This window comes from Hufsiella arboris (genome assembly GCF_009834875.1).
GTDB lineage: Bacteria > Bacteroidota > Bacteroidia > Sphingobacteriales > Sphingobacteriaceae > Hufsiella_A > Hufsiella_A arboris.
In genome coordinates this window covers 288,357-346,027 of the sequence record NZ_WVHT01000004.1, presented here as the reverse complement: position 1 = coordinate 346,027, position 57,671 = coordinate 288,357, and the positions used below count along the sequence as shown (strand labels likewise).

Genomic DNA, 57,671 nt, shown 5'->3' with positions numbered 1-57,671 from the left:
ACCAATACCAGTTTCAGAAAATCAACCGACAGCAGGTTGACGATTCCGGAAACCGACGCACCCATAACTTTACGTATTCCGATTTCGCGCGTACGCTGCATGGTGCTGTAAGAGGCAAGTCCAAGCAATCCAAGGCATGAAATAAATATGGCAAGCACCGCAAAATTGAGAAACAGGTTTCCGAACCTTTGCTGGGCGCGGTATTGACTGTCAAAAAACTCATCCAGGAATTCGTAGCTAAATGGCCTGTTAGGAATAAGTTCCTTCCATTTGCTTTCTATAGACCTTATTGTGCCGGGTAAATTTGAGCCTGCAATTTTAACAGTTATCAGGTTGCATCCGTCGGGCTCGATGCGCATACTCAGGGGTTTAATGTTTTCCTGCAATGAGCGGAAATGAAAATCTTTAACAACGCCTACGATTTTTCCTTCGCGTCCCCATTGTTTAAAACGTTTGCCAAGAGCCTGGTCGGGAGAACTATAGCCAAACATTTTTACGGCTGCTTCATTCAAGACCATTGCCTGTGTCGTATCAGTAGCGAATTCTTTCTGAAAAGGTCTTCCTGCCACCATTTTCATGTTAAACTGCGTGATATAGTCGAAATCAACGAAATACAAATCAAGGTTAGCAACCTGCAGATCACCTTTTTTATTTTCTATTTCTGAATAAGCGCCCGGATTTCCACCGCCCGGCACGCTGGACGACATCGCAATCGATTTAATATTTGGCAGTCGCGAAATTTCTTCTTTTAATGATTTTTTCGCTTTGTCGCCATTCGTATCTAATATCAGAACCTGGTCTTTGTTAAATCCAAGATCCTGGCTTCGCATGTAGCTCATTTGTTTGTAAACTATGATGGTACCGATGATCAGCGATATGGATATGGTAAATTGGGTTACCACCAGTACCTTTCGAAGGAGGATACCGCGGCTGCCGGATGAAAACCTTCCCTTTAAAATTAATACCGGTTTGAACGATGCCAGGATAAGTGCCGGGTACAATCCCGCAAGGAAACCGATTATAATAGATCCAATAAATAATATGCCGACAAATGTAAGATTACTGAAAATTCCGCTGCTGACAGTTTTGCCGGCCAGTTGGTTAAACAGGGGTAGAAGCAGGGCCGATACTATCAGGGTAAAGATGAATGCGGTTAAGCAAAGTATAATCGATTCGCCGATGAATTGCCCGGCTAACTGACTTTTTACAGCTCCGACAACCTTCCGTATCCCAACTTCTTTGGCACGTTCTGTCGAGCGCGCGGTTGTAAGATTGATAAAGTTGATGCATGCAATTGCCAATATAAATACAGCGATCATTGAGAAAATATAGACGTTGGTGATATTTCCTGTCTTTGATCCGTCGCGTGTTGAGTAAAGGTAAACATCGCGCAAAGGCTCGAGGAACAAGGTGGCATACATCTTCGAGTCTTTCATCTGTTTGCCATTCATTTTTTCAAGGAACGCCGGCAATTTTTTCTCGAGTGCTTTTGCATTAGTACCGGGTTTTAACAGCACATAAGCCGAAGAACCGTAGTTGCCCCACTGATCATCGAGCCCTTTATTGAGATTCCTGGTAAGGGTGGACATGGAAATTAACAGATCTGCCCTTATCTGCGAGTTTTCAGGAATGTCTTTCATTACCCCTGTAACCTTGGCAGGAATCGCGTCGCCGGTGAACAGCAGCGTTTGTCCGACTGGGTTGCTGCTACCGAAATATTTTTTAGCAGTACTTTCTGATAGTACAACGCTAAATGGATTGTTTAATGCTGTCCTGCGATCACCTTTTACAAGTTCAAAATCAAATACATGAAAGAATGCTGAATCAACAAATGCGGATTTGTCTTCCTGGAATTTAACATCGCCGCGGCGGACCAGAAAGCTTTCTCGGCTGACCCGCACAGCCGACTCAATTTCGGGAAACGCTCCATCGATATGAGGCGCTACCGCCCAGGACGGGCCGGATGCATTAATTACTTCTGTCGGAGTTTTGATGTCGCATATAATCCGGTAAATACGATCGGACTTTTTGTGCATTGAATCATAACTCAGTTCAAACGTTACATAAAGTACAATCAGGGCGCATGCAGTCATTCCAACCGCAAGGCCCAGTACATTTAAAAAGGAAAAGCCTTTGTGTCTCCAAAGGTTCCGTAATGCGGTTTTAAAGTAGTTCTTTATCATGGTTTTTGGGTGTCGGAAATCCGGTATCGGGTTTTAGGTATCAGGTTTAAGGTGTCAGGTATCAGTCCTCAAGTGAACGGCCAGGAGCCACCAACTATGAACTATTAGCTACTAACCAATGAACCGTCAACCAATAACCATCACCAACCATCCCGTTACAGATTAAATGCCATAGTTAAAAACGCTTATTTTGGCGCGCTGAACCGTATAATTGAGAATTCGGTGTTCGTTATCGCACAGTTTGCGTTCGTAAGCGAACGAATTTTGTAGGATAAGAGCCATCAGCGTTTACAGGCATTGCTATAACAGGACAGCTCTTTGGATTTGGTCTTCGGCTGCTTATTCCGTTCGTAAACTCTTTACAGGGTTGGCAACGGCTGCCTTTATGGATTGAAAGCTGATAGTAAATAACGTGATTATAATGACAGCAATTCCCGCAATTACAAATGTCGCTGGTGTTAAATGTATGCGATAAGCAAAGCCCTGCAGCCAATTATACATCAACCACCACGACACAGGAAAAGCTATCAACAGCGAAATGACTATCAGTTTCAAAAAGTCTTTTGATAACATAGCAGTAATATTGCTTACAGAAGCTCCAACCACCTTTCTTATACCAATCTCCTTTCTCCTTTTTTGTGCAGTGAAAGCAGCTAAACCAAACAAACCAAGGCATGAAATGATAATGGCTAAGCCTGCAAAATATTTTGATAAGGCAGATACCCTTGTTTCACTTTCATATTGTTGTTGATAAGATTCATTCAGAAAATTAAACGTAAATGGAAAGCCTGGATTAAAGCGTTTATATAGCTGTTCAATTGCGCTGATTGTTACTTGCTGATTATTACTGCTGATACTTGCAACGATAGTGCCGCGTTGTGGTACAAGAACTAGGTAAGAGGGTTTTATTTCTGCATGCATCGATTCAAAATGAAAATCTTTGACAATGCCGATTACCTGCATATTCCTCCCGTCAAGCTTTACAATTTTGCCAAGCGGATCGGCTAAATGCATAGCTTTTACAGCAGCCTCATTTAAAATTATTGTTGTTGAATCAGCGCCAAAGGTTTTTAAAAATGCCCTGCCTTCCTTTATGTGCATGCCCATTGTCTCGACAAAGTTGTAATCCGTTTCAAAACCCTCAAAAAATGTGTTGTCATTTAACGGTTTACCGGCCCATTCCAAACCGTTTGTAGCGAAATTGTGCCCAACCATACGGTGGTTTGTAGCGCTCGCGTTTTTAACGCCGTTTATCTTTTTCAATTCGGCAATAAATGCATCTTGTTTTATACTGAGGCCACCTTCTGCAGCCAAGCGTATTACATTATTTTTATTATAACCGGGGTCGGCGTTTTGAATGAATTGTATTTGTTGATATATAACGAATACTGTAACAATTAAAACAGTTGATAATGTAAATTGAAAAACAACCAAACCTTTTCGTGACAACAATTCTGCTGCTGATGTATTCAACTGGCCCTTTAGAACAGATAGCGGATTGAATTTAGAAATGTATAAAGCCGGATAACCGCCGGAAAGAAATCCGGTTACTAAAGCAATACCAATAATACCGGTAATCATCTGCCAGGTGAAGTGTAATGAGATATTTTTCCCTGTTATTTGGTTGAACGCGGGCAACAAGAACACTGCAATGGCTATTGCAAGGCCCATCGCGATAAGAGTAAGTAAAAATGACTCGGTAAGAAACTGAATTATTAACTGTTTCCGTGCTGCGCCAACCACTTTTTTAATGCCAACTTCTTTAAACCTGCGTGCAGCTTTAGCCGTGGATAGATTCATGAAATTGATGCACGCGATTGCCATTACAAATACCGCCAGCAATGAAAATAATTTTACATATTCTATCCTTCCGCCGCTTTGCGCATTGCCGTTATAATTATTGTGAAGGTACATGTCAGAAAATTTCATGGCTACTACGTTTGTCGTGGTATCTTCAGAATTTTTTTTGATAGTATTTTTTACGTTCTTATTAAACTGTTCCAGGCTGACGCCTTTCTTTAACAATACATAATTCAATGGGCCGGTGCTGCGCCAATTCGTTACCCAGTTTTTTATTGTTTTGAAATAGTCGAATGACAACACAAAATCAAATTGCTGCGAAGAATTGACAGGCATTTTTTTGAATATACCAGACACGAAAAATGTGGTATCATGATCGAAGTTTACAGGCTTGCCGATAATATTATCGGTGGTGCCGAACAACTTCACCGCAAGTTCGTCACTCAATACAATTGAATTATTGTTTGCCAGCACGTTATTCCTGTTACCAGCGATCAACGGAAATGAAAAAATATTAAAATAATCCTTCTCAGCATACTGCCCGTTTGCCTTAAGGTTTTTATCTTTTACTGAAAGCGTATTTTGCGGAAACCATCCTGGCGGCGCTACTGCTGCGGCATATTCAACCCCGGAAACTGATTGCTTCACGGCCTCACTTAATCTGCCTGAAGATTCTTCTGAATAACTAATTGCTCCATCAGTATTGGTCCGCTGCTCGATCAGCTTAAATAAACGGTCATCATTCGCGAAGAACTTATCATAGCCTATTTCATCACTTACCCAAAGAAAAATGAGCAATGCGCAGGCAAGGCCGGCAGATAAACCCAGTACATTTAGAATGGTGAACTGTTTGTCTTTTAACAGATTGCGCCATGCAATTTTGAGGTTTGTTTTGAACATGGTTTCACACTTTAAGTGAGTTGTAAATAGTTACTGATTTTCCTTATTCCGTTCTCAAACTCTTAACTGGATTGGCAGTTGCCGCTCTCATGGTATTCAGGCTTACAACAACTAATGTCAGAAGCAGTATCAGCACGCCTACAATTGCAAATAACCAAATGCTGATATCAACGTGATAGGTATATTTTTGCAGCCAGATATGCATCATCCACCACGTTAAAGGCACAGCAATAAGAAATGCAATCAAAACCAGCTTTAAAAATTCGGTTGATATAAGCATTAGCAATTGTTGAACGGATGCACCGATCACTTTACGAATGCCAATTTCCCTAAAGCGTTTTTCAATAGTGAAGGATGCCAACCCGGCTAAACCAATGCAGCAAATAAATATGGCAAGTCCCGCAAAAATATTTGTAATGCGGCTGATCAGTTCTTCAGTTACAAATTTCTTCCCAAACTCCTGGTCGGCAAACTTGTATTCAAAAAGATTTTTCGGATTGTATTTTTTGAAAATTTTCTCGAGTGTTTTGAGAGCTGTTTGTGGTTGTACCCCTTCTTTTAACCTGATACTAACCACGCTTGAATTATCGGGGCTGTAATAAATCATCAGCGGGCCGACGGGGTCATAAGGCGACTCCATCACAATGTTGTCGATGACACCAGCCACGGTATATTTTTTGCCATAGCGCATTTCCATTCCGATCGGATTTTTGATATTCATGGCCTCAACGGCGGCTTTATTTAACAGCATAACCGACGAATCTCCGGGCATACCATTAAAGTCACGGCCTTCCAGTATTTTTACGCCCATCGTTTTGGTGAAATCAACATCGGTGCTTAATCCAGAAAATATCAGGCTTGCGTCCGCCGGTTTACCGTTATAATCGGGTGATCCTGATTTCCACCAGATTTCAGTTATTGGCGACGAAGTTCGGGTAACGGCGTTTATCAACCCGGTGTTATATAAATCCTGTTTAACAGCAGCAAAATTTTTATCAATATCACCTGAGGACGGCACCATGATCAGGTTATCAGGATTATAGCCAATTTTCCGGTCTTTGATATGTTGTATTTGTCTGTAGATAATAATTGTCGCCGAGATCAGTACAATCGACATTACAAACTGTCCGATCACTAAAATACGCCGTGGTAAAACAGCCCCTTTGCCTGCAACAAAAGTTCCCTTTAAAACTTTAACCGGACTGAAAGATGAGAGGTAAAGTGCAGGGTAGCTTCCGGCGACAATACCCGTAAATAGAATTATAAAGATCCCACCGGCTAAGAAAAGTGGATCAACGATGTTTAAATGAAGATTTTTATTTACCAGCGTATTGAATAACGGCATGAGCAGAAGAACTGCAGCCGCCGACAGTATAAATGCGATAAGTGAAAGTGTAATAGATTCAAAAAAGAATTGCGTAATGAGTTTTCGTTTATCTGATCCAAGTGTTTTACGAATGCCTACTTCTTTCGCTCGTTTTTCAGAGCGAGCGGTAGACAAGTTCATGAAATTCACACAGGCTATCAACAGAATAATTACGGCGATGACGGTAAACAGCTTTACATATTCAATCAATCCTCCGACGTTTTTCCCATCTTTAAATTCGCTGTATAAGTGCCATTTATTCATTGGGAAAGTGAAATAGGTACTTATTTTATCGTTGGCGTCATGGTCATGCTTAACCTTGTCGATAAACTTGTCGACGGCAGCCATATTGGCGCCCGGCGTTGTTTGAATAAATACGCTATGTGATGAGTTAACCCATTCATGCATCCGGTTTTTGATGAAATCTGACGAATAATCAAACGGTGCGATAAAATCAAACTTAAAGGTCGAATTGTCCGGAGGATCGGCGACAACGGCGCTTATCTTATAATTTTGTTCGTTATCAATTTTAATTACTTTATTGATAGGGTCGCTATCGCCGAAAAATGATTTAGCGGCCGATTGGGTGATAACAATTGATTTCGGATCACTAATCGCGTTAGTCGGACTACCTTTAATAAACCTCCAGGAAAAAATATTGAAAAACTGGTCGCTTACCTGGTATAAGTCCTTTTTTAGTTTGGTATCGCCATATTCGATCAAATGCGATTCCTGGTGTGTTGTAACCACGGTTCTTTTAATCATCGGATTTCCGCCTTCCAATGCTTTGGCCAGCGGAAGAACCATATTTGGATCGGTGAAAATATTGTTCTTGAAATCGCGGGTTGCCATCACCTGGTAAATATTGTCGTGATTGGCATGAAACTTATCATAAGCAAGCTCATCCTTCACCCACAAAAGGATAAAGATGGTACATGTCATCCCGATAGTCAGCCCCAGGATATTTGTAAGCGAGAAACCTTTATTCCTTACCAGGTTCCGCCAAGCTATTTTGATGAAGTTTCTGATCATGATATTTGTTTTTAGGTATCGGGTAACGGGTGTCAGTTGAATCCTGCCTGACACCCGATACCTGGTTATTCCGTCCTTAAACTCTTTATCGGGTTAGAAAGCGCTGCTTTGATAGATTGGAAGCTCACAGTTATAATCGTTACAACCATCGCCCCGGCGCATGCGAGAAGGAAAACCCACCAGGAAATTTCTGTGCGGTAATTATATCGCTGCAACCAGCCATTTAAATAATACCACGCAACAGGGACCGCGATACAGCATGAGATAATTACCAGTATTGCAAAGTCCTTCGACAGCATTTGCCATAAGTTGAACACCGACGCTCCTAATACTTTGCGCACGCCGATCTCCTTGGTGCGCTGTTCTGCAACGAAAGAAGCAAGGCCGAGCAAGCCAAGGCATGATATAAAAATGGCGAGCACGGCGAATAATGTCGCTAGGTTGCCTATTCGTTTTTCGTCGTTGAATTTTTTCGCATATTCATCGTCAACAAATTTGTAGTCGAAAGGAGCGCCCGGATTGTATTTCTTAAATACGCCTTCAATTTTCGACAAAGCGTTTTGTAAGGGCACTCCCGATTTCATATGCACGAGTATCAGGTTCGCCCAGCCGGGATTGTAAGCAAAAATAGTGGGCTGCACTGGCTCGTATGGCGATTGCATAACCATATCCTTAATTACTCCGACAACGGAATAATTTTTATCATTCCATTTGATCGTTTTGCCAACAATATTCTTTAATCCGGTTAGTTTAACAGCCGACTCGTTCAAAATCAGCGACAAGCTGTCGGAAAAGCTTTTTGAGAAATCGCGGCCTTCTTTAATTTGCCAGTTAATAGTTTTTCCATAGTCACCCGTAACGCCAATCGTCCCAAATAATGGCAGTGAATTAGGATCCTTTCCTTCCCAGCTAAATCCAATCTGATTGGAATAGACATCGGTTGTCGGGCTAGATGATTCAGCCATGTTATCGACTACTCCGGTGGATATAAGGTCATTTCTGATCGCGTCATAATGACCGTAAAGATCCGGCGTGGTCATGTCGATTCTGATAAGGCCTTCCCGGCTGTAATTTACCGGGCGGTTCCGGGCAAATTCAATTTGTTTGAAGACGATAATAGTTCCTATGATTAACGTAATTGAAACAGTGAACTGAACGACTACCAGTACTTTACGGGGCAATGAGGCAAACCGTCCTACGCGATAAGTGCCTTTTAAAACTTGTATCGGATCGAAACTTGAAAGGTAAAACGCCGGATAGCTTCCCGAAACAAAACCTGTGAAAATTGTAAACGCCAGGCAAGTAAGCCAAAACCAAGGATTTGCCCAAGGCAGAGACATATCTTTATTGGATATTGAGTTGAATACAGGGAGCAGCAGAAGTGCAAAAATGATCGAAACCAAAAAAGCTATGAAGGAGATAACCAGTGATTCACTTAAGAACTGGCCGATCAGTTGTTGTTTTAATGAGCCAACTGTTTTGCGGATACCTACTTCTTTGGCGCGTTTCTCGCTTCTGGCGGTAGAAAGATTCATGAAGTTGATACAGGCTAACAGTAGTACGAACGCGCCGATTATTGCAAAAAGCCATACAAATTGAATCGCGCCGCCGACAACTTTCCCGTTTTTAAATTCGCTGTACAAGCGCCAGTTATCCATGGGCTGAAGTATAAGTTCTTCCTTGCCATCCTGCGCCGCGTTTAAATGCTTCATGGAAGCATCCTTGATTTTTTTGGTGACCTTTCCGAAATCGCCGTTACTGTTTATCTGGACGAAACATTGAAACGAGTGGTTTCCCCAGTGTGTCATCGATTCCTTCAACCATTTTTCAGTCGTTTTGTATTTCTCCCAGTTTAAAAAGATCTTCGCTTCTTTTAATGTAGTGTTTTCTGGAAGATCCTCAAACACACCTGTTACTTTATAAGTTTCTTTGTTGTCGAGCTTCAGCATCTTGTTGATAGGATCCGAATCGCCAAACATTGATTTCGCAATGGATTCGCTGATCAGAATCGACGAAAGATCGGTAAGCCCTTTGATGCTTCCTTTAACCATACGCAACGAAATCATCGCCGGAAAATTTGGCTCGACCCACATTCCCTGTGCCGATATTTTATTATCGCCCCTGGCAACGATGTGCCCGAAATTCCAGGACGCCATGGACACGTTTTTAAAGTCGCTGCCATATTTCGCCCGTAACTCAGTGGACAAAGGCATTGCGACAGCAGCTCCTGTACCTGTTTCTCCGTTAAAAGTTTGAGTGGTCATCACCTGCGCCAGCTCTTTATGATTGGTGTGGTACTCATTGTAAGTTAACTCATCCCATATCCATAAGCCAATCAGTAGGGCAACAGCCATTCCTGTGGCAAGCCCGAGAATGTTGATAGCTGAATACACTTTGTTTTTTAAAAGATTCCGCCAGGCGATTTTGATGAAGTTCTTGATCATTGTTTTTGTTTTTAGATGACAGGTGTCAGTAAGAGGTATTGGCTGATTCCTGCCTGATACCCGATACTATTTTATTCCGTTCTCAAACTTTTAACAGGATTATCTAAAGCAGCTTTAACAGCCTTTAAACCGATTGTTATAAGAGCAATTAAAAATGTGATCACAATAGCTAGCAGAAATACCCAGGCTGGGAGTGATGTCCGATAAGCAAAATTTTGCAGCCATTTATCCATCGCATAATAGCCAAAGGGCAGTGCGATGCAAGTCGCGATTAATACCGGTTTCAGGAGATCTTTTGATAATAAAACAACAATACCTTGTACCGATGAACCGAGCACTTTCCGTACACCGATTTCTTTAATACGTTTCGTTGCCGTGAATGAGGCTAAGCCAAATAAACCAAGGCAGGCAACAAATATTGCCAGTCCCGCAAATACCGATATGATGGTTTGCTGGCGAACGTCTTTCTGGTACATTCTATCGAATTGCTGATCTAAAAATTTACATTCAAAAGGATAGCCAGACACTACCTGAGTGTATTCATGTTTTATGGCAGCAACACCAGCGTCGATATTGCCGGGTTTTAATTTTATCAAAGCAACTCTTCTGTCCATGTTTGGTGCAATAACTAAAGCATCCATATCTTCTTTCAACGACAGGAAATTAAAATCATTTACAACTCCGATTATTCTGCGCTTTGTTGAATCCCTAACCGTATTCTGAATCCATTTACCGATAGCCTTTTCTGGTGTCCATCCTAATTTTGTTGCCGCGGTTTTATTTATTAAAACGGATTCGGTGGTATCTGTAGGAAACTGTGCCGAAAAATCTCTTCCGGCAATGATTTTTAAACCTAAAGTTTTTACGTATTCAAAGTCGGCAAATTCAGTTCTTGAATTCCATTTTTCAGGATGACCTTCTACATCAAAAGTATGTCCGTCGAAAAAACCACCAGGTTCGCCGGACATTAAGGATACTGACTGAACAATGCTTTGATTTTGCAGTCCGGTTTTAAACGCATCCATCTTGTTGTATATGTCATTATTGTCGATCGGCACTATTACTGTTTGCTCTTTGTTATAACCGAGCTGTTTGTTTTTAATGTAGCTCATCTGTTTGGTGATAATGATAGTACCAACTATAAGGAATACAGATATGCTGAATTGAACAACCACAAAAATCTCCCTGAATAATGAGCCACCTTTGCCCAAGCGCAGCTTGCCTTTCAGAGCTTGCACCGGAGAGAATGCTGATAAGAAAAATGCAGGATAACTACCTGTTAAAATTCCCACGACTACAATAACGCCAACAAGGAATAAATAAATAGGCAAAGCATTTCCCGAAACAGTTAATGAATACCCAAGTAATTGGTTATACCATGGCATTGCCAGTAAGAATAAACAAACAGACAGAACACATGAGATAGCGGTTAACAATACGGATTCGCCTAAAAATTGAAATATCAAATTGTTGCGTAATGCGCCAAGCACTTTGCGTAACCCCACTTCCTTCGAACGTTCTGCAGCACGAATGGTGGAAAGATTCATGAAGTTGATGCAGGCAATTAAGAGAATCAACACCGCGATGGAAAGGAAAATATATACGACAGTTTTATTACCGTGTTTAACCGAATCAAAAGCAGCATTTTCAAAATACACATCCTTTAACGGTGTCAGCGAAAGCGAAAACTTAAACCCGTATTTTTTTATATCTCCGCCCATGTATTTTTGGATAAATGCCGGTAACTGCTTTTCAACCTGTGCCTGTGTTGTGTTTGGCGAAAGCAGGATATATGTGTACATGCCGTTGTTGATCCACGTTGTCATCGTGCTTCTGTCTTTGTAATTAGAAAGCGGAACGATAAGATCGAATTCAAGGTGGGAGTTGGACGGAACGTCTTTGGCGATACCGGTTACTTTTAATTGCAGGTTTTTATCAACCGTTATTGTTTTGCCCATTGCGTTGTCAATACGTCCGAAATATCGTTTTGCTGTAGTTTCGGTGAGTACAACGCTGTTTGGATTTTGCAGTGCGTTCGAGGCGCTACCTGTTATAAGTGGAAAAGTAAACAGATCGAAAAAATCCGGATCTACAGAAAGCACCTTTTTTTCATGAAAAGAATTATTGCCAATCGTAACCAGGTTATCATCCTGGCTTACACGAACCGCTTTTTTTACCTGACCTTTAAAATCATTCAATAAAGCGGGAGCATACGGGCCCGACAAATACGCAACACTGCTTTGCTTTCCATCACGATCAAAAGCGCGCATTACGCGATAGATGTTTTTTCCTTGGGTATGAAAATTATCCACGCTGAATTCGTTCCTGATGAAGAGAAAAATCATCATACAAACGGTTATGCCAATGGTTAGTCCCAAGACATTAATAACAGAAAAGACTTTATCCTTTACCAGATTTCGCCAGGCGATTTTAAAATAGTTTTTTATCATAGTCGTAGCTTTTAGCTGTAAACGGCGGCTTTCCGCCGTTGTATAATACATTTATATGTGTCGTTAGCTGATTTCTGACAGCTCGTTTACTCTGTTCTTAAGTTCTTTACAGGATTAGCTCTTGCTGCACGCAGCGCCTGGAAGCTAACCGTTGCCACCGCGATCGCCATCGATATGATTCCCGTTATGGCAAATATCCACCAGCTTATACTAACCCGGTATGTGTAATCCTGAAGCCATTTATGCATTGCCCACCAGGCTATCGGTGAAGCAATTGCGAATGAAATCAGAACCAGCTTAAGGAAATCTTTAGAAAGTAAAACCGCCAGCCCGGAAACTGATGCACCCAGAACTTTCCGTACTCCAATTTCCTTGATCCGATTTTCTGCCATGTACGCCGCTAAAGCAAATAATCCAAGGCATGAAATCACGATCGTAAGCCCTGCGAAAAGCGCGGCGAGTGTTCCAATGCGCTGCTCGTCGCGGAATTTTTTGGAATATGCCTCATCAATGAAATTATATTCAAACGGGTAATCAGGATTATATTTCTTGAATACAGCTTCGATTTTTTTCAGGTTATTTTCTGTTGAGGCATTGTCGTTTAATTTGAAATGGATCACGTTAAACCAACCGGATGGGCCTTGGATAACCATTTGTTTAACCGGCTCGTAAGGTGACGAAAGGATAAAATCTTTGATTACACCAACAACATGCCAGTCGCGGCCCTGGCCTTTCACTATCTGGCCGATCGCGTTCTTAAAGCCCATTGTTTTTACCGCGGCTTCGTTTAAGATCATCGCGGTCGAATCGCTGGGGAAGGCTTTAAGGTCAATATCCCTGCCTGTAACCAGTTTTAGACCCATCGTCTTGACAAAATCTCCATCTGTATTGTAGATGTCGAAATCAAGCTTTTCTGTTGTGTTTTTGCCCTTCCAGCTGTAATCCCAGCTATCACTCCAGCCTTCGGTCATCGGTGCGCTGGTTTTTGTGACAGCCGTAACAGCGTTGCTTGCCAGCATCTCATTCTTTATAGCGGTATAATGTTTTTCGACTTCACCAGTCATAAATACATAAGCCAGGTTATTCTTGTTATATCCAAGGTCACGCTGTTGGGCGTGGTTGATTTGTCGCTGAATAATGATGGTGCAAATGATCAGCGCAATGGCGAATGTGAATTGCAGGATTACCAACACCTTTCTTGGAGTAACCAGCGCATGAGCTGCTTTAAAGGTTCCCTTTAATACCTTTACCGGCCTGTATGATGATAAGTAAAAAGCAGGATAGCTCCCTGCTACAATACCGGTAAATAATACAAAGCCCAGGCTTATCAGCCAAAAAAATAAGCTGGAATATGGGATAAATAGTTCTTTATCAGTTAAGGCGTTAAAACCTTTTAAGCTCAGCTGAACAACAACTAACGCAATAATTCCGGAGATTAATGAAATGATAATAGACTCGCCTAAAAACTGGCCCACCAGTGAACCTTTTTGAGCGCCTACAACTTTACGGATGCCAACTTCACGAGCCCGTTTTTCACTCCGGGCTGTACTCAAATTCATGAAATTTATACAGGCTATCAATAAAATGAATATTGCAATAACCGAGAACAACCGGACGATTTCTATTCGCCCACCTGTTATTTTGCCGTTTTCAAACTTGGAATACAGTCTCCATTTACTGATCGGGTGAACGAATTGATCGATATCTTTTATGTCTGAGTGGGTACGAGTGATATTTAAAAATGCTTTGTTTGCCGCGGTTTCGGTTACTCCGGGTTTTAACAATACATAAGTTTGAACTGAATTATTTCCCCAGTTATTTTCATCCCAGCCAATTTTCTTCATGTAACTCCATGGCATGAAATACTCGAAGTCCTGGAAACGGGTATTGTTAGGTTGATCCTTCATGACACCTGTTACGGTGAAATAAGCGTTGCTGTCGATCTTCACAGTTTTGCCCATCGCGTTGTCATTTCCGAAAAGCTTTTTTGACAATTTTTCTGTGATTACTACGGTTTGAGTGTTTTTTAAGGCCGTTTTTGAATCTCCGTTAATCAACGGAAAGCTGAACATGGTTAAAAATCCGGGATCGGTAAAAGCACCGCGGACCGTCAGATGTTTTTCTCCGACTGTAAACAGGAATGTAGCCTGGTTAATCCTTGATGTTTCTTCAACTTGCGAATAGCTCATTTTCATGGTTGGACCCATGATTTTTGGTGTGGATTGCCAGCACCAGAGCTTGCCATCAAAAACTGAGCGGTTGTACATTACATACAAGCGGTCTTTCTTGGTGTGAAACTGATCGTAACTTATCTCATTTTGTATCCACAGTAAAATCAGGATGGCGCTTGCCATGCCGATAGCTAAGCCGGCTATGTTGATTAATGAAAAGCCTTTGTTTCTAAGAAGGTTACGCCACGCGATTTTTAAATAGTTTCTGATCATTGGTTTTTTAGATTTCAGGTAACGGGTTTCAGGCTGCAGGTACTGGCTGATACCTGAAATCTGTAACCGATACCTATTTTACTCCGTTCTTAAACTTTTTACCGGGTTATTTAATGCCGCCTTTACCGTATGAAATATTACAGTAAAAAGTGTTATAAACAGGACCGTAATTGCTGATAAAATAAAAGGCGTGACATTTAAACCAGTATTGTATGGAAATATCTTAAGCCATTTATCCATGAAGACGTATGCTACCGGGAATGCAATAAAGCAGGAAATACCCACGAGCAAAATAAAGTTGGTTGTTATCAGCGGTACAATTTCGCTGACACCTGCGCCCATTACTTTTCTGATGCTGATTTCTTTTTGACGCTGTTCAGTTGTAAACGCGACCAATCCTAATAATCCAAGACAAGTTATGATGATGGTAAGTATGGAAAACGCGGTAAATATTTTACCTCTTTTCTGGTCGGCTATATATTGCGAGTCAAAATCTTCGTCGAGGAAACTGTACGAAAATGGCAGGCCAGGGAAACTGGATTTCCAGATCTTTTCTATGTTTTTTAATGTCGAAGGGAGATCCTGCGATGACAACTTTAACTGAATTCTCGGACTGTTCGGCCGATAAAACATTAGCAACGGTGCAATTGGATTGTACAGAGATTTTTGGTTGAAGTCCTTTACTACGCCGACAACCTCGAGGTAGAAACTCGATGTATCGCCGGGATATTTTACTTTTTTTCCAATAGCATTCTTCCAGCCAAAAAACTTTACCATGTTTTCGTTAACGATCACGCTTCTGAGCGTGTCAGCCAGGCCAGAAAAGTTTCGGCCTTCCTTAAGCTTCATTCCCAATGTTGGGAAGAATCGTTCATCAATTCCATAACAGTCAATTCCCTGGTTTTTAAAACCTGTTTCCGTTTGTACGGAGAGCAAGTTGAAGTTAATGTATTTCCCTCCCGGCATACTCTCAGAGGTGCTTACTGAAAGGATTTTTGGATTCTTCTTTAGTTCATTGGTAAAGGCGTGGATTTGGCCCCGATTGTCGCGATCCGAATTAACCGACAGTTTCAAAACCTGCTGATTATTAAAACCGAGATCTTTGTTTCGGAGATACTTCAATTGACCGTAAACGATCCATGTGCAAATCAACATGATCATCGATACGGAAAACTGAACAACAACAAGCGACCGGCGAAGCGTGGCATTGCTGGAGCTTTTCGAAAGGCTGCCTTTTAAAATGTTTACCGGGTTAAATTTGGAAAGATAGAATGCAGGATAACATCCGCCCGCCAGACCGACAAACAATACAACAGCTAACAAAATTAAAAAAGTTCCCGGCTCAAAAAGTGATTGAAACGTGATGAATTTACCTGCTACGGAATTAAATGTGTGGAGCAGAATTGCAATTAATCCAAGACTTAAAATGAGCGCAAAAACAGCTGTTAGTAACGACTCAACGAGAAATTGTGTTACCAGCTGAAGTTTCGATGAGCCTGTTACTTTCCTGATTCCGATTTCCTTGGCACGACGGGCCGAACGCGCGGTTGTGAGGTTCATGTAGTTGATGCATGCGATCAATAACATAAAAAAAGCAACTGCCGCGAAAATGTAGATGTATGACATACTTCCCAGTTCGCTGGGCTCAAACTCAAGGTCTGAGTGCAAATGAATGGAAGTAAGCGGCTGAGAAACAAAACGAATTTTGATATTGGAAGGAGCAAAAATCGCTTCCAGGTATTTTTTATAAAGAGGGGCAAGTTTTTGCTGAAACAAGGCCGGACTAACATTGGGCTTGAGTAGAACGTAGGTATAAATACCAAAATTTCCCCAGTTCTGGTCAAAGTCTTTTGGTAAGGTACTTATTGAAATAAGCGCGTTAAAAACAAGATGTGAGTTTTTCGGGACGTCTTTTATAACGCCGGTGATCTTGAAAATTTCGCCTCGGTTATTCTGCAAGGTCTTTCCTATAATACCGGTCGACCTGCCGAAGAATTTCTCTGCACTGGATTGTGTCAAAACCATCGAATGAGGTTCGATAAGCGCCGAATTTGGATTTCCCTCAATGAAATTATAACTGAATACTTTAAAGATATTGCTGTCACATAAAAAAATAGCGTCTTCATAAAACCGGAGGTCGCCATTTTTAAACATTGTTTTTCCTGTTCCCAACATGCGAAGCGATTGGTCAACTTCCGGATAATCTCTTTTTAAAGCTGGAGCCATGGAGGCTGGCGTAACAGCCCATTTCATTTCAGGTTTGTCAGGCTCTTTATTGTAAGACGCTATCCGGTAAATGCGGTCTGCATTTTTATGATAACGATCGTAACTCAGTTCATCTTTAATATAAAAAATCAGGAACAGGCTAAATGTAATGCCAATGGTTAATCCCAGAATATTAAGCAACCCATACCATTTATCTCGTTTGAGATTTCGAAGAGCTACGAGGAAAAGGTTTTTAATCATGACGATTTTGAATTATCCAAGCTTTCGCTTTTAGGTTGCAATTAATTGTATGCCTGACTGGTACTTGGCTTCCGGCAGCACCGTTACTCCGTTCTTAAACTTTTTATCGGATTTGCTATTGCCGCTTTAATTGCCTGGAAGCTAACTGTAAACAGGGCAATAAATAGAGCTGTAATTCCAGCTGCGGCGAATATCCACCAGCTTATCGTGATGCGATATTGAAAATCCTGCAACCAGCTATTCATTGCCAGCCAGGCAAATGGAAAGGCGATGACTGCGGCGATAATTACCAGTGTTAAAAAATCCTTTGAAAGCATTTCTGTAATATTTACAACGGTGGCACCTAACACCTTTCTGATCCCAATTTCTTTAACCCGTTGTTCGGCAGCATAAGAAGCAAGTCCGAATAAGCCAAGACAGGCGATCAAAATAGCAAGCACCGAGAAAGTGACGGATATTTTTCCAATACGTTGCTCATTATTGTAAATATTATTGAAATCATCGTCCATAAATGAGTAAGTAAAAGACTGCGAAGGAGCAATCTCTTTAAACTTTCGTTCGATCTGTGCGATAAGGCCGGAAATATTCGACGTTTTGATTTGAATAGCGACGCTGTTGCGTTGTTCCTCAAGAAGAAAAGCCAGCGGTGTAACCTGCTCGCGGAGCGAGTTGAAATTAAAATCCTTCACCACGCCGATGATTTTATACTGCATCAGCTTTTTGGTTTTGATATCCTCAAGGGTATACAAAGTTTGATTAATAGGATCTTTGAAATTCAAAAGTTTTGCCGCTGATTCATTTATTATAATGCCTGAAGAATCCGTTAAATATTTTTTAGAGAAATTTCGGCCTTTCACCATTTTCATTCCCAATGTTGGAATATAATCTTCGTCAACTCTCCAGGTTTGAGTTGAAACAGCCCGTTTCTGATCAAGGGATGCGTCTGGGAACAGTGGATTATCACTTCGCCAGCCGCCGGTTGGCAGGTAGCCCGTCATGGTTGCATGTTCGACACCTGCCAACTTTAATAAATCATTTTTAAAAGATCCTGCGGCAGAACCGAGTGCATCGGTATTTTGAATGATTAAAATCTGTTTTCTGTTAAAACCGAGATCTTTGTTGCGCATATAGCTTAGCTGGCTATAAATCACCACCGTTCCAACGATGAGGAAGATCGAGATGGCAAACTGGAAAACTACCAGGCCGCTGCGAAGCCAGCTTTTTTTGAAGCCACCAGATAGCTTACCTTTTAAAACCTGGATCGGGTTAAATGCGGATAAATAGAAGGCCGGATAACTTCCCGCAAGCAACCCGATGATTACGATGATTACCATAATCAAAGGAAGCATCCAGGGCTGCGCAAATAAGTTAAAACTGATCTCCTTGAACGCGAGCTGATTGAAAAATGGCAAAAACAGCCATGCGATAATCAGAGCCAGAACAAGTGCAAAAAAGCTAAGTAAAACAGATTCAGTTAAAAATTGGGTAATCAGATTACTTTTCAAAGAACCTAATACTTTACGTACCCCAACTTCCCGTGCCCGGTTAGCCGATCTTGCGGTTGAAAGATTCATGAAGTTAACGCAGGCGATCAGAAGAATGAAGAGCGCTATCGCAGAAAAGATGTATACGTATTGGATATTGCCATTAGCATCGAGCTCGGCGGTTTTATTTGAGTGTAAATGGATCGTGGAGAGTGGTGTAAGGCTGTAGCTGATATAGTTGCCGCTTTTCTTAAACTCATCCATATTAATGTTCATAAGATCCTTAACCTGGGGCCCGATGTATTTGTCGATCACTTTGCCGAACTGGGCTTCCAGCAACTTCGGATCGGAGCCAGGCTTGAGCACAATATATGTGTTGAAATTGTGGCTCACCCAGTTGTTGGCCCGCGCCTCACTGGATTCGGCAAGCGATACAAAAAAGTCGAAATTAAAATGCGAACGGGACGGAATATTTTGAATCACTCCCGTTACTTTGTAATTACTCGTGTCGTTAACCGTTAACGTCTTACCAACAACGCCTGATGCACTGTTGAAATATTTGCGGGCAGTTTTTTCAGTAATAACTACCGTATGCGGTTCAACCAGAGCGGTTTTAGGATTGCCTTCGATAAATGGAAGCGTAAAGACGTCAAAAATTGTTGGATCGGTGTAGATAACGCGATCTTCACGTAGGTTTTCATTCGCCTTTTTAACCTGGAAGCCGCCGTAACCGCGAAATCGCACAAATTGTTCGACCTGCGGAAAATCTCTTTTTAATGTCGACCCCATCGGATCGGAAGAAACAGCAAGCTTCATGTTGTTGCCTCCGAACCGGATGTCGGCGTCTATACGGTAAATACTGTCTGTTTTTTCATTGTAGCGATCGTAACTAAGTTCGTCGATCACGTACAAGGTAATAATCAGGCAGGTAGCAAGGCCAACAGCCAAACCAACTATGTTAATTGCAGAAAACCCCTTGTTCTTCCAAAGATTTCGCAGGGCAACCAAAATGTAATTCTTTATCATGGCTAAGCGATTAAATTTTAGTTGTAAGACTGCCGGCAACACCAAAAGGTGACATGTGACAGGAACTTAAACGAGAATATTTTCAGTTACGGTTTGTCCGTCGAGCATTCTTATTATACGGTGTGTGTAACGTGAATCATGCTCCGAGTGAGTAACCATCACGATGGTTGTTCCCGCCTCGTTTAATTCTGTTAATAGCTGCATTACTTCATTACCATTTGACGAGTCCAGATTTCCTGTAGGCTCATCCGCCAGTATCAGTTTTGGGTTATTAACCACGGCGCGTGCTACGGCTACACGCTGCTGCTGACCGCCCGATAGCTGCTGTGGAAAGTGGTTTCGGCGATGCATGATTTGCATTTTCTCCAATACCTCTTCTACGCGTTTTTTACGTTCTGTAGCGCTTACTTTAGTGTAGATAAGCGGAAGCTCCACGTTTTCATAAACTGTCAGCTCGTCAATCAGGTTAAAACTTTGAAATACGAAACCAATATTGTGTTTCCTTAAATCAGAGCGCTTGCGTTCGTTGAACTTCGCAACTTCGATGTCATTGAAAAGGTAGCTTCCTTCATCCGGATCATCCAGCAAGCCTAAAATGTTAAGCAAAGTTGATTTGCCACATCCGGATGGCCCCATAATGGCAACGAATTCGCCTTCCTTAACTTCCAGTGAAACATTGTTTAAGGCTACTGTTTCTACCTCTTCCGTACGGTAGTACTTTTGTAAATCAGTTATTTTAATCATTTTTTTGAGCTTTGAGCTTTCAGCTATGAGCTAACAGCCTAGGTTTATCTTTATTTAATTTATTGCGTTTATTATTTCAGAACCAATTCCTGCATATCTCCATAGTTCTCGTAACTGGAAGTCACAACCTTGTCGCCTGGCTTTAATCCTTGTAATACTTCATAATAGTCGGGATTTTGGCGGCCAAGTTGCATGTCTACTTTAAATGCTGTTTTTCCGTCTGACGATAATTTAAATATCCAGTTACCGCCGGTCTGCTGATAAAATCCTCCTTTAGGCAGTAAAAGTGCGCGGGTTTCATCGCCAAGCGCTAATCTTACCTGAAGAGTTTGGCCGCGGCGAATTTTCTTTGGAACTTCACCTGTAAACTCCATGTCTACCTGGAAGCGGCCATTATTCACCTGGGTGAACACTTTTTTAATCTTTAACTTATAGGTTTTATCATCGAGGTCAAAATCAGCCATTAAGCCATTAAAAACACGGGTAATATAATGTTCATCAATGTCAGCACGAATCTTATAACCGCTTAATACGTCGATTTGTCCGAGGCGCTCGCCTTTATTTTTGTTTTGTCCAATCTCAGCGTCAAGGGAAGTGAGCTGTCCGTCAACCGGTGCCCGTACCACCAGGTCGCCCACTTTTTGACGCATTACTGCCAATGCATTTTGCGTACGGTTGTACGATTGCTTTGTTTGTTCAAGTTCTTGTTTGGTAGACACAGAGTCCTGTTGCAATATTTGCCTGGTTAATTTTCTGCGTTTTACCTGGTAGTCAAATGCTATCTGCGATTGCTTAAATTCTTGCGCACCGATAGCTTTTTTTTCGTATAAATTCTTGTTCAGATTGTAAAGACGTTCCGCTTCTTTGTAAGCATTTTCAACATCTGCCATTTGGTTCAGCTTTGTTATAGTATTCTGCTGAGCGGCGTTACGGGAAATTTGCATTTGTGTCAGCAGGTTGAACACCGAAGTTTCCTGGTTAACCAGGTTCAGCTCGAGGTCGGTATTGGAAAGGCGCATAATCGGATCGCCCTTTTTCATAACTGCCCCGTCTTCCACATATTTTTCTTCAACCCGTCCGCCTTCCTGGGCATCCAGGTATATGGTTGTTTCGGGCAAAACAATGCCATTTAATGGTATAAATTCCTGAAATGGTCCCTGTTTGATCTCACTGACTGTAATGCGTTCGGTGTCGACATTGACTTTGCTTTTTCCGGATGTCAGAAAATAACTTGCACCAATAAGAGCAACAAGCCCCGTAATACCGGCGATTGTCGCAATCCGCTTGGTCGTCCATTTCTTCTTTTCAATAATTCTGTCCACTTAGTATCTTAGATTTAATTCAATTGATAATGCTTATGTAAAGTATATGCCAAACGGTTAAATATCTTGTTTTCATTAATTTAAGCGTGATTAAAAGGTGTACGGTGTTCGTTAACGGACACTTTTTGTCCGCAAGTGATACAGGGAATAAAAGAGCACCGGCTAAAGAAAGCTGATCTGTAGTTATTTGGATAAATGGTATACTTGTAGATAAAGAACTGACGATAATATAACGCATATGCTTTTAAAAAATGCCTCTATTCTGGTTATTGATGATGATATAGATGTTTTGACGGCGGTGAAACTTCTGCTGAAAAAAGAAGTGAAAGAAGTTATCACTGAAAAGAACCCGGAGAATATTCCATCGCTTCTTACCAGCTTTCAATTCGATGTGATTTTATTAGATATGAATTTTAAGAGTGCCATTAACACTGGCAATGAGGGGATATTCTGGCTACGTAAAATTAAATCGATGCAGCCGGATGCATGCGTTATTATGATAACGGCATATGGAGGTATTGATCTGGCAGTTAGGTCATTAAAAGTAGGAGCATCTGATTTTATCGTTAAACCCTGGCACAACGAGGTGCTTATTAATTCCATCCAGGAATCGGTAGAAAACAAAAAGGATAATAAAAGGGCGCCTATGAAGGTCAGCGTATCTTCTTCGGAAAACGTGATGATCGGCGAGTCAGAGATCATGCAGCAGATCTTCTTCAAAATAAAAAAGGTTGCCCCAACCAATGCGAATATCCTGATCTTGGGTGAAAACGGAACAGGGAAGGACCTGATCGCTAAAGCTATTCATCAGCAATCACTTCGTGCTGATCAGCCTTATGTAAAAGTGGATGTGGGCGCATTGTCTGAGACATTGTTTGAGAGTGAATTGTTCGGACATAAAAAAGGGGCGTTTACCGACGCACGTGAGGATCGGCAGGGCCGGTTTGAATCTGCTAACAAAGGAACTTTATTCCTCGACGAAATCGGTAATATTTCGTTGCAGCAGCAGGCTAAGTTGTTAAGTGTTTTACAAAACCGCCAGGTAACTCGACTAGGTAATAATACACCTGTCGATATCGATATCAGGCTGATTTGTGCTACCAATGTCCCGATGCACGAACTTGCCAGTGAAAGCCGTTTCCGAAAAGATTTGATCTACAGAATTAACACCGTTGAAATAATGGTGCCTCCATTGCGAAAGCGGGGAGAAGATATTTTGTTAATAGCGCGGCATTTTTGCAAGTTATACTGCGAAAAATATTTAAAGCCGGAACTTGATTTTGATCGCAGGGCACTCGATAAACTTATGCAATATCATTATCCGGGAAACATCCGCGAGCTGCAGTATACCATTGAGCGCGCCGTTATTATGAGCGAAGGTAATACGCTGCATGCCGATGATCTGATCTTTTCGCCGATTGAACAGCAGACCGCACAAGAAGAGGAAGATGAATTGAAATTAAGTGCAATCGAAAAAAACACGATATTAAAAGTAATCGATCGCAATAACGGTAATATATCCAAAGCTGCTAAAGAATTGGGAATAACAAGAACGGCGCTGTATCGCCGGTTGAATAAATATGATATTTAGAACATATCGCCGCAATCTTCTTATCCGGATAATGCTTCTTCCGGTAACGTTCTCATTTGCGGCTTACCTGTATTTTCATCATCAGGAGTTTTATTTCTTTTTAATGCTGCTGGTTTTACTGTATCAATTGACCGATCTTTACCGGTTTCATTTCAAACCCTTTGATGAAATGGGGGAGTTTATTGAATCGGTTCACTACCGTGACTTTTCCCGAAATTTTGATGTACGGCACGCCGGTGGCCTTCGGCCGTTGCGGGCGGGTTTTAATGAGATTTACTCAGAACTAAAGCTTATCTCAAAGGAGAGGGAAACGCAATATCAATATTTACAGAAAATCCTTGAATTAGTTGACACCGGAATCATTTTATATGAATCCGAAACAGGTGAGGTAAGCTGGATGAACGAATCCTTGAAAAATATTCTGAAAATACCCTATTTGAAATCTATCACCTCTTTAAAAAAACGAGATGAAAGTTTATACAACGAAATATCAACTTTAAAACCCGGTGACAGCAAAATTGCGGTAGCAAACCCCGACAAAGACGCGCTGAAAATTTTACTCTCAGGTACGGCTTTTCAAACAGGTAATAAAAAATATATGCTCGTAGCATTTCAGAATGTAAACGAAGCATTGGACGAAACGGAATCAAAAGCCTGGCAAAAACTATTAAGTGTAATGACTCATGAAATCATGAACTCTGTTGCGCCAATTTCGTCATTAGCGGGAACCCTGAAAAATCGCCTGGAAGCGCCGGTAGAAGAACTGCTTGAAGATGGTGCGGTTGAAGATTTAAAATTGGGTATAGATACCATAAAAAACAGAAGCGAGGGTCTGCTGAAGTTTACCGAGATATACAGAAGTTTGAATAAGATCACCACGCTTAATTTGAGCAAGATTTATATTCACGAACTAACCGGAAATTTGCACCACCTTATGTTGCCCACCTTGCAGCAAAAACAAATAGGTTTCGAAAATATTTTAAAAGAACCCGGCTTGTCTATAGAGGGAGATGGAAACTTGCTGGAGCAAGTATTGATTAACTTGCTGGTAAACGCCATTGAAGCATTAAAAGACACCGAAAATCCACACATAACCTTAACTGCCGGCTTAAGCGGCCGTAAAGCATTTATAAAAGTAGCTGATAATGGTCCCGGCATGAGTCGCGATGTAATGGATAAGATATTTGTGCCATTTTTTACCACTAAGAAAAACGGAAGCGGCATCGGTTTGAGCCTTTCGAAGCAAATCATGCTGCTGCATCACGGCAATATCCAGGTCCAGTCAAAAGAAGGTGAGGGGACAGCTTTTGTGTTGCAGTTTTAAAAGCAGCCGTTGGGAAACAACAGCGATTAAATTATTTCGAGCTCAAGTCCTTTCTGCGTGAAAGCATTTCATCCCAGATATGATCTACATTTTTTGATAGCAGTTCAAGATATTGGTTGTAAGATTTTAGCCCGTTAACTTCATTATATCTTTCTTCCAATGATTTTAAGTAGCCGGGATCTTTTTCTTTCCAGCCTTGTTTATGCCATGTTACCAAAATGAAATGCTGAGGGCCCGACGTTGCGTTTTGAAATACTGCTACATTTTCTTCCTGCTTTTCACGCTTTTTTCATCTTCCCCAAGGCTTCTGCCATGATTAGTTCCGATCCTGGTTTATAAAATACATGACTTATAGAGATTTCGTCGGTGAAATCATCAGAAGCGGATGTACTCAAATCGCTTCGGTATATTGCGCAACCGGCACCAATTGCCGACGTCAAAGGCGCAACGGTTTTATATAAATCTTCTTCGGCTGCTGAAGTTTTTCCGGTAGCCGGCTCTATCTGCGTCCATGCTATTGGTCCTTCTTCCTGGTGATATCCACCGGCATCCGGCCCTGAAAGTATCCTGTAAATTGTCCATTTGTTATTTCCTTGGTGAAATTTTCCAGTATGTGTTGCCAGGGCTTTTTCCAGCTCTGCAATTTTATCGGTTTTAGAAAAAAAACGATGTGTACTCATTACAATTTTTTCCTGGGCAGGAGCAGACAATGTGTAAATGAGTAAAAAAGTCGCAAGAAATGCTTTCATGAAAGGTTACGTTTCGCAGAGACATTCGATAACATAAAGTTAAGCTGCGGGCCCGGACAAGTAAGGGCTATCGGGGACAATTTTAGGGTTGTTCGCGACATGTCAAGGCAGAAAGAAATGACCGAATACGCCAGGCACGAATGTTTGACGACGCAATAAAGTAAGCAGTTTAGGGCTTCAAAAACACCGGACAGGTAAAACTATCCGGTGAAATATTATTTCGACAAATTAGAATTTTTTGGTTCTTTATTGCCGTTGTGGCAAGTTATACAATCAACGCTTAACAGGTTTGCGCCTTCCTTGTGCTCGGCATCTTTGAAATATTTCTTATTGATCTTTGCTGTCATTCGCATCATAGCCCGTGCAATATCCTTGTGTTTGTTTTCGTCACTGGCGAAGTCAAGGTGTTTTGGATCAGTTTGCGACTGCGCATGGCAAAAATTGCATTTCACACCCAAGGCGACTTTATAGCCATCCATTATTTTATCCAGATCTTCGTGGCTGATATCCTTCGGAAGAACCTTCAGGTTTTTTGGCTTGGGCATTTCCGGCTTTGTTTGTGGCTGCGGAAATGTAGCAGCTACAAAAATGAATGCTGCGAGAACTAATGGAACGACGATAAGCTTTTTTACTATTGTCATAGAGGTTTAAATGAATAATCTAAATATATCATTTAAATGTCATGTAATTCCTTGTGCAACTATAATTTTACAGCGCGTAGCATTTCGCGTTTTCCCGGCGCTCCCGGCGCTTTTTCAATAGAAAAACCGAGCCGTTTCATCGATCGTTTGAGATTACCAGTTATGGCGTAAGTGACGAATACACCACCTGTATTGAGAAAATCCGTGATATGTGCCAGTGCCTCGTCATTCCACATTTCCGGTTGATGAATGGCCGCAAAGGCATCGAAGTAAATTATATCAAACTTTTTATTTGAAACGAATTGTAAAAGCTCTGTATGCGCTATGTTAAGATTGCAAATTTCGTTAATGACAGCAGGCTGCAAAAGTGCTTTACGATAATGCGTATTGAATGCCATCCATAAATCGGAACGAACATAATCGTTGTAACCAGTGGCCGAAATAACCGTTTCAGGTAATGGAAACGCTTCAATTCCGGTGTAATCAAGTTCAATCGATTTTTCATAACAATACTCTGCACTAAGCAAAAAATTAAGGCCCGTCCCAAATCCAACCTCAAGAATACTCACTTGTGTTTTCTTTGTTAGGTTGAGGAAATATTCAAGTCCTGATTTAACAAACACATGCCGGCTTTCCTGGAACGCGCCGTGTTTTGAGTGATAGTTTTCGCCAATCTGTGAGTTAAACAGTGTTTTCGAGCCGTCGGCGGTTGTGATAAATTGTAAATTTCCAGGGATTTGAAACATTCGCGAAAATACGCAGATTATGTTTTAAGCAGACAATTGGATTACGGCTTTTATCTGTAAAGTTTTTGACAAATTTCACAATAAAAGCTTCGCCGCTTAGTTTTTCCGGTATACGCCTTTACATAATCGACATGATCTCTCGGGCATATTTTTTTGGTATGTGCCAGCCAGTGCTTTTTTAAAGTAAATTCTTTTTTCCACCTCAGGAAATCAAAGCTATATTTTGCGGTTTCCCTGATGAGCTCCCAAAGTTTAGCGTCCGGAATATTTTCGATAGTGCTCAGCGGGTGTATTCTTGTTAGAAACAGCACTTCATTTTTTATGATGTTGCCCGAGCCGGCGAAAATATTCTGATCCAGCAAAACGTCACAAGCCAGCGCTTTCGGTATTTTTTTTAATTTTTGAAATGCCTTTTCTTCGTTCCACGTATCGCTCATTATATCGGCGCTCCAATCGTAGATATTGTCAAGCGGACCTTCGATAAGCTGAATGGAACATGCGTAAAAGTTAAGTTCACCGTTCTCGAATTCCAGGTGAAGTCTCGGCGGGTTTTTGCTTTGCTCATTAATCCGATATGAACCAAACAGCATGAAATGGATTCTTACGGTAAACTCATCAAAGCAAATTAAAAAATGCTTTCCCCAGCTTTTAAAATCAGTTACTTTTTTACCGTTAAGCAGATCGATGTTTATTTTTTGCGTATTTCCCGAAACGCTGATAATTTTTTTGTTTTTGAAGCTTTGTACCGCTTCTTTAAGAATAACAATAGATGGACCTTCTGGCATAAAAACGATTTGTGTTAAAACACAAAAGGCTCCGGAAAGTTCCGAAGCCTTGAGTATGCGTTTTTATAAGAACTACCAGATTTTAATCCGGTCTTCTGGTTTTTTGTAGAGTTTATTGCCAGGTTTTACATCGAATGCTTGATACCAGGCGTCCATGTTAACTGGAGCGCCTATTGTGCGGTATTCGCCCGGCGAGTGTGGATCAGTTACGATTTGCTGTGCCGCGCTTTCCGGTAAAATGTTTCCTCTCCAAACCTGAGCCCAGGCTAAAAAGAAACGCTGATCTGGTGTAAATCCATCAATTTTAGTGTTCGATTTTCCTTCAGGCGTCATCTTAAACGCTTCGTAAGCGACATTTAATCCGCCTAAGTCGCCGATGTTTTCACCCATAGTTAACTTTTCGTTTACATGAATGCTGTCAAGAACTTTATAAGAATCAAATTGCTCTCCTAACAATTTGGTTTTAGCCATGAACTTAGCCCGATCTTCATCCGTCCACCAGTTACGCAGGCTTCCGTCTTTATCATATTGGCTTCCCTGGTCGTCAAATCCGTGCGACATTTCGTGGCCGATTACCGCGCCGATACCACCATAGTTAACGGCATCATCAGCGTTTGGATCGAAAAACGGAAACTGAAGAATTCCGGCAGGGAATACAATTTCATTCATTGTTGGATTGTAATAGGCGTTGACCGTCGGTGGAGTCATTCCCCACTTGGTGCGATCTACCGGTTTGCCCAACTGTTTTACCATTTCGTTATAATCCCAAACGTTTGAATTACGCAGGTTTTGGAAAAATGCATTGCGATCAATTTCAAGGCCGTCATAATTCTTCCATTTATCAGGATATGCAATCTTCGGGGTAAAGGCATGAAGTTTCGCCAATGCTTTTTCTTTCGTCACATCACTCATCCAATCCAGGTTTTTGATGCGTATTTCAAACGCCTTGCGAAGGTTTGCAACAAGTTGCTCCATACGGGCTTTAGCTTCCGGCTTGAAATAACGCTGAACATAAAGCTGGCCTAAAAGCTCGCCGATAGAATTGTCTGTCAATGACGACATACGCTGCCAGCGTGGTGTCTGTACTTTCTGACCGCTCAAAACCTGCGAGTAAGCGAAACTGGCTTTTACAAATGGAGTGCTCAGGTAAGAAGCGGAATTTTTAAGCACATTCCATTGGAGGTAAGTTTTCCAGTCGCTTACCGGAACGCTTGATAACATTCCGTTTAGTTCCGTGAAGAATTTAGGATTTCCGACTAAAACGGTGTCTTCTCCTGTAACTTTCATTTTCGCCATCAGACTTTTCCAGTCGACAGCCGGTGTAGTTTTGCTGAAATCGGCAACGCCAAATTTGTTATAGGTTTTATACGGATCGCGCATTTCTACCCGGCTCATCTGAGCTGCGGCAAGCGACTTTTCGATTCCAAATATTGTTTCTGCATTTTTCTTTGCATTCTCCGGCGATGATCCGCTTAGCGTGAAAAGCTGAACGATGTAATTTTTATAAGCTTCCTGGATTTTTAAACTACGCGGATCGCTTTTCAGGTAATAATCCCTGTCTGGCAGTGTTGTGCCGCCCTGGCCGAATTGCGGCACCATGTGTGTAATGTTTTTACGGTCCTGGGCAATAAAAAAGCCAAACATCGGCGACGCAATACCCGCTGTGCGCATATATGCTACTTCATTTAGGATGCCGTTCACGTCGGAGATTTTGCTTACCCGTTCCAGGTCCGGTTTGATAGGTGTATAACCCAGTTTTTCAATACGGGCGCTATCCATTCCTGCTTCATAAAAATCACCTACGCGTTTTTCAACCGAACCAGATTTTGCTCTTTTATCGGCGGCAGCATCTGTTAAAATCGTCTTAACGGCGTTGATATTAAAGTCCCTTAAAACATTGAAGCTTCCCCAGCGGGTTTCTTTGGCTGGCACCGGATTGTTTTTAACCCATGTTCCGCTTGCGTAATCGTAAAAGTCGTCGCCTGGATTTACGCTTAAGTCCATGTTTGACTGATCGATGTACTTGATTTTTTTTGCCGGTGGAGAGTCGTGTTGTGCCAATGCATTTAGCGATAAAACCATTGAGCCGAACAGCATAACGTGCCCGTAATTTACTTTCATTTTCAAATAAGAAGTTTTGAGTTACAGATTAAGTGTAAAAGTTAAATGTAGATTTTTTTGTAGAATTTCTGGCCGGGAACCGGGTAAAATCAACGGTTAAACCAGTTCAATATCCTGCGGAAGTAAGGGAAACTGAATAAAATGTTCGAAATCTTTGAATTTTCAAGGATTTTCATAATTAACAAGCTGAGTAAGATAATAACTTTCAAACTATAAAAATATTGTTACATCGATCAAAAAAGTGTCCGGTCATCCCGTTAAGCAAATAAATCTAGGGATACTGTCCAGTATGTTTTTTGACAACTCTTTCTGATACGTTACGGTTCCCATTCCCAGGCGGTACAAATGCTTTGCCCTTCGCGTTTGAAAAGCTATTTTTGCATGCTGAAATTTTGAGCAGATAACACGATGAGTATTTCTAAAACATATAACCCGGCAGAGGCTGAAAATAAATGGTACCAGTATTGGATGGAGAAAAAGTTCTTCAAATCCGTTCCCGATGAACGTGAACCCTATACCATAGTCATTCCTCCACCCAACGTTACGGGTGTTTTGCACATGGGGCATATGCTTAACAATACCATTCAGGATGTATTGATCCGCCGCGCCCGTATGCAAAATAAAAATGCCTGCTGGGTTCCCGGCACCGATCACGCATCTATTGCTACGGAAGCTAAAGTAGTAGCTCTGCTCAAAGAAAAAGGAATTGAGAAGAAAGATATAACACGGGCAGAATTTCTTAAATATGCTTATGACTGGAAGAATAAATATGGCGGCATCATTCTCGAACAGCTGAAAAAGCTGGGTGCTTCCTGCGATTGGGATCGTACCCGTTTCACAATGGATGAGGAACTTTCGGAAGCTGTGGCCGATACATTTATTCATCTGCATAAAAAGGGTCTTATCTACCGTGGTATCCGTATGGTGAACTGGGATCCGAAAGGTAAAACCGCCGTTTCGGACGAAGAGGTAATTCGTAAAGAAGTTAACCAGAAGCTTTACTATATCAATTACAAGATTTCAGGCGAAGACGGTTTTATCACCATTGCTACAACCCGCCCTGAAACGATCATGGCCGATTCGGCCATTTGCATCAACCCGAACGATGAACGCTTCAGCTATCTGAAAGGTAAAAAGGTTTTGGTGCCGTTGATCAACCGCGAAATACCGGTTATAGAGGATGATTACGTGGATATGGAGTTCGGTACAGGCTGTTTAAAAGTTACACCTGCACACGATCTTAACGACTATGAGCTCGGACAGAAGCATCAGTTACCGGTTATCGATATTTTAAACGATGACGGAACTCTGAATGCAGAAGCACAGATATTAATAGGCGAAGATCGTTTTGCTGCGAGAAAGAAAGTTGCGGTTATGCTGGAAGAAGCAGAGCAGCTTCAGAAGGTCGAAGAATATAAATCACAGGTTGGCTTTTCAGAACGTACCGATGCGGTAATCGAACCTAAGCTTTCTATGCAATGGTTTTGCAAAATGAAAGAAATGGCAGAACCGGCTTTAAAATATGTTTTAGATGGCGAAGTGAAACTGATTCCAGATAAGTTCATCAACACCTATCGCCATTGGATGGAGAATGTAAAGGACTGGAATATCAGCCGGCAGCTTTGGTGGGGCCAACAAATTCCTGCATGGTATTTACCGAATGGCAAGTACGTTGTAGCAAAAACACATGATGAAGCATTTGCGCTCGCTAAAGAGTTGGATGCGTCCATTGTAAAAGAACACCTGGTTCAGGATGAAGATGTGGTGGATACCTGGTTTTCATCATGGTTATGGCCGATTTCAGTTTTTGATCCGACTGTTTTTGCTGATCCGTCCAAAGAAGGGAATGAAGACCTGAATTATTATTATCCTACAAACGACCTGGTTACCGCTCCTGAGATTTTGTTTTTCTGGGTGGCAAGAATGATTATGGCCGGACATGAGTTCCGCGGCGAGGCGCCCTTCAAAAATGTGTATCTCACCGGTATAGTTCGGGATAAGCTCGGCCGTAAAATGTCTAAATCGTTAGGGAATTCTCCTGATCCACTTGGTTTGATCGAAAAATACGGTGCTGACGGCGTTCGTGTAGGCATGCTGCTTTGTTCGCCGGCAGGAAATGACTTAATGTTTGATGAAAGTTACTGCGAGCAGGGCAGAAACTTTGCCAATAAAATATGGAATGCTTTTCGCCTGGTAAAAGGATGGGAAGTTTCAGAAGAAGTACAAAGTCCGGTTAACGCGATTGCGGTCAACTGGTTCGAAAGCAGGTTCAATGAGGCTTTAGCCGAAATTGAAAACCACTTTTCGCAATACCGTTTGTCAGAAGCTTTGATGGCTGTTTATAAGCTGGTATGGGACGATTTTTGTTCCTGGTTCCTTGAAATGGTGAAGCCACCTTATCAGCAACCAATTGATAAACAAACCTTGAGCCAGACAAAGGTATTCCTGGAAAGGATATTGAAGTTGCTTCATCCGTTTATGCCTTTCTTAACAGAGGAACTATGGCACGACGAACTTTTTGAAAGCCGCTCGGAAATGGACTGCATAATTGTTGCCCGCTACCCTAATTCAGGTGATTCTAATACCGAGCTTCTGAAAGATATTCAGACTATTAAGCAAATAATCTCCGAGGTGCGTAACATCCGGAACACAAAGCAATTGTCGCCAAAAGAACCCTTGCCGTTAGCGGTTAAGGCTTCGTCAGCGGTAGCCTATGAAACCTATACCGATTTAATTACAAAAATGGCCAACCTCAACGAGTTTGTGCTTGTGAGCGATAAAATCGCCGGGGCGGGAACGTTCATGGCTGGTATCGACGAATTCTTCGTTAAGCTGGAGGATTCTGTTGATCCCGAAGCTGAGAAAGAGCGAATAGGAAAGGAGCTTGAGTACCTTGCCGGATTCTTGAAATCTGTTGATGCGAAGCTTTCAAATGAGCGTTTTGTTCAGAATGCCAAGCCTGATATAGTAGAAAACGAAAAAAGGAAAAAAGCCGACGCGGAAGCTAAAATTGCTATTTTGCGAGAAAATCTTTCGGTATTAAGTCGGTAACAATGAATTATAAAGCCTTAGCGATTGCTTTTATGGCAATCGCTTTTTCTTCCTGCATACGTATTTCTTTCAAAACGCCGCCAGTTTCTGGTGACAGCACTCAAAATCAACAATCTGTAAGAGTAAATTCAAAATACCTGATCTCATGTGATGGCATAGGCGAGGTCAAACTATATGATACTTACCAGGACCTTGTAAATCGTTATGGGGCGAATGCTCTGACTGTACATGAAAACAATGTTTCGGGCAATTATTCAGTTATTTGGGAAGGGCAGGCGACTGAGATGACGATTGTATGGAAGGAGAAGCAAGAGCCATTCAAAAATATCAGCTATCTTAAAATTAACAGCGATTTTTCATCCTATCAAACCAGGACCGGGCTACGGTTGGGGGCAAACAGAGACGACATGCAAAAAGCCAACGGCGATCTGTCGGTTACATTTAAAAATTTCAATGATGAAAATAACCCGGGCGAAATCACGAGTTTCAATCACGGGAGTATAGAACAATCTGACAACTGTATCGGCGGCGTTATCGATCTAACCGCAAAAAGAAATATCGATGTTAAAGAATTGGCAGCTTTTAATAAGGAGAAAACAATTTCAACGGCTCATAGATTGATGGACCGCATGGATATTACGCTAACGGAAATTTCTGTAGGAAAATCTGTAAACTAACCGGCAATTTGCAGGCGCTTGTTACGTGCCAGCTGACGTGTTAGTTCTTTAATTTCCCATCTTTCTTTTTCACTGGTTACAGAATCCATTTTGATGCAATGAACCTGATTGTCGCGTGTATGGATATTTAACGCGCAAAATCTTGTCGAAATGCCAATGATGTCTTCTGCTTCGATCACCACATTTTCGCCGCTTTCCTCACAATAATACTGAATGCTGTCATTGTTAATAACCAGGAAAGCGATTTTTTTGCCCATAACGATCTTTTTTGATCCCTTAAGCATCGCAATAGCCAGCAAACCCAAACCGAGGTTTACATAAATGAAGTAATTGGGAATGGCATTAATCGCAACTGTGATTGTTCCGGCGACCATCGCGGATAACAGAAGTGAAGGGATAAGGATTTCGGTTGGCTTGGTGGTAGATAAATTTAGATTTTTAACATAAAGGTTTTTGTCCATAAAAACTAAATTGATAAGGTTTATTGTACATAACTAATTGTACCTAACTAAAATACGGTAATTGATTTATAACTTCATAACTTTTATTAAAAAAATTTATTTTAAAAAAACAATGCGTTAGACCATTTGTTACGCCAACCGTTTCGGTTTGATGAATCATGTTGTATCGGGCAACCTGGTCCAGTGTTTTCTGACTTATTTTAACGGAAGGCGCTTTACATTCGATAAGCAAAATGATTTTACCGAGTGTGTTAAAAACGGTTATATCACTTCTTTTCTTTAACGTATTGAGGGTTAGTCCGCCTTCCAGTTTTATCAGTGTTCTCGGATAATTGCGCTCGTTAATAAGAAACTTAACGAAATGCTGTCTAACCCATTCCTCGGGAGTCAGCACCAGATATTTTTTTCGTACCTCATCGAATATATAAGTCACATCACTATCGTGTCTTATTCTGAAAGGGTATTCTGGTAAATTGAGTGGAATTGGCTGGAACATCAGTATATTGATAATTCGGATTACGATTAACGGACTGCTATTTTAAAGGTTCGAATATAATGTATAAAATTGCTTTAACTTTGTATTTCATGAGTTATCAGCAAATCATTTCCGATCTAAAAAGCCGCAAATTCAAACCTGTTTACCTGCTGCATGGCGAAGAGCCGTATTACATTGATTTAATAGCAAATTACATCGAGCAGCATGCCTTGAGCGACGCAGAAAAAGGTTTTAATCAAACGGTGCTATACGGAAAGGAAATCGATGTTTTCGCTGTTTTAAACGCGGCAAAACGTTATCCCATGATGAGCGACTACCAGGTAGTAATGGTGAAAGAGGCTCAGGAAATGAAATGGGGAAAAGAAAGCGATGATAAAAAATCGACTGATCCTTTATTGGCATATCTCGAAAATCCGCTCCAGTCGACCATCCTGGTAATTTGTTATAAATATGGCAAATTCGATAAAAGGAAAAAGACGTATAAGGCAGTAGAAAAAAAGGGACTTGTATTTGAGTCGGCTACTATTTACGATAATAAACTTGCCGGCTGGATTGAAGAATTTGTAAAAGAAAAATCATACCGTATACATGCAAAAGCCTCTGCCTTAATAGCGGACTATCTCGGCAACGATCTTTCTAAAATTTCCAACGAGCTGGAAAAGCTGATGCTGAACGTTGACAAATCTGTTGAGATTAATATAGAGCACGTTCAGAATAATATCGGTATAAGTAAGGAATACAACGTTTTCGAGCTGCAAACTGCCCTGGCGCGGCGCGACGTTTTAAAGGCTAATCAGATAGTGGATTATTTTTCCTCGAATCCTAAGTCAAACCCAATTCAAATGGTTCTTGGCAATCTTAATACTTATTTTACGAAGATATTGAAGTATCATTATGTGCCGGATAAATCTTCACAATCGATAGCAAAAGAGCTCGGTGTAAATCCATTTTTTGTTAAGGATTACGAACTAGCCGCCCGTAGTTACAACCTCAGCAAAACGTTCGGGATAATAAGCGAATTAAGAGAGTATGATCTGAGATCAAAAGGTGTTAACTCTACAGGCAATACCAGCGACGGCGAAATTTTAAAGGAGCTTGTGTTTAAAATTTTGCATTGAAGGTGTGTATCAACTGCGCATCCTGATAAACACTTTCATTTAGCAGTTTTGGCATATCCTGCATTTTATTAGCTTTGGAAAATAGATCTTATCATATATGAATTATTGGCTCGTTAAGTCGGAACCATTTAAATACAGCTGGGAAAAATTTAATAAAGAAGGCAGAACGTTCTGGGATGGCGTGAGAAACTACCAGGCTCGCAATAATCTCAGGGATATGAAAGAGGGCGACCTCGTATTATTTTATCATAGTAACGAAGGTAAGGCAGTTGTCGGGATTGCAAAGGTCGTTAAAGAGTCTTACCAGGATCCTACAACAGATGACAAAAATTGGGTAGTTGTCGATCTGTCGCCGGTTGAATCATTGAAGCGTCCGGTAACCCTTGAAGAAATTAAAGCTGATGAACGGCTAAAAGATATTTCGCTGGTAAGGCAAGGCAGATTATCTGTTATGCCATTAAAAGCGAATGAGTTCGATCGTATCATTGAACTCGCAGGATAAAACCTTAAACCTGTCACAAACTATGAAGAAAAAAATTACTGCAGTTGTGCTGCTTGCGTGCTTTTTTTTGCAGCAAACAAATTTTAGTTACGCCGGCAATAAACCCAAAAAATACGATGCCATTGTAAAAACTACCGCAGGATTGCGGTATAAAGGCGTGTTGAATAAAACAGATGAGCATGGCATTGATCTCCTGATCAGGAAACAGCGAAAACATATCGACGCAGATTCAATATCCACTATACGAATAAGGCATTCAGGTGGCTTACAGACAGCAATGCTGGTGGGTGCCGGAGTTGGCATGGCCGGCGGAGCAACTGCATTTGCTGTAGGAGTTAACAAAGACAAGATAGATAAAGTTACAGCACCTGTATTTATCGTAGGCGGTATAGTTTATGGAGCCGCGATGGGAGCTTTTATCAATTTATTCGGTTCTGTTAAACGGTATAAGGATGTGAACCATTCGTTTGAAAAGCTTCACGGCGACCTTGATAAATATACTTATAACGAAAATTAATCCGCTTTTTCTGGTAGAAACAACGCTTTAAGTTCGGTTGCTTCATCAGGAGACATTTTGCCGCTTAAAATAAGGCGAAGCTGCCTGCGTCTTAAGGCTCCGTCATAAAGCTTAATCTCTTCTTCTGTTTCAGGCTGAATGGGTTGTACGGGTTTTACCTTTCCTGTGTTATCTACTGCTACAAAAGTATAGTAAGCCTCGTTGGATTTTACTCTGGTACCTGATGGTATATTTTGTGCCCAGACTTCGAGCTTTACTTCAACCGACGTGTTGAATGCCCTCGTGACTTTTGCATTAATAGTAATTACGTCACCCAGCTTTATTGCATGTTTAAATGAAACATTATCCACCGAAGCGGTTACCGCAATGCTGTTGCAGTGCTTTTGCGCACAGATGGCCGCGGCAATGTCCATCCAGTGAAGCATGCGGCCGCCCATTAAATTATGCAGCATATTGGTATCGTTAGGTAATACCAGCTCATTCATTACGACAAGAGAGTCAGAAGGGGTTTTGATTTTTTGTTCTTCCATCAGTTTGCAAAGATACTATTGCAAAGTTATTTGCGGGATGGTTTATCTTTTTCCGAGCGTATTAAATTGCGAAAAACCGATCAGTTCCTCCCAGCGTGCACCCGGACGGCGATAGTAAACAAAAACCTGGTAATTGTTCTCTGTTTCAAAATGAGATCCGTCAAACACTTGATTATTAACGCTTCCTGACTGATCCTTCCAGATGTAATGATAATCATAAAGTCCTTGTTTCAATATTTGTGAACCATAAAAGCGTTTGCGGGCTGGATCATAGGTCATTTTGTTTTCGTCACTCAGCTGATAACTATTAAACTTACCAACCAGGTAAGCGCTGCCACCATCATCTGGCGGTGAGGCAACTAACGAAAAGCTTACTTTGGAGTAATCTCCCGCAGTTTTGTTGTCGTTCTGATCGAGGTTCCTGATAAAGAAATTACCGTTTTCATCAAAACTTGTGGTATAAGCAACGTCGCCCATGTCGGCATCTGAAACCAGGAGAACAATATTTACAGAATCTTTATAAATTCTTGCAATGTTTTGCGACTGTACGCGAAGGCTGCGAAGGTCGACTTCCCTGAATTCGCTCCCGCCCTGGAAATCCAGGTTATGCATATCTGAATAGATCAGTTGGTTTTGCCTGACATACGTTGGCCGTCCCGCCCATTGCGTTATATCCGGGCGTCCATTTTGGCTAACCAGCACCCGGATATCCTGGTAAGGGTTTTGCAAGTTTAGATTACCCATGTTTACGGTTAGGTTCAATTTCTGCATTTTGTTCCGCAACGGAATATCATTTGAACGGGTAAGTTCCGTAAAAACAGATGTTAGGGGAGTAACTATGTAAAACCGGCGAGTTATGACGAGCTTCGACTGGTTACCATCTTCATAAACCTTCAGCAGGTAGTTGCCGGAAATTTTTGGCTTAACGGTCAGGTTGGGAAAGATCAGCTCGTAATGCGTATATCGCTGCAGCGTATTGTAAGAGTATTTGTAGTCGAAGATGCGGTCCTCTGTAAAGCTTTCCATGTAATCCATTGGGGATAAACGGCTGCTGTTCCAGTCGCCATCGCAATGCTCGATCGTATAAGAGTAATATTTTGTTCCGCCCCGCAAATCATCGAAAGCCAATAGCAGTTCATCTGACGTTCCGAGGTTCAGAATTGGTAAAGACTGTTCCCGGCTTCGGTTATATAATTCCACAGATTTTATTTGAGGAATGTAAATGTAATCCTGGTAACGCAACACCTGGGAGGGAGCCTGCTGATCTGCGGCCCTGTTTCTCTTTTGTGCATAGCCAGGGATTTGAAATAATAACAAGCTTAACAGGATTAATAGTACAGGCATCTTCATCGCGATGAATTTAACACTAAAGTTTAATAAAATATTGCCTGGGTTTCTTCATAATTCATTCACCTAGGATATTGAACTTCACAACGTTGTTTACTCAAACTTTTACGAATGACTCATGTATCATACTTATGAAAAAACTGGAAGGGAAAATAGCGTTGATCACCGGTTCTGATTCCGGGATCGGTAAAGCGATTGCTGTCGAGTTCGCTACTGAAGGTGCCAATGTTGTCATTTGCTACCATTCAGATGAAGAAGGCGCAAAAAAGGCCGCGACAGAAATTGAAGGGCTCGGGGTAAAAACGCTGATTCAGCAGGTCGACGTTGGCGATGAACAGAACATCAAACAGCTTTATAAAAATGTGTTCGATAAGTTTGGTGAGCTTGATATAGTTGTCAATAATGCAGCGGTCAATACCTCTCATATTATGATTGAAGATATGACGACTGAACTATTCGATAAAACGTTGAAAACTAATTTATATAGCGTTTTCTTCAGCTGCCGCGAATTTGTTGGCTATCTAAAGAAGAATTCAAAAAAAGGAAAGATCGTCAATATCAGTTCGGTTCACGAAGACATAGTTGCGCCGGGCGGGTCAGATTATAACGCTTCAAAAGGTGCTGTTAAAAATCTCACCAGGACAATCGCTTTGGAAGTCGCCTCTTTCGGCATTAACGTTAACAACATTGCGCCTGGGATGATCCTGACACCAATGAATAAGGAAGCAATGGAAAATAAAGAAGTTCGGGACGAAGCCAGCTCACATATTCCGGCTAAGAGGCCGGGCCAGCCGGAAGAAGTAGCGAAAGTAGCTCTATTCCTGGCATCCGGTGATTCAGATTATGTGAATGGATCCACATATTTTATAGACGGCGGTTTATCACTAAATGTCGGACAAGGTGCCTGATCAGATTGGAAATGTGAAAGAAGAAAAGAATAAAGGCCCGGAATGGGCGCTTTTGCCTTTCTTTAAAGATGATGCGGTAAATCCTATCATGAAACCGTTTGCAGATTTTTTTATCGAACCCGTTGAGAACAAGCGGATAGGGTGGGAAAATGCGGATATCCTGAATCCTGCGGCCATTGTAAAAGATGATAAAGTTTACCTGTTATATCGGGCGCGGCAGAAAGCTTCCAGTATTATACCTGTTTCACGTATCGGCATTGCTGAAAGTATTGACGGAATCAATTTTAAGCATCATACGGCACCTGTACTTTACCCCGACAGCGACGAATTTTATAATTACGAGAGCGGTGGCGGCTGCGAAGATCCCAGGGTTGTAGAAGACGAAAACGGAAAGTATTACATGACTTACACCGCGGCCGATGGTTACAATGCACGTCTTTTTATTGCGACCTCCGACGATCTTGTTATTTGGCAAAAGCATGGCAGCGTATTCAAAAATGCATTTGGCGGAAAGTACATTGATAAGTGGACAAAGTCAGGATCTATTGTTTCCCGGTATGAGAACGGGAAGATCATTGCTGCAAAAATCAACGGCAAGTATTGGATGTATTTTGGCGACTCGCAGATTTGGATAGCTACCTCTGATAATTTAATTAATTGGGAGCCGGTTTTAAATGCAGAAGGAGAGATGCCACCGGTTAACCTTCGAAGAAATGCCGTTCAAATGCCCGAACTCAAAATTGTTCTCTCACCGCGGGATGGGATGTTCGACAGCGATCTTGTTGAGTCGGGGCCGCCGGCAATGATCACCAAACATGGAATTTTGCTGATCTATAACAGTCGCAACGACCCTGCTTTTGGCGACAAAACACTAAATGAAGGAACATATACGCCCTCTCAGGTCTTAATCGATATTAACGATCCCACAAAAGTTATCGATCGCATGGATACCTGGTTCATGAAACCTGACATGCCATACGAGTTGACAGGCGATGTGGATGCTGTTTGTTTTGTCGAGGGACTGGTTTATTTTCAAAACCGCTGGCTGCTGTATTACGGAACCGCGGATACAGACATCGCTATAGCGGAAAGCAAAGCATCGGTTGAATAGTCGAATTTGATAAGGACAACAGATCAGATTAGAAGGTACAACAGGTGCAAAAAAAAAGAAGAGTCGAAAAACGAAGCTACGTTTTGAGCAATACGAAGCTTCGTTTTCGGGAAACCTAACTAGGTTTTTTTAACCCTCCATCTCCATAATCTGCTCCGCCAAAGTTTCCCATTCAGACTGGGCCTCTTTCAGGTTTGATTTAATGGAATTATAATTCAGATTTGCTTCTTCCAGTTTTTGCTTGTTGCCGTAGATCGAGTCATCGGCTAAAACTTCCTCCGCCTTTTTAAGGGATGCCTCGAGCTTGCTTATTTCTTCCTCGAGTTCTTTTAACGACTGGTTGAGCTTTTTAAGATGCTTTGTTTTCTCATCGGCAGTTTCCTGTTTCGGCTTTTCCTCTTTTTTCTTTTCCTGAACAGCTGGTGCAGGAGTATTTTTTACTGCAGGGCGTTTGCTTTGCCATTCTTCATATTCGGCGTAAGTACCCGGATATTCCTTGATCTTTTGATCTTCGATATACCAGATCTTGTTGGCAATGTTATCAAGGAAATAACGGTCGTGGGACACTGCGATTACCGTTCCTTCGTACTGTTGAAGCGCTTGTATCAAAATATTCACCGACTGGATGTCAAGGTGATTCGTCGGCTCATCCAGGATCAGGAAGTTAGCATCAGCGGTTAACGCTTTGGCAAGTGCCACACGCGATTTCTCACCTCCGGACAGTACGCGGATTTTTTTGAACACATCGTCGCCGGTGAACAGGAAACAACCTAAAATCGACCGTAATTCAGTTTCTGTATGTTTAGGAGCAAAAGATTGCAATTCCTGCAAAATTTCGTGTTCCAGGTGCAGCGACTCAAGCTGGTGCTGGGCAAAAAATGTAGTAGTTACATTGTGGCCCGTTTCGCTGGTACCTTCGAATTCTTTGTCTGTGCCAGCAATTATTCGAAGCAAGGTCGATTTACCGCGGCCATTGGCACCGATCAGCGCGATTTTATCACCTTTTTCGATCACGCCTTCCGTGTGACTCAAGATCTGAAGGTTTGGATATGATTTGCTGATATTTTCCATGCGAACCACATGGCGTCCGCTTGGACGACTGAATTTGAAGCTGAAGTTTACCGATGGATTATCATCATCGACATCATCCACACGCTCCATTTTTTCCAGCGCTTTGATACGTGACTGTGCCATTTTCGCTTTGCTGGCTTTCGCGCGGAAACGCTCGATCAGGCGCTCTTCCTGGCGAATTTTAGCCTGCTGATTTTTAAACTGGCCGCTTTGAATTTCTTCACGCAAAGCTTTTTCCTCAAGATAGAAACTATAATTTCCCGCGTACGGAATCAGTTTTCCTTTACGGGATTCAACGATTTTATTTACTACACGATCCAGGAAATAACGGTCGTGAGACACGATAACGATAGCGCCTTCGAAAGCCTGGAGATAATTCTCAAGCCACTTGATCGAAGGTAAGTCAAGGTGATTGGTCGGCTCATCCAGCAACAAAATATCGGGTGCCTGTAACAGAATTTTCGCCAGCATCACACGCATCCTCCAGCCTCCGGAGAATGTCGAAAGCTGGCGGCCTTGTTCATCATCGCTAAAACCTAGACCAGCGAGAATTTCATGTGCCCGATATTCAATGCTATAGCCGTCGAGCGCTTCAAACTCATGTTGTTTGTCACTCAATTTGTCGATCAGGTCGTCTGAATAATCCGTTTCCAGTTTTTTTAGGATATTTTCAATCTCCGTATGCAGCTGATTCTGGCGGGCAAAAGCCTCCATGGCTACATGCAAAATGCTTTTGTCGGATTGATACGAAAGAAGATCCTGGTTCAGGTAACCGATCTTAATGTCTTTTGACATGGAAACCGTACCGCTGGTCGGTTTGTAGTCGCCTACAATTATTTTCAGCAGCGTTGTTTTTCCAGTTCCGTTGGCGCCAATCAGGCCGATTTTCTCTCCCGGTTTTATATGCCAGTTCGCCTCATCATACAAAGCTCTCGCACCGATCTCGAATATTAAGTTATTTATTGCAATCACGGGCGCAAAGGTAAGATTTTGCCGGCTTGATCTGAAGCACGTATTAACTTATTGCCAGGGATTTGACAAGTTATTACGCTGATCAAACAGAATGGTAATTATTTTGGAAAGCGAAGCCTTGTTTTTTATTGGTTACGATAGTCCTGTCATCCGCTGTAGTCCCGATTTAGGATCGGGAGCTGCCGCTTCCGCCAGGTTTAAATCGGGAAGGCCATTGCTTCTATTTTGCGGTTGGTTTCTGCAAAATCTAATGAAGTTCATTACACAACAGTTCATTTTTAAACCCGGGCGTCGCGGATACCGGCCTTGTGGTTAAAGCCTTGTGCAGTATGAGCAAAGCACGGGACTGACTTTTATATGAAATACAGTCTTTGCTTTTCAAAGAAAAAACTGGTATGTTTTCTCAATTTAAATATTTTTTTACCTACATTCCGTCTTGTGAAAACACAACTGAGGCTTTCAGCTTTGATATTTGTTAAGTGCTTTCATTATCAATTCCCCCCTACATCAAAATCCCGTTAACCGGGTAAACCGCGCCCGGAATATTCTCATCGCCGATCATATTTTTCAGGTCTGTTTCGATAGTCACGCAAATCGCATCAAGCGCGATGTCGTTATGCCCGTTCTCAAAAGGATTCTGAATTTCGAAAGCAATACGTTCGATGACTAAAAATATAAACGCGACCAGTATGGTCATTGCAATCGTGATGTATCCGAGCTCGTCGACCAATCCAAAAGGAATCAGGCAGCCGAAAATGTGAACCAGCAAAAATGAAAAATAACTGTAGGGAACCGGAAAAGGTGTGTTTTTGATACGTTCCGCCTCGCCAAGATTGTTGGTGAGCGTCGTAAAAGTTTCCTCAATATTAATGAATAGGTAATCGGAAAAATCAGCTTGCCGGCGCACATCATTGATCTTTGAAAGGTTGTTAAGCAGAATTGCGTTCGGTACGTTCTTGGCAACCAGAACGGTGGTTGCATCAGGTTCTTTTAAGAATTTCTTCACAACCGTTTCCGTGCTTTTGTCGCGAAGTTTATAATTCATCGCATATACAAAAGCAATTTGATTATAAACGATGTCGTCACGCAATTTTTCTACGTCGGGTGTATGTTTCAAAAATACGATGACTTCACGTGTCAACGTCCGGGATTGATTAACGACCGACCCCCAGATTTTCCGGGCTTCCCACCAGCGGTCGTACGCCGCATTTACACGGAAACCCATCAGGATTGAAAGTGCCGTACCAAGGATAGCTATTTCTGTGTTTGGGATGATCAGCTCGACATGAAACTCGATGTAGGCGACACTTACAATTAAGGAAAAGATCAGGTAAAAAAGCAGCCAGCCCCAAAGTTTCGATAGAATAACACCGGCTTTAATGTTTGTTTCAACAACCATATTTTGATTTGATAAGCTTGAAACAGGTTGCCGGTTGTAATGTTTTGAGTTTGCGCTACCTTTGCAGCATGTACCGGTTAGTTAAATCCATTCTTTTTCGTTTCGCTCCCGAGGAAATCCATCATTTCGTTACATCCGTTTTGAAACGTGGCGAACTTGTGCCGGGAATAGCGAAATTATTGAAAACGAACTTTGCAGTAAATGATACACGCCTGGAAAGAACGGTTTTTGGCTTAAAGTTTAAAAATCCCGTTGGGCTTGCCGCCGGCTTCGATAAAAACGGCGAGTGGATCAGGGAGCTGTCGAATTTCGGCTTCGGCTTTATCGAGATCGGAACGGTTACGCCGCTGCCGCAACCGGGAAATGAAAAGCCGAGAATGTTTCGATTACCTGACGATTCCGCACTGATAAATCGCATGGGTTTCAATAATCAGGGTGTTGAGGTAGCAGCGCTGCGTTTAAAGCTACTAAAACGTGATGGATTGATCATTGGCGGAAATATTGGTAAGAATAAACTTACTCCTAATGAAAATGCGACAAGCGATTACATTAAATGTTTCGACGCTTTGTTTGATGTGGTCGATTATTTTGTGGTTAACGTTAGTTCCCCGAATACGCCGGGTTTAAGAGAACTGCAGGAGAAGGAGCCGCTTAAAAACCTGTTGAAAACATTACAGGAACGAAATGAAGAAAGAACTGCCAGTAAGCCAATTTTGCTGAAAATTGCACCCGATCTAACGGACGCACAACTTGACGATATTGTTGAAATTGTTCAGGAAACCAAAATTGCCGGTGTCATCGCGACAAATACCACAATCAGCCGGGAGAACCTGGCATCACCTGAATACTTGAAAAAGGAAACCGGCGGACTGAGTGGCAAACCATTAACAAAACGCTCGACTGAAATGATCAGGTATCTTTCGGAAAGATCAAATAAGGCTTTTCCGATAATTGGTGTAGGGGGCATTCATTCGCCGGAAGATGCAATTGAAAAGCTGGAAGCCGGGGCCTCATTGGTTCAGATCTATACTGGATTCATATACGAAGGTCCGGGCCTGGTCAAACGTATTAATCAGGCGATACTCGCTGCAGGGTAACGCAGACAGCTCTCAAAACGCTGCCTGCGTTAAAATGAAAAAATCCCAGCCAAATGTTGACCGGGATCTTTATATCGAAAAGTTTTTTACTTCTTGTTATTTGCCAGATATTTGAGCTAAAACTGCATTATTTTTAGCAATTTGGCTTTTTTCTGATTCTGCTGAGCGGCTTCCTGTTTCAAGGTTGCGGCCCAGTTTTAAAAACTGAACTTCAAGACGGGAAACCGTTTTGTTTCTCCTATCTTTTCTTTTTAAACGTGTAACTCCCATTTTTTTCTTTTTAATAGTTAAAACTCTGAGGTCGAGAGCGGATTCGAACCGCTGTAGAAGGTTTTGCAGACCTCTGCCTAGCCACTCGGCCACTCGACCCTTTTTATTTAAGGACTGCAAAAATAGTAAATATTATTTGCTGGTCAATATTTTTTAGAAAATGAATGAGCGTTATTCTCTGCGCCGTATTTCAGAACAGCAAATGGCAGCGGCAATGGCAACGTTCAATGATTCCGCCTCGCCAAAGCGGGGAATCGTTACCGGATGAGTGATATATTTTTGGATTTCAGGCCGTATGCCGTTGCCTTCATTTCCTAAAATAAGCAATCCTTTAGCCAGGAAATCTGTTTTGTAAATCGATCTTCCATTCAATAAAGTTCCATAAACAGGCGCCTGGTTTTTTGAGAGAAACGACTCCAGGTCTGTATATAAAATTTTGATCCTTGATAATGAGCCCATAGTCGCCTGTACAACTTTGGGATTATATACTTCGACGGTATCAAGAGAACAGATCAGTTGTTTAAAGCCAAACCATTCGGCGGTTCGGATAATTGTGCCCATATTTCCCGGATCCTGAATGCCGTCGAGTATCAGGCTAACAGAATCTTGCTCCGACAATTGCCTTTCACCATCATCGGGGATTTTAACCAGTGCCAGCGCATCCTTCGGAGACGTTAAGGTGCTTATTTTCTCGAGCTCGGATAAACTTACTTCCTCAGCCTTTATATTTCGTGATAAATTAAGCAAATTTGGCGATGTATGCGGAGTATGAAATATAAACTGAACCTCATAATCAGACCGGATAAATTCCGTTACGGATTTGATGCCTTCAACAATAAAGAGGCCATGTTCATTTCTGAATTTTTTTTGATGTAATGATTTAATAAAACTTATCCGGGACTTTGAAAGCATATTTAATACAAAAACATTCTGCCGCTGCAAGTATACTGTTTTTACTTGTGATACTTTCCGGATGTTCGACGACCAGGTACCTGGAAAAAGATCAATATCTTGTTAAAAAAGTGGACCTGGTTGGTATTGACAAGCAGTATCAGGAAACGGTTTATGGTTATGTCCAAAAAGATATTACGCCAAATTCCTGGTTTTCTTTATGGTTGTATAACCTGATGAATACAAAAAACGGCAAGTACCGTACCGATAAGATCCGCAAGATTGGCGAAGCGCCACATATTCTTGACAGCTCCCTTGTCGAAATATCTCGTACTCAAATTGAAAAATACCTGCAAACAAAAGGTTTTTTCAAAGCTAAAGTACGCGACAGTATTGCTACGAAAAACAAGAAGGCCTACCTGACCTTTACGGCAGAACGCGGCCCGATCTTCAGACTCCGCAATTTTGAATATGAGATCCCAGACTCGGCAGTAAAAAAGCTTTACGAAAATCATCATTCAGAATTTACCTACATTAAAAAAGGCAAACGTTATGATGCCGATTCGTTAGCCGCCGACCGTGAACGCATTTATTCATTATTGAAAGAAAACGGCTATTTCGATTATCTCAGGCAATATGTACGCTTCGCAGTCGACAGTAATTTAAATTCCAGCCAGGCAGACTTGAAAATGTTCCTGGATAATCCTTTAGATAAAGATCATCACCAGGTTTACACTATCGGTGATACCTATATGAGCATTCTTAACTCTGACGGAACAACCGCCAAGAGCCCCGATGTGACGCTGGCTGATTCACAATATCACTTTACGGATCACTCGCATCGTTTCAGCTCTAAATTGCTGTTTCCTTACATTCAGTTCGATAGAAAAGAGATTTTTAAACAAAGCACTGAAAACCGAACATACGACCGGCTATACGATCTTAATCTGTTTAAGAATATAAAGGTTAGCTATAAAAAGGATACCATAAAGTCGGAGCTGACTCCGGCTATTTCCGCTTTGCCTTTAAAAAGAATGGGCAATAGCATAACAGCCGAGTTTACTTTTAACTCCGGCAGAAGCGGCTTTAACATCGGAGATAATTATACTAACCGAAATATTTTCCGGGGTGGGGAACTGCTCGAAATTAAGTTAAAATACGGCGTGTTATTCGATCATAATTCGTCGGGGATTTTTGGCAGCATTTACAACAGAGACATCGAATTGGGTGCAAATCTTATATTTCCGCGCCTTCTTGTTCCCTTCAGAAAGAATACTGAGGATAATAAAAGTGCCATTCCTCATACAACAGTATCAGCCAGCACGCAAATATTTGATCAGAAGGCGGCATTTAGAAACCGCATTTATATAGCAGCCATAGCTTACGATTGGTCGGAATCCAAAAACCGGCTGCATAGCCTTACACCTCTCGCCGTAGAATATCGGAATGGCGTGGTCGATTCAACATTAGCGGATTCCCTGGTAAGAAATGGTTTGTCTGCTTTTGTTGTAACTAACAATGCCAAGTATTTTAACACGAACTCTCAATATACCTTCACATATAATACCGCCAGGCTTACAACGTATGACAACTTCTTTTATTTTAAAGGATATGGAGAACTAAGCGGCTTAGTACCAGCTTTGATTAATACACTTACTCATCAAAAAGACGCTGATGGTAACAGGTCAATTTTTGGAGTTGAATATCTACAATATGCTAAGGCTGATGTTGACTTACGATATTATAAACACTTGGGAGGCGAGCGCCAGTTAGTTTTAAGACTAAATCCTGCTGTCATTTATCCGTATTCTCATAATTCTGATCTTCCTTTCGAAAAGAACTTTTATGCAGGCGGCCAAACCGGTGTGAGAGCCTGGCAGGCAAGAACCCTGGGACCGGGGAACTATAACAGAGCCTCGTTGGAAAGTTCACTTTTCCGGCAGTCGCTGCAAGGACTTGACCAGTCTGGGCAGGTCAAAATTGAAGGGAATATTGAGTATCGGTTTAAGTTGATGAATAATCTTTTTGGAGCCAAGCTAAAAGGAGCTTTATTTAGTGATTATGGAAATATCTGGACCGTGCGGGACAATGGACTTGATACGGAGTATAATTTCCAGTTCAACTCTTTTTTAAAACAAATGGCACTTGGGGCTGGCGCCGGTATACGCTTCGATCTGCAGTATTTCGTGTTTAGATTTGACGCTGGCTTGAAAATTCACGATCCCCAGTTTATTGACCCTGTTTATGGCGAAAGTCCATGGGTTGTCAAAAAAATCTTCGATCAGAAAGATTTTAAAGAACGATATAAGACAAACAATGATCCTGACCGCTATAATTTTGTTCAGTACAATTTTGGTATCGGAATGCCTTTTTAATTAAAAATAGATTTAAGTCCGTCATAAACCGTTTCAAGGAATGTGGAAAAATGCAGGCCTTTACTCTGGTTAAATATTACCAAAACCACAATGAGAACTATTGCGATGGTAATAAACCGCCTGAACATAAACCCGATAAGTATGAGGATAACCGGAATTGCTATCAGGATAAACCAGCTGATTTTAATCGGATTAAGATCGCCCTCTTTTTTTATGACATAATACAGTTTCGCATGCGTTCCGTTGTCATTAACATGCTTTACGTATACAAATGTTGACTTAGTAACTTGTTGAGGAGCTACAGCGACGCCGTCATGAAACTTCAGTTCCTGCTCGAACCCATTGACTGAAAATATAAATGTGCCATTGACAGACTCAATTGGTTTATCTTCCTCGTCGGCTGCGATAATAGCTAGCTTGCTGTTTTTTAGCAAGTTCTCCTTAACTATAAAATTGTTTATGAATACGCTCTGGGCGAAGCAGTTTGAAAGAAGCAAACAAAAGAAGGCACTTAAAATGTATTTCATAGAAAAAAAATAGCACTCCCAAATTAAACAGATTTATGAGAATAAAAAAACCGGCCCAAAGGTTTGAGCCGGTTTAAATTTTCCAATCGTTGTTAGAATGAATATCCTACTGAAAACGACAGTACTCTGTTTTCAAGTTTGTCGTCGCCGTCTCTTTTATTGTCAGGAACAAGATTGGTCAGGCCCCAGCCGTAATTTCCGCTGAGTAAGAAACCGTTATTAAGTCTGTAAGTAAGACCGGCGTTAATACCAAAGTCAATAGTTTTTAAATCATCATCGTTTGAATCACCGAAATCTATATCTTTTGTATTTGTTACGAATTTTAATGCGGGGTAATCTACAGTAGGACCCGCCACAAAATTACCTTCCAATTTATTTCTTCCGGCTATGTTAAATCCTATATATGGACCTGCACTTAGCTGGAAATCTCCTGCACTGCCCGTTGGTATCCGCCAAACGGCGTTAACCGGTATTTCAATAGTAAAAACAGTTTGTTTAAATTTAAACGATTCAAAGCCGTAAAATAAATCCTCATTGGCTTTTAGTTTCGATCCTTTATTCTGAAGAGATATCCCAGGCTCGATAAAGAAATTTTTACTGATTCCAAAATCGCCGTACGCGGTAAAATTGAAACCAATGTTGTTAGCATAGTCAGCTGAAGGGCTATAATCGTAGCTATTTTTTCCGGAATATTTTGACAGATTTACTCCTGCTTTAACTCCAAATCTTGCTGTGGATTCGCCCGTTGTCTTAGTTTGCGAAATTGCACTGTTACTTACAATAATCAGGGATGTTGCAATTGTTAATTTAAGCAACTTTTTCATTTCGATTGATGGTGTTAGGTTAATTTTTTAATACGATAATACGAAAAAGCCGGCTCAAAAGTTTGAGCCGGCTTTTTAATTTAAATTACGCTGTTAAAATGAATACCCTACTGATAACGATATAACTCTGTTTTCAAGCTTGTCGTCACCAACTCGTTTATCATCAGGAACTAAATTGGTTAAACCCCAACCATACTGGCCGCCGATGAGAAAGCCATTGCTAAATCGGTACGCTAAGCCAGCGTTTACACCAAAATCAATTGTTTTAAGATCGTCATCGATGTTGCTTCCAAAATTAAGGTCACTTTCACCATCAGATGTAATCCCGCCGCCGGTATAAGTTCCTTTGTTTTTTCCGGCGATATTAAAGTCGATGTAAGGACCGGCGTTAATTTGAAATGCACCGGCTTCGCCTGTTGGTATCCGAAGTACAGCGTTCAACGGTACGCCAATAGCCATCGCAGTTTGTTTGAATTCGGCGCCTCCGCCTTCAAGCTTTCCACCTTTATTTTGCAGTGAGATTCCAGGCTGTATAAAGAAGTTGTTGCCTACACCGAAATCGCCAAAAACGGTCAGATTGAAGCCGGTATTATTTTTCCAGTCTACATCATAATTATTTTTGCCAGAATAAGTAGCAAGGTTCACGCCGGCTTTAACTCCTATACGTGCTTGCGATCCTGTCATTGTCGTCGAAGTAGTTTGTGAAAATGCAGTTCCGCTGATAATTGCGGCAGCCGCCAGTATAAATAATCTTTTCATAGTTCAAATTTTAATTGATAGCAAATTTGCAATAGCTAAGCCAAAACCGTTATTACGAAGGCCGTTGCAACCTTTTCGACTGATTTATAATGCTTTTAAAAGATTTTACCACGCACAAGGATGAAGCGCAGCCTGATTAAATTAGGCATCAATATTGTATTTAAAATGCTACAAAACCGATTTGTTTAACCCTATATAATGCTCGACTAAAATAAATCGTTATTTATGCATCGCACTTCACCGGACCTACTTTGAAAAACATGAAACTTTACAGCAGATTATCCAGGATTGGATTTTTAAAACAAAAGTATTCCACAAAATTCTTGTTCATCAGTTTTTTAGGCATCCACGTGCCGCTTATCGGGCTGATACTCTTCATTTCGTTTTCCAGCTTCAGGGAATTAAATCCCGGCGAAGTTTTATTCTGGACACTTGGATTGACTTTAGGTTCAACAATTCTAACACTATGGGTACAGCATTCGCTGATTATTCCGGTTATCGCATCGAGTAAGGCTTTGGATGATTATCTGAATAAAAAAGAGCTTCCCCGATTGCCCGTTCATTTTGAAGACGAAGTTGGAGTGTTAATGCGCGATCTTAATGAAGCGATATACACATTGGATGCACATATCGACGAGAAGAAGGATTTGGTAAATATGCTGTCACATGATCTTCGCGCGCCGATGAGCAATATATTAATGCTTACGGAGCTTATCAGGGATGACAAGCAAAAAAAGGAAATGGGGGAGTATTTGAAAATGATCGATCTTTCCGTACAAACGCAACTTGGCATTGTGGGAACGATCCTGCAGCTTATGCGTGCGGAACTGCAGCAGAATGAGTTTGTTGAAGGCGTCAATATCAGGTTGCTTATTGAGAAGGTTATCAGCCAGTTTAAAACTTCATTAAGCCTGAAAAATATCCGGTTAGAAATTGACGTGCCTGCTGACCTTGAGGCCACACTGAACCCGTATTCAATTGAACTTCTCATATATAATTTACTAAGTAACGCTGTTAAGTTCAGCAAGCCGGACGGGTTAATCACAATTAAGGCGGGCAAAAACGACGATGTTCTCGACATTGAGGTTGTTGATGAAGGCTCAGGCTTTGATCCGAAAGACGCAGAGGCTTTATTCGAACCTTTTTCCAGAAAATCAGCTAAAGGAACTTTAGGCGAGGGCTCGATTGGTATCGGACTTTATTTTTCCAGAAAGATTGTTCAATCACATTCGGGAACTATAACTGCAGGCAGTAATGGTCGGGGTTTAGGCTCAACCTTCACAGTTCACATTCCGGCAGAACAAAATAAAGATTAAATATCCGGAACCGGCTGTATTGTTTCAAAGCTGATTAAAACCTTAATTTGAGTTATGAAAAAAATAGTTTTCGCCGTTTTAAGTCTTGTTTTTTCAGGAACTGTCTTAGCTCAAAAATCCAGCGTCTGGAACAATAAACAATGCGCGGTGGTACTTACCTACGATGACGCGATCGATATTGATCTGGACAACGTTATTCCGGCACTCGATTCGCTTAAATTGCGTGGTACTTTTTATATCATCGGCTCGTCTCCTGTTGTCGATAAACGTTTAAATGAGTGGCGGCAAGCGGCAAAAAAAGGCCATGAACTAGGTAATCACGCGCTGTTTCACCCTTGCGACGCTTCATTACCGGGCAGAGGCTGGGTGCAGCCCGATTTTGATTTAAGTAAATATACCGTGTCGAGAGCCGTGGCTGAAATCAGGATGAACAATACGCTTCTTAAAGCGATCGATGGTAAAGACAAGCGGACATTTGCTTACCCTTGCGGTGATTTGAAAGTGGGCGGTGAGTTCTTTTATAACCAGTTAAAGAACGATTTTGTAGGAGCAAGAGGAGTGAACGCAAGTTTGTTGACCCCTGCAGAAACGAAATTAGACAACATCGATTCTTATTATATTGCCGATCAGCCTGCTGGATATATGATAGACTTAGTAAAGAAAGCTCAGCAAACACACACCTTACTGGTATTCCTGTTTCATGGCGTGGGAGGCGGGCACGCAATCAACGAAGATCTGAGTGCTCACAGCAAATTGCTTCATTATCTGAAAGCTAACGAAAAAGATATCTGGATAGCTCCGATGGTAGAAGTCGCCGAAAAGATTAAGGAATATCAGGCTAAATCGAACTGAAACATCTAAGCGTATTATTTTCCAACCGGATACACAGGAAACAACAAATTTGTATTGCTCACCAACGCTATAGCTTTACTGTCCGGCGACCACGACGGTGTGTTGATCGTTCCCTGACCTCCATATAAATAGGCGATCACTTTTGGTTTACCGCCAGCCGTTGGCATTACCCTGATATAGACATGTTTATAAAAAGGATGATCGCCCGGATCAACTTCTTCCTTTAAAAAGGAAATGAAAACGATCGATTTACCATCGGGTGAAATGTGAGGGAACCAGTTGTTAAATCCATCGTCAGTTATCTGCGTCTGGTCACTGCCATCTCGTTTCATACGCCAGATCTGCATCAGCCCGCTTCGAACCGAGTTAAAATAAATGTATCGCCCGTCAGGGCTATACTCGGGTCCGTCATCCAGTCCTGGCGCAGTAGTAAGCCGTTTTTCAGGTCCGCCTGTTGAAGGAATGCTGTAAACGTCAAATTCTTTATTGCGTTGCCCGGTAAATACCAGGGTTTTGCCATCCGGCGACCAGCCATGCATGTATGATGGTCCCGTTTCTGTAATGCGCTTTGGTTCGCCGCCTGTCCGGGGTACAACGTAACCAATTGATGTGCCATTCTCTCCATCGCCGCTGCTTATTGCCAGCATCTTCCCGTCAAAGGACAAAACATGGTCGTTGTTATTATGCTTGGCTGCTCCGGTATTAATAATATTGGGCTTACTGGTTTTTAAATCAAACTGGTAAAGTAATCCATCCGCATTATAAATAAGTGATTTCCCGTCTTTGTTCCAATTGGGCGCCTGAATCGAGCCTGGCGTTTGATAGATGACCTTGCTGTTTTGCGTTGCAATATCCAGAATTTCGAGATTGCTTCCGATGTATTGTTTATAAGCGACAAGTTCCACTGGAGCGGGAACTACTATACGAACATTATTAAACACTGCCTTTTCTATTATATTCGGATTATGTGAACAAACAAATAATCCAACATACACATCATCGCCGAGATCAACACCTTCTAACTTTTCACTGGTAAATGTTTCTCCTTTCAGCGCGACTGACATGGTATAGACATTTCCCTTGCGTTCAAGCTGTACTACGTCAGCAGCTTTAATGGTCGATTTAATCTCTTCCGTTGTTGCGCCATCTTTGCGCCTAAACTGCAATGAAGTTAAGCCGTCGCCATGTACAACCGCGTTTACATGTCTTGAGTTTGTATCAAGCGAACTGCGGATCATCCAGCCCCATTTGCGATGCAGTTCGGTCCCTTTTCCAATAAAGGCTGCGTTTGTCCGAAGAATAAAATCGCCTTTCATTTTCTTCCATACGAAATGAAATTCATCATGATCGAACCAGATATTGGTTCCCGAACCGGAAATTGTATAAGATTGCGCTTCGGAATTGTAGCTGGCGCTTCCGGCATGTTTCACGTTTCCGATGTCGGAATGGCCATTGAAGATCCCTAACGATTGGGTTTGAGCATATACAGGGCTTAATGACAAGCAAATAAGCAAGAGTAAGCCGCAGATTCTGACGATATAAATTTTCATGAAGCTATAATTGGTATACTAAGATAGCTTTTTTGACTCATCCTTATATTGGGGATATTTTTATAATAACTACTTCAGTTTGCTGGTTTATCCGTTATTTTATAAACTACCTAAGGATTTATAAATTTACCAAAAGTAAAAACAGAACATATGGCACTTCAACAACAAATAGATCAGGATATTAAAGCTGCAATGCTTGCTAAAGACGATGCGTCATTGCGCGGATTACGGGCGATTAAGGCGGCACTCCTTGTGGCCAAGACGGAAAAAGGAGCTTCAGATACGTTATCCGAAGACGCTGAGATAAAGGTTTTGCAAAAATTGGTAAAGCAGCGCAAAGAGTCGGCAGAAATATACCAAACACAAAATCGCGAAGACCTGTATAAAATTGAGGTAGAGGAAATGAATGTGATCGAAGGATACTTGCCGAAACAATTGAGCCGTGATGAAGTTAGTGGAGAAGTACAGCTGATTATCAGCGAAACTGGCGCCGCTGGATTAAAGGACATGGGAAAAGTGATCGGGCTGGCGAATAAAAAACTGGCAGGCAAAGCGGACGGTAAGACAATTTCAGAAATTGTAAAAGAGCTTTTATCCTGATATTTTATTCGGGTATTTGCAGTTGGTTCGATATAAAAACCTATTTTTATAGTCGTTTATAGAATTTTTTTTACACTTGCCGCAACTAATTTTTAAGAGTTAAGAACGTATGGAGTTTTCCGTTAAAGAAGAAGATGGTTTCAGATATATTGATGAAGGTGAAGGACAGGTGTTATTGCTATTACATGGATTGATGGGCGCGTTAAGCAATTGGGAAGATGTCATCATAAAATTCAGAACAAATTACAGGGTAATTATCCCAATGCTACCTATTTATGAGCTTCCGTTGCTTACGACCGGTATAAAAAGCCTGGCGAAGTTTGTACATAAATTCATCAAGTACAAAAAGCTGGAGCAGGTAACGGTACTGGGTAACTCCCTGGGCGGGCACGTAGCTTTAGTACTTGCTACTTCTCATCCTGAAGATATTAAGGCGATGGTTTTAGCGGGAAGCTCAGGTTTGTATGAAAATTCTTTCGGAGGATCTTTCCCGCGTCGTGAGAGCTATGATTTTATTAAAGAAAAAGTTGAATTTACGTTTTATAGCCCCGAAATTGCAACAAAGGAATTAGTTGACGAGGTTTTCCAGACTGTTAACGATCGTAACCGGGTTATCCGGATATTGGCAATGGCCAAATCGGCCATACGTCATAACATGTCAAAAGACCTTTATAAAATAACGGTTCCCGTTTGCCTGATTTGGGGTAAAAATGATAAAATTACACCACCGGAGGTAGCCGTTGAGTTTCATCAGCTTCTTCCGAATTCAGAACTTAACTGGATTGACCAATGCGGGCATGCGCCAATGATGGAACATCCTGCCGAGTTCAACGAATACCTGGAGAAATTTTTAAACAGAGTATTACTGAAATAAATGGAAGCACGTGAGTTAATAGCAGATGTAATTCCCCCGTTAAAAACTTCTGACAGCGTTCAGAAGGCTTTTGACCGAATGGGAGAATTCCGCGTTAACCACCTTCCCGTTGTAAATGACAATCAGTTTCTGGGCTTATTGGCGGATGATGACCTGATTGAAGTAAGTGATTATCAAGCCGCCATTGGCAGTTTGAGTCTTTCACTTCATAATCCTTTTGTACGGGATAACCAGCATATTTATGATGTTGTTAATTTGTTTTATGAATTGAAAATCAGCGTAGTGCCGGTGCTCGATGCCACTAACAACTACCTGGGTTTGATTTCGTTGAACACGATGAACGAGTATTTTGCGACAATTGCTTCCGTTAAAGATCCGGGTGGAATTATTGTACTCGAAATTAATAATCGTAATAATTCGCTGGCTCATGTCTCGCAAATTATCGAGTCGGATAACGCTCAAATTTTAAGTTCTTATATTCAATCGTTCCCAGATTCGACTCGCCTGGAATTAACGTTAAAAATAAACCGTTCGGATATCTCAACAATTGTCGCTTCTTTGTTGCGATATGACTATGTGGTTGTTCACACCTATAATAATCACAATGATAGCAACGACTCGACGGATCGTTATGACCAGCTAATGAATTATCTTAACATGTGATTGATCAGCTCCTAAATAAATCGGATGATTCTACCACATATCGACTTGGTTCTATCTAAAAGCAAAATTACATGAGGATTGCAATCTATGGACGCGAAATCAGCGAAGGCGCGCTTGTGTATGTACAGCATGTTTTTGACATTCTTAATGAGCTGGATACAGATCTTATAGTTTACAGCCACTTTGCCAAGTTTTGCGATAAAAAAATAAAGTGCAACAGGAAGTTTGCAGAGTTTTCATCCTGTGAAGATTTGAAAGATGCAGATGTTCTATTGAGCCTCGGAGGCGATGGAACGATGCTTGACACTGTTACCTTAATACGTGATACCCAGATTCCGGTGATGGGAATCAATCTCGGGCGACTGGGTTTTCTTGCCAGTGTTAAAAAGGAAGATATTAAAAGTGCGCTCATTAAACTTGTAAACAAGGAGTTCTCCCTCGATAGCCGCGTTTTGTTAAAACTTTCCTCCGAGAACAATATGTTTGGCGACGATAACTTCGCTCTGAATGATATAACCATTCACAGGCGGGATAATTCGGCGATGATGATTATCCATGCCTACCTGAACGGCGAATTTTTAAATTCTTATTGGGCCGATGGCTTAATCATAGCAACGCCTACCGGATCAACAGCTTACTCACTTAGCTGCGGCGGACCGATCGTTTTTCCGCAATCCGGCAATTTTATTGTAACGCCAATATCTCCGCATAATCTAAACGTTAGGCCGGTTATTCTTTCGGATACAAATGTGCTGTCATTTGAAATTGAAGGACGATCTTCGAAGTACCTGGTTTCCTGTGATTCGCGCACCGAAATTATAAGTAATGCTGTTAAGTTAAGCGTTAACCGTGCCGAATTTAAGATTAACCTGGTGAGGCTCAATAATGAAAGCTACTTATCGACGTTAAGGAACAAGTTGCTTTGGGGCATTGATACCCGTAACTATTAGCTTCATGCGGAAAATCCTGTGCTTGTTTTTATTAATCACCACCATACAATTTTCCAGGGCACAGACCTGGGAACTAGGTGCTTTTGCTGGCTCATCAGGATATATTGGAGATTTAAACCAGTTGAAGCTTTTTAAATTTACAGATCTCGGCTACGGCGGCCTGGTAAAACGCAATTTTGATGGCTACTGGTCGCTGAAGCTGAATATTTATCATGGCGAAATACGCGGCGAAGATGCGAAATCTGACAATGAGCAGGAGAGGAACAGGAACCTCAATTTTTATTCACCAGTAACGGAAGGAAGTTTGCAGGTGGAATTTAACTTTTTCAACTACATGACAACTGA

Annotated in this window: 45 protein-coding genes and 1 tRNA gene (2 of these 46 cut by a window edge); 18 read left to right on the top strand and 28 right to left on the bottom strand. The window is 41.5% G+C overall.

Translation table 11 applies throughout. The annotated features are described in order from the left end of the window. The 10 genes from GS399_RS10805 to GS399_RS21100 form a co-directional block, all read right to left on the bottom strand. A protein-coding gene (locus GS399_RS10805) for an ABC transporter permease (protein ID WP_160844630.1) crosses the window boundary here: on the bottom strand, positions 1-2,183 show its 5' portion. Its footprint begins 199 nt before the window's first position; the window shows 2,183 of its 2,382 coding nt (coding positions 1-2,183); it begins with the start codon at positions 2,181-2,183; the stop codon falls past the left edge of the window. Positions 2,184-2,522: 339 nt separating this feature from the next. After that, entirely contained in the window at positions 2,523-4,883 is a 2,361-nt protein-coding gene (locus tag GS399_RS10800) for an ABC transporter permease (protein WP_160844629.1), read from the bottom strand. A gap of 43 nt (positions 4,884-4,926) precedes the next feature. Continuing rightward, positions 4,927-7,281 (bottom strand): ABC transporter permease, encoded by a 2,355-nt coding sequence (locus GS399_RS10795; protein WP_160844628.1) that lies wholly within the window; start codon positions 7,279-7,281, stop codon positions 4,927-4,929. A gap of 65 nt (positions 7,282-7,346) precedes the next feature. After that, complete coding sequence (locus GS399_RS10790) at positions 7,347-9,725, bottom strand: ABC transporter permease (protein ID WP_160844627.1); 2,379 nt, start codon at positions 9,723-9,725, stop codon at positions 7,347-7,349. A gap of 71 nt (positions 9,726-9,796) precedes the next feature. Next, positions 9,797-12,175, bottom strand: a complete 2,379-nt coding sequence (locus GS399_RS10785; protein WP_160844626.1) for an ABC transporter permease — start codon at positions 12,173-12,175, stop codon at positions 9,797-9,799. Between the two features lie 86 nt (positions 12,176-12,261). After that, positions 12,262-14,619 (bottom strand): ABC transporter permease, encoded by a 2,358-nt coding sequence (locus tag GS399_RS10780; protein WP_160844625.1) that lies wholly within the window; start codon positions 14,617-14,619, stop codon positions 12,262-12,264. Positions 14,620-14,697: 78 nt separating this feature from the next. Next, the gene (locus GS399_RS10775; RefSeq protein WP_160844624.1) at positions 14,698-17,085 is read right to left on the bottom strand and encodes an ABC transporter permease; all 2,388 of its coding nucleotides are present in this window, start codon (positions 17,083-17,085) and stop codon (positions 14,698-14,700) included. Between the two features lie 83 nt (positions 17,086-17,168). Further along, positions 17,169-19,595, bottom strand: a complete 2,427-nt coding sequence (locus tag GS399_RS10770) for an ABC transporter permease (RefSeq protein ID WP_160844623.1) — start codon at positions 19,593-19,595, stop codon at positions 17,169-17,171. A gap of 66 nt (positions 19,596-19,661) precedes the next feature. Next, complete coding sequence (locus GS399_RS10765) at positions 19,662-20,339, bottom strand: ABC transporter ATP-binding protein (RefSeq protein ID WP_160844622.1); 678 nt, start codon at positions 20,337-20,339, stop codon at positions 19,662-19,664. A 71-nt stretch (positions 20,340-20,410) separates the two neighbouring features. Continuing rightward, positions 20,411-21,661, bottom strand: coding sequence for an efflux RND transporter periplasmic adaptor subunit (locus tag GS399_RS21100; protein WP_160844621.1), 1,251 nt, complete (start codon positions 21,659-21,661; stop codon positions 20,411-20,413). Positions 21,662-21,899: 238 nt separating this feature from the next. On the opposite strand from GS399_RS21100, the gene GS399_RS10755 reads away from it, so the two are divergent. Continuing rightward, on the top strand, positions 21,900-23,252 hold the full coding sequence (locus GS399_RS10755; RefSeq protein WP_160844620.1) for a sigma-54-dependent transcriptional regulator: 1,353 nt from the start codon (positions 21,900-21,902) through the stop codon (positions 23,250-23,252). Beyond that, positions 23,242-24,576: a sensor histidine kinase gene (locus GS399_RS10750; RefSeq protein ID WP_160844619.1), complete on the top strand. Its 1,335-nt coding sequence runs from the start codon at positions 23,242-23,244 to the stop codon at positions 24,574-24,576. The genes GS399_RS10755 and GS399_RS10750 overlap by 11 nt, the downstream gene beginning before the upstream one ends. Before the next feature lie 278 nt (positions 24,577-24,854). On the opposite strand, the gene GS399_RS10745 is transcribed toward GS399_RS10750, so the two are convergent. From GS399_RS10745 to GS399_RS10725, 5 genes are all read right to left on the bottom strand, one after another. Then, positions 24,855-25,325, bottom strand: coding sequence for a hypothetical protein (locus GS399_RS10745; protein WP_160844618.1), 471 nt, complete (start codon positions 25,323-25,325; stop codon positions 24,855-24,857). A gap of 215 nt (positions 25,326-25,540) precedes the next feature. After that, complete coding sequence (locus GS399_RS10740) at positions 25,541-25,966, bottom strand: c-type cytochrome (RefSeq protein ID WP_160844617.1); 426 nt, start codon at positions 25,964-25,966, stop codon at positions 25,541-25,543. 59 nt (positions 25,967-26,025) lie between these two features. After that, the gene (gene mnmC2 / locus GS399_RS10735) at positions 26,026-26,712 is read right to left on the bottom strand and encodes a tRNA (5-methylaminomethyl-2-thiouridine)(34)-methyltransferase MnmC2 (protein WP_160844616.1); all 687 of its coding nucleotides are present in this window, start codon (positions 26,710-26,712) and stop codon (positions 26,026-26,028) included. A gap of 50 nt (positions 26,713-26,762) precedes the next feature. After that, complete coding sequence (locus tag GS399_RS10730; RefSeq protein WP_160844615.1) at positions 26,763-27,497, bottom strand: DNA-formamidopyrimidine glycosylase family protein; 735 nt, start codon at positions 27,495-27,497, stop codon at positions 26,763-26,765. Between the two features lie 72 nt (positions 27,498-27,569). Beyond that, positions 27,570-29,579, bottom strand: a complete 2,010-nt coding sequence (locus tag GS399_RS10725; protein WP_439649247.1) for a M13 family metallopeptidase — start codon at positions 29,577-29,579, stop codon at positions 27,570-27,572. A 447-nt stretch (positions 29,580-30,026) separates the two neighbouring features. Here GS399_RS10725 and GS399_RS10720 point away from each other — a divergent pair, with 447 nt between their 5' ends. Both GS399_RS10720 and GS399_RS10715 read left to right on the top strand, forming a co-directional pair. Then, positions 30,027-32,669: a valine--tRNA ligase gene (locus GS399_RS10720; RefSeq protein WP_160844613.1), complete on the top strand. Its 2,643-nt coding sequence runs from the start codon at positions 30,027-30,029 to the stop codon at positions 32,667-32,669. A gap of 2 nt (positions 32,670-32,671) precedes the next feature. After that, positions 32,672-33,346 (top strand): hypothetical protein, encoded by a 675-nt coding sequence (locus tag GS399_RS10715; protein WP_160844612.1) that lies wholly within the window; start codon positions 32,672-32,674, stop codon positions 33,344-33,346. Here the strand turns inward: GS399_RS10715 and GS399_RS10710 are convergent. After that, positions 33,343-33,807: a hypothetical protein gene (locus tag GS399_RS10710; protein WP_160844611.1), complete on the bottom strand. Its 465-nt coding sequence runs from the start codon at positions 33,805-33,807 to the stop codon at positions 33,343-33,345. The genes GS399_RS10715 and GS399_RS10710 overlap by 4 nt on opposite strands. Before the next feature lie 43 nt (positions 33,808-33,850). Next, entirely contained in the window at positions 33,851-34,303 is a 453-nt protein-coding gene (locus tag GS399_RS10705; RefSeq protein WP_160844610.1) for a type I restriction enzyme HsdR N-terminal domain-containing protein, read from the bottom strand. Between the two features lie 89 nt (positions 34,304-34,392). Between GS399_RS10705 and holA the strand changes: the two genes are divergently transcribed. The 3 genes from holA to GS399_RS10690 all read left to right on the top strand — a co-directional run bounded on the left by holA (position 34,393) and on the right by GS399_RS10690 (position 36,440). Further along, positions 34,393-35,421 carry a DNA polymerase III subunit delta gene (gene holA, locus GS399_RS10700; RefSeq protein WP_160844609.1) on the top strand — a complete coding sequence of 343 codons (1,029 nt, stop codon included), beginning with the start codon at positions 34,393-34,395 and terminating at the stop codon, positions 35,419-35,421. A gap of 97 nt (positions 35,422-35,518) precedes the next feature. Beyond that, positions 35,519-35,923 (top strand): EVE domain-containing protein, encoded by a 405-nt coding sequence (locus tag GS399_RS10695; RefSeq protein ID WP_160844608.1) that lies wholly within the window; start codon positions 35,519-35,521, stop codon positions 35,921-35,923. 22 nt (positions 35,924-35,945) lie between these two features. Further along, on the top strand, positions 35,946-36,440 hold the full coding sequence (locus GS399_RS10690) for a hypothetical protein (protein ID WP_160844607.1): 495 nt from the start codon (positions 35,946-35,948) through the stop codon (positions 36,438-36,440). Here GS399_RS10690 and GS399_RS10685 read toward each other — a convergent pair. Further along, entirely contained in the window at positions 36,437-36,970 is a 534-nt protein-coding gene (locus GS399_RS10685) for an acyl-CoA thioesterase (protein WP_160844606.1), read from the bottom strand. The two genes, GS399_RS10690 and GS399_RS10685, sit on opposite strands and share 4 nt — an antisense overlap. Positions 36,971-37,012: 42 nt before the next feature. Next, a complete protein-coding gene (locus tag GS399_RS10680; protein WP_160844605.1) occupies positions 37,013-38,314 on the bottom strand; it encodes a type IX secretion system plug protein in 1,302 nt (433 codons plus the stop codon). 134 nt (positions 38,315-38,448) lie between these two features. Here GS399_RS10680 and GS399_RS10675 point away from each other — a divergent pair, with 134 nt between their 5' ends. Both GS399_RS10675 and GS399_RS10670 read left to right on the top strand, forming a co-directional pair. Further along, on the top strand, positions 38,449-39,225 hold the full coding sequence (locus GS399_RS10675) for an SDR family NAD(P)-dependent oxidoreductase (RefSeq protein WP_160844604.1): 777 nt from the start codon (positions 38,449-38,451) through the stop codon (positions 39,223-39,225). Beyond that, positions 39,206-40,336 (top strand): glycoside hydrolase family 130 protein, encoded by a 1,131-nt coding sequence (locus GS399_RS10670; protein ID WP_160844603.1) that lies wholly within the window; start codon positions 39,206-39,208, stop codon positions 40,334-40,336. The genes GS399_RS10675 and GS399_RS10670 overlap by 20 nt, the downstream gene beginning before the upstream one ends. Positions 40,337-40,465: 129 nt before the next feature. Here the strand turns inward: GS399_RS10670 and GS399_RS10665 are convergent, their stop codons facing one another. After that, positions 40,466-42,379: an ABC-F family ATP-binding cassette domain-containing protein gene (locus GS399_RS10665; RefSeq protein WP_160844602.1), complete on the bottom strand. Its 1,914-nt coding sequence runs from the start codon at positions 42,377-42,379 to the stop codon at positions 40,466-40,468. Positions 42,380-42,881: 502 nt separating this feature from the next. Next, positions 42,882-43,778 carry a bestrophin family protein gene (locus GS399_RS10660; protein ID WP_160844601.1) on the bottom strand — a complete coding sequence of 299 codons (897 nt, stop codon included), beginning with the start codon at positions 43,776-43,778 and terminating at the stop codon, positions 42,882-42,884. Positions 43,779-43,846: 68 nt separating this feature from the next. On the opposite strand from GS399_RS10660, the gene GS399_RS10655 reads away from it, so the two are divergent. Next, the gene (locus tag GS399_RS10655) at positions 43,847-44,875 is read left to right on the top strand and encodes a quinone-dependent dihydroorotate dehydrogenase (RefSeq protein WP_160844600.1); all 1,029 of its coding nucleotides are present in this window, start codon (positions 43,847-43,849) and stop codon (positions 44,873-44,875) included. Positions 44,876-44,971: 96 nt separating this feature from the next. On the opposite strand, the gene GS399_RS20820 is transcribed toward GS399_RS10655, so the two are convergent. The 3 genes from GS399_RS20820 to GS399_RS10640 all read right to left on the bottom strand — a co-directional run bounded on the left by GS399_RS20820 (position 44,972) and on the right by GS399_RS10640 (position 46,057). Then, a complete protein-coding gene (locus GS399_RS20820) occupies positions 44,972-45,145 on the bottom strand; it encodes a spore protein (protein ID WP_160844599.1) in 174 nt (57 codons plus the stop codon). A 28-nt stretch (positions 45,146-45,173) separates the two neighbouring features. Next, positions 45,174-45,244: transfer RNA gene (locus GS399_RS10645), tRNA-Cys, on the bottom strand. A gap of 72 nt (positions 45,245-45,316) precedes the next feature. Further along, positions 45,317-46,057 (bottom strand): TrmH family RNA methyltransferase, encoded by a 741-nt coding sequence (locus GS399_RS10640; RefSeq protein ID WP_160844598.1) that lies wholly within the window; start codon positions 46,055-46,057, stop codon positions 45,317-45,319. Between GS399_RS10640 and tamL the strand changes: the two genes are divergently transcribed. Further along, positions 46,048-48,411: a translocation and assembly module lipoprotein TamL gene (gene tamL / locus GS399_RS10635; RefSeq protein WP_237487926.1), complete on the top strand. Its 2,364-nt coding sequence runs from the start codon at positions 46,048-46,050 to the stop codon at positions 48,409-48,411. The genes GS399_RS10640 and tamL overlap by 10 nt on opposite strands. Here the strand turns inward: tamL and GS399_RS10630 are convergent. From GS399_RS10630 to GS399_RS10620, 3 genes are all read right to left on the bottom strand, one after another. Next, positions 48,408-48,938, bottom strand: a complete 531-nt coding sequence (locus GS399_RS10630; protein WP_160844597.1) for a hypothetical protein — start codon at positions 48,936-48,938, stop codon at positions 48,408-48,410. The two genes, tamL and GS399_RS10630, sit on opposite strands and share 4 nt — an antisense overlap. Positions 48,939-49,030: 92 nt before the next feature. Continuing rightward, positions 49,031-49,762, bottom strand: a complete 732-nt coding sequence (locus tag GS399_RS10625) for a porin family protein (protein ID WP_160844596.1) — start codon at positions 49,760-49,762, stop codon at positions 49,031-49,033. A 93-nt stretch (positions 49,763-49,855) separates the two neighbouring features. Further along, positions 49,856-50,521 (bottom strand): porin family protein, encoded by a 666-nt coding sequence (locus tag GS399_RS10620; protein WP_160844595.1) that lies wholly within the window; start codon positions 50,519-50,521, stop codon positions 49,856-49,858. Positions 50,522-50,781: 260 nt separating this feature from the next. On the opposite strand from GS399_RS10620, the gene GS399_RS10615 reads away from it, so the two are divergent. Further along, on the top strand, positions 50,782-51,837 hold the full coding sequence (locus GS399_RS10615; protein WP_160844594.1) for a sensor histidine kinase: 1,056 nt from the start codon (positions 50,782-50,784) through the stop codon (positions 51,835-51,837). A 54-nt stretch (positions 51,838-51,891) separates the two neighbouring features. Next, a complete protein-coding gene (locus GS399_RS10610) occupies positions 51,892-52,689 on the top strand; it encodes a polysaccharide deacetylase family protein (RefSeq protein ID WP_160844593.1) in 798 nt (265 codons plus the stop codon). A gap of 14 nt (positions 52,690-52,703) precedes the next feature. Here GS399_RS10610 and GS399_RS10605 read toward each other — a convergent pair whose 3' ends face one another. Next, positions 52,704-54,239 carry a TolB family protein gene (locus GS399_RS10605; protein WP_160844592.1) on the bottom strand — a complete coding sequence of 512 codons (1,536 nt, stop codon included), beginning with the start codon at positions 54,237-54,239 and terminating at the stop codon, positions 52,704-52,706. 150 nt (positions 54,240-54,389) lie between these two features. Here GS399_RS10605 and GS399_RS10600 point away from each other — a divergent pair, with 150 nt between their 5' ends. The 5 genes from GS399_RS10600 to porG all read left to right on the top strand — a co-directional run. Continuing rightward, positions 54,390-54,839, top strand: coding sequence for a GatB/YqeY domain-containing protein (locus GS399_RS10600; protein ID WP_160844591.1), 450 nt, complete (start codon positions 54,390-54,392; stop codon positions 54,837-54,839). A 109-nt stretch (positions 54,840-54,948) separates the two neighbouring features. Next, a complete protein-coding gene (locus tag GS399_RS10595; protein ID WP_160844590.1) occupies positions 54,949-55,713 on the top strand; it encodes an alpha/beta fold hydrolase in 765 nt (254 codons plus the stop codon). Further along, positions 55,714-56,376 (top strand): CBS domain-containing protein, encoded by a 663-nt coding sequence (locus tag GS399_RS10590; RefSeq protein ID WP_160844589.1) that lies wholly within the window; start codon positions 55,714-55,716, stop codon positions 56,374-56,376. Between the two features lie 71 nt (positions 56,377-56,447). Next, entirely contained in the window at positions 56,448-57,326 is an 879-nt protein-coding gene (locus tag GS399_RS10585; protein WP_160844588.1) for an NAD kinase, read from the top strand. A gap of 4 nt (positions 57,327-57,330) precedes the next feature. Beyond that, positions 57,331-57,671, top strand: the beginning of a protein-coding gene (gene porG, locus GS399_RS10580; protein ID WP_160844587.1) for a type IX secretion system protein PorG. It continues 466 nt past the right edge of the window; 341 of the gene's 807 nt are visible here — the first part of the coding sequence; it begins with the start codon at positions 57,331-57,333; its stop codon lies beyond the right edge, outside the window.

Coding starts and splice junctions, on each gene's coding strand:
- holA (WP_160844609.1), top strand. CDS start 34,393: ATGAGTTATCAGCAAATCATTTCCGATCTAAAAAGCCGCAAATTCAAA.
- GS399_RS10655 (WP_160844600.1), top strand. CDS start 43,847: ATGTACCGGTTAGTTAAATCCATTCTTTTTCGTTTCGCTCCCGAGGAA.
- GS399_RS10720 (WP_160844613.1), top strand. CDS start 30,027: ATGAGTATTTCTAAAACATATAACCCGGCAGAGGCTGAAAATAAATGG.
- GS399_RS10775 (WP_160844624.1), bottom strand. CDS start 17,085: ATGATTAAAAACCTTTTCCTCGTAGCTCTTCGAAATCTCAAACGAGAT.
- GS399_RS10595 (WP_160844590.1), top strand. CDS start 54,949: ATGGAGTTTTCCGTTAAAGAAGAAGATGGTTTCAGATATATTGATGAA.
- GS399_RS10745 (WP_160844618.1), bottom strand. CDS start 25,325: ATGAAAGCATTTCTTGCGACTTTTTTACTCATTTACACATTGTCTGCT.
- GS399_RS10690 (WP_160844607.1), top strand. CDS start 35,946: ATGAAGAAAAAAATTACTGCAGTTGTGCTGCTTGCGTGCTTTTTTTTG.
- GS399_RS10750 (WP_160844619.1), top strand. CDS start 23,242: ATGATATTTAGAACATATCGCCGCAATCTTCTTATCCGGATAATGCTT.
- GS399_RS10765 (WP_160844622.1), bottom strand. CDS start 20,339: ATGATTAAAATAACTGATTTACAAAAGTACTACCGTACGGAAGAGGTA.
- GS399_RS10790 (WP_160844627.1), bottom strand. CDS start 9,725: ATGATCAAGAACTTCATCAAAATCGCCTGGCGGAATCTTTTAAAAAAC.
- GS399_RS10630 (WP_160844597.1), bottom strand. CDS start 48,938: ATGAAATACATTTTAAGTGCCTTCTTTTGTTTGCTTCTTTCAAACTGC.
- GS399_RS10605 (WP_160844592.1), bottom strand. CDS start 54,239: ATGAAAATTTATATCGTCAGAATCTGCGGCTTACTCTTGCTTATTTGC.
- GS399_RS10770 (WP_160844623.1), bottom strand. CDS start 19,595: ATGATAAAGAATTACATTTTGGTTGCCCTGCGAAATCTTTGGAAGAAC.
- GS399_RS10670 (WP_160844603.1), top strand. CDS start 39,206: ATGTCGGACAAGGTGCCTGATCAGATTGGAAATGTGAAAGAAGAAAAG.
- GS399_RS10705 (WP_160844610.1), bottom strand. CDS start 34,303: ATGTTCCAGCCAATTCCACTCAATTTACCAGAATACCCTTTCAGAATA.
- GS399_RS10795 (WP_160844628.1), bottom strand. CDS start 7,281: ATGATCAGAAACTTCATCAAAATAGCTTGGCGGAACCTGGTAAGGAAT.
- GS399_RS10625 (WP_160844596.1), bottom strand. CDS start 49,762: ATGAAAAAGTTGCTTAAATTAACAATTGCAACATCCCTGATTATTGTA.
- GS399_RS10585 (WP_160844588.1), top strand. CDS start 56,448: ATGAGGATTGCAATCTATGGACGCGAAATCAGCGAAGGCGCGCTTGTG.
- GS399_RS10660 (WP_160844601.1), bottom strand. CDS start 43,778: ATGGTTGTTGAAACAAACATTAAAGCCGGTGTTATTCTATCGAAACTT.
- GS399_RS10590 (WP_160844589.1), top strand. CDS start 55,714: ATGGAAGCACGTGAGTTAATAGCAGATGTAATTCCCCCGTTAAAAACT.
- GS399_RS10620 (WP_160844595.1), bottom strand. CDS start 50,521: ATGAAAAGATTATTTATACTGGCGGCTGCCGCAATTATCAGCGGAACT.
- GS399_RS10600 (WP_160844591.1), top strand. CDS start 54,390: ATGGCACTTCAACAACAAATAGATCAGGATATTAAAGCTGCAATGCTT.
- GS399_RS10685 (WP_160844606.1), bottom strand. CDS start 36,970: ATGGAAGAACAAAAAATCAAAACCCCTTCTGACTCTCTTGTCGTAATG.
- GS399_RS10800 (WP_160844629.1), bottom strand. CDS start 4,883: ATGTTCAAAACAAACCTCAAAATTGCATGGCGCAATCTGTTAAAAGAC.
- mnmC2 (WP_160844616.1), bottom strand. CDS start 26,712: ATGTTTCAAATCCCTGGAAATTTACAATTTATCACAACCGCCGACGGC.
- GS399_RS10730 (WP_160844615.1), bottom strand. CDS start 27,497: ATGCCAGAAGGTCCATCTATTGTTATTCTTAAAGAAGCGGTACAAAGC.
- GS399_RS10615 (WP_160844594.1), top strand. CDS start 50,782: ATGAAACTTTACAGCAGATTATCCAGGATTGGATTTTTAAAACAAAAG.
- GS399_RS10695 (WP_160844608.1), top strand. CDS start 35,519: ATGAATTATTGGCTCGTTAAGTCGGAACCATTTAAATACAGCTGGGAA.
- GS399_RS10640 (WP_160844598.1), bottom strand. CDS start 46,057: ATGCTTTCAAAGTCCCGGATAAGTTTTATTAAATCATTACATCAAAAA.
- GS399_RS10710 (WP_160844611.1), bottom strand. CDS start 33,807: ATGGACAAAAACCTTTATGTTAAAAATCTAAATTTATCTACCACCAAG.
- GS399_RS10740 (WP_160844617.1), bottom strand. CDS start 25,966: ATGACAATAGTAAAAAAGCTTATCGTCGTTCCATTAGTTCTCGCAGCA.
- GS399_RS10755 (WP_160844620.1), top strand. CDS start 21,900: ATGCTTTTAAAAAATGCCTCTATTCTGGTTATTGATGATGATATAGAT.
- GS399_RS10725 (WP_439649247.1), bottom strand. CDS start 29,579: ATGGTTTTATCGCTAAATGCATTGGCACAACACGACTCTCCACCGGCA.
- GS399_RS10715 (WP_160844612.1), top strand. CDS start 32,672: ATGAATTATAAAGCCTTAGCGATTGCTTTTATGGCAATCGCTTTTTCT.
- GS399_RS10675 (WP_160844604.1), top strand. CDS start 38,449: ATGAAAAAACTGGAAGGGAAAATAGCGTTGATCACCGGTTCTGATTCC.
- GS399_RS10610 (WP_160844593.1), top strand. CDS start 51,892: ATGAAAAAAATAGTTTTCGCCGTTTTAAGTCTTGTTTTTTCAGGAACT.
- GS399_RS10780 (WP_160844625.1), bottom strand. CDS start 14,619: ATGATCAGAAACTATTTAAAAATCGCGTGGCGTAACCTTCTTAGAAAC.
- GS399_RS20820 (WP_160844599.1), bottom strand. CDS start 45,145: ATGGGAGTTACACGTTTAAAAAGAAAAGATAGGAGAAACAAAACGGTT.
- GS399_RS10680 (WP_160844605.1), bottom strand. CDS start 38,314: ATGCCTGTACTATTAATCCTGTTAAGCTTGTTATTATTTCAAATCCCT.
- GS399_RS10785 (WP_160844626.1), bottom strand. CDS start 12,175: ATGATAAAAAACTATTTTAAAATCGCCTGGCGAAATCTGGTAAAGGAT.